41 protein-coding genes and 7 riboswitches (2 of these 48 cut by a window edge) are annotated in these 57671 nt (G+C 50.8%); all 41 genes read left to right on the forward strand.

What is annotated here, in order from left to right:
• Positions 1-422 carry the 3' end of a hypothetical protein gene (locus ABFC84_12325; protein ID MEN6413520.1) on the forward strand. Its footprint begins 766 nt before the window's first position, so only the last 422 of its 1188 coding nucleotides appear in the window; its start codon lies off the left edge, out of view; the stop codon is at positions 420-422.
• A 24-nt stretch (positions 423-446) separates the two neighbouring features.
• Positions 447-719, forward strand: a complete 273-nt coding sequence (locus ABFC84_12330; GenBank protein ID MEN6413521.1) for a late competence development ComFB family protein — start codon at positions 447-449, stop codon at positions 717-719.
• A 36-nt stretch (positions 720-755) separates the two neighbouring features.
• Positions 756-1805, forward strand: a complete 1050-nt coding sequence (gene pilM / locus ABFC84_12335) for a type IV pilus assembly protein PilM (GenBank protein ID MEN6413522.1) — start codon at positions 756-758, stop codon at positions 1803-1805.
• Entirely contained in the window at positions 1802-2332 is a 531-nt protein-coding gene (locus ABFC84_12340) for a PilN domain-containing protein (GenBank protein ID MEN6413523.1), read from the forward strand. The genes pilM and ABFC84_12340 overlap by 4 nt, the downstream gene beginning before the upstream one ends.
• Positions 2333-2336: 4 nt before the next feature.
• Entirely contained in the window at positions 2337-2924 is a 588-nt protein-coding gene (pilO, locus tag ABFC84_12345; GenBank protein MEN6413524.1) for a type 4a pilus biogenesis protein PilO, read from the forward strand.
• Positions 2925-2962: 38 nt separating this feature from the next.
• Positions 2963-3490, forward strand: a complete 528-nt coding sequence (locus tag ABFC84_12350; protein ID MEN6413525.1) for a shikimate kinase — start codon at positions 2963-2965, stop codon at positions 3488-3490.
• Positions 3477-4571, forward strand: coding sequence for a 3-dehydroquinate synthase (aroB, locus tag ABFC84_12355; GenBank protein ID MEN6413526.1), 1095 nt, complete (start codon positions 3477-3479; stop codon positions 4569-4571). Before ABFC84_12350 ends, aroB begins: the two co-directional genes overlap by 14 nt.
• A gap of 21 nt (positions 4572-4592) precedes the next feature.
• On the forward strand, positions 4593-6008 hold the full coding sequence (locus ABFC84_12360) for a TldD/PmbA family protein (protein MEN6413527.1): 1416 nt from the start codon (positions 4593-4595) through the stop codon (positions 6006-6008).
• A gap of 134 nt (positions 6009-6142) precedes the next feature.
• Positions 6143-7108, forward strand: coding sequence for a 6-phosphofructokinase (gene pfkA, locus ABFC84_12365; GenBank protein ID MEN6413528.1), 966 nt, complete (start codon positions 6143-6145; stop codon positions 7106-7108).
• Between the two features lie 146 nt (positions 7109-7254).
• Positions 7255-7437, forward strand: a riboswitch (cobalamin riboswitch).
• A gap of 366 nt (positions 7438-7803) precedes the next feature.
• Positions 7804-9969: a methylmalonyl-CoA mutase family protein gene (locus ABFC84_12370; GenBank protein MEN6413529.1), complete on the forward strand. Its 2166-nt coding sequence runs from the start codon at positions 7804-7806 to the stop codon at positions 9967-9969.
• Positions 9969-12149 (forward strand): methylmalonyl-CoA mutase, encoded by a 2181-nt coding sequence (gene scpA / locus ABFC84_12375; protein ID MEN6413530.1) that lies wholly within the window; start codon positions 9969-9971, stop codon positions 12147-12149. The genes ABFC84_12370 and scpA overlap by 1 nt, the downstream gene beginning before the upstream one ends.
• A gap of 4 nt (positions 12150-12153) precedes the next feature.
• Positions 12154-13296, forward strand: a complete 1143-nt coding sequence (gene meaB, locus ABFC84_12380; GenBank protein ID MEN6413531.1) for a methylmalonyl Co-A mutase-associated GTPase MeaB — start codon at positions 12154-12156, stop codon at positions 13294-13296.
• A 97-nt stretch (positions 13297-13393) separates the two neighbouring features.
• Positions 13394-13834 carry a hypothetical protein gene (locus ABFC84_12385; GenBank protein MEN6413532.1) on the forward strand — a complete coding sequence of 147 codons (441 nt, stop codon included), beginning with the start codon at positions 13394-13396 and terminating at the stop codon, positions 13832-13834.
• A gap of 500 nt (positions 13835-14334) precedes the next feature.
• The gene (locus ABFC84_12390) at positions 14335-15210 is read left to right on the forward strand and encodes a sirohydrochlorin cobaltochelatase (protein ID MEN6413533.1); all 876 of its coding nucleotides are present in this window, start codon (positions 14335-14337) and stop codon (positions 15208-15210) included.
• A gap of 100 nt (positions 15211-15310) precedes the next feature.
• Entirely contained in the window at positions 15311-19027 is a 3717-nt protein-coding gene (gene cobN, locus ABFC84_12395) for a cobaltochelatase subunit CobN (GenBank protein ID MEN6413534.1), read from the forward strand.
• A gap of 87 nt (positions 19028-19114) precedes the next feature.
• A riboswitch (cobalamin riboswitch) is annotated at positions 19115-19299 on the forward strand.
• Positions 19300-19582: 283 nt separating this feature from the next.
• A complete protein-coding gene (locus ABFC84_12400; protein ID MEN6413535.1) occupies positions 19583-21484 on the forward strand; it encodes a TonB-dependent receptor in 1902 nt (633 codons plus the stop codon).
• 96 nt (positions 21485-21580) lie between these two features.
• A complete protein-coding gene (locus tag ABFC84_12405; protein ID MEN6413536.1) occupies positions 21581-21703 on the forward strand; it encodes a hypothetical protein in 123 nt (40 codons plus the stop codon).
• Complete coding sequence (locus ABFC84_12410; GenBank protein MEN6413537.1) at positions 21700-22692, forward strand: ABC transporter substrate-binding protein; 993 nt, start codon at positions 21700-21702, stop codon at positions 22690-22692. Before ABFC84_12405 ends, ABFC84_12410 begins: the two co-directional genes overlap by 4 nt.
• Before the next feature lie 7 nt (positions 22693-22699).
• Complete coding sequence (gene cobN / locus ABFC84_12415; protein MEN6413538.1) at positions 22700-26422, forward strand: cobaltochelatase subunit CobN; 3723 nt, start codon at positions 22700-22702, stop codon at positions 26420-26422.
• 718 nt (positions 26423-27140) lie between these two features.
• A riboswitch (cobalamin riboswitch) is annotated at positions 27141-27324 on the forward strand.
• A 161-nt stretch (positions 27325-27485) separates the two neighbouring features.
• Complete coding sequence (locus tag ABFC84_12420) at positions 27486-28379, forward strand: hypothetical protein (protein ID MEN6413539.1); 894 nt, start codon at positions 27486-27488, stop codon at positions 28377-28379.
• Between the two features lie 2 nt (positions 28380-28381).
• The gene (locus ABFC84_12425) at positions 28382-29323 is read left to right on the forward strand and encodes a 4Fe-4S binding protein (GenBank protein ID MEN6413540.1); all 942 of its coding nucleotides are present in this window, start codon (positions 28382-28384) and stop codon (positions 29321-29323) included.
• Positions 29324-30568 carry a 2-hydroxyacyl-CoA dehydratase family protein gene (locus ABFC84_12430; protein MEN6413541.1) on the forward strand — a complete coding sequence of 415 codons (1245 nt, stop codon included), beginning with the start codon at positions 29324-29326 and terminating at the stop codon, positions 30566-30568. It begins immediately after the preceding gene.
• A 26-nt stretch (positions 30569-30594) separates the two neighbouring features.
• Positions 30595-31365 (forward strand): acyl-CoA dehydratase activase, encoded by a 771-nt coding sequence (locus ABFC84_12435; GenBank protein ID MEN6413542.1) that lies wholly within the window; start codon positions 30595-30597, stop codon positions 31363-31365.
• A gap of 70 nt (positions 31366-31435) precedes the next feature.
• Positions 31436-32587 (forward strand): adenosylcobinamide amidohydrolase, encoded by a 1152-nt coding sequence (locus ABFC84_12440; protein MEN6413543.1) that lies wholly within the window; start codon positions 31436-31438, stop codon positions 32585-32587.
• 37 nt (positions 32588-32624) lie between these two features.
• Positions 32625-33395, forward strand: coding sequence for a carbon-nitrogen hydrolase family protein (locus tag ABFC84_12445; protein ID MEN6413544.1), 771 nt, complete (start codon positions 32625-32627; stop codon positions 33393-33395).
• Positions 33396-33411: 16 nt separating this feature from the next.
• Positions 33412-34407 (forward strand): ABC transporter substrate-binding protein, encoded by a 996-nt coding sequence (locus ABFC84_12450; protein MEN6413545.1) that lies wholly within the window; start codon positions 33412-33414, stop codon positions 34405-34407.
• Between the two features lie 53 nt (positions 34408-34460).
• The gene (cobN, locus tag ABFC84_12455) at positions 34461-38186 is read left to right on the forward strand and encodes a cobaltochelatase subunit CobN (GenBank protein MEN6413546.1); all 3726 of its coding nucleotides are present in this window, start codon (positions 34461-34463) and stop codon (positions 38184-38186) included.
• A gap of 794 nt (positions 38187-38980) precedes the next feature.
• A riboswitch (cobalamin riboswitch) is annotated at positions 38981-39165 on the forward strand.
• Between the two features lie 387 nt (positions 39166-39552).
• On the forward strand, positions 39553-41442 hold the full coding sequence (locus ABFC84_12460) for a TonB-dependent receptor (GenBank protein ID MEN6413547.1): 1890 nt from the start codon (positions 39553-39555) through the stop codon (positions 41440-41442).
• A gap of 164 nt (positions 41443-41606) precedes the next feature.
• A riboswitch (cobalamin riboswitch) is annotated at positions 41607-41789 on the forward strand.
• A 150-nt stretch (positions 41790-41939) separates the two neighbouring features.
• A complete protein-coding gene (locus tag ABFC84_12465; GenBank protein ID MEN6413548.1) occupies positions 41940-42752 on the forward strand; it encodes a nitrogenase iron protein NifH in 813 nt (270 codons plus the stop codon).
• Positions 42739-44037 (forward strand): nitrogenase component 1, encoded by a 1299-nt coding sequence (locus ABFC84_12470; protein ID MEN6413549.1) that lies wholly within the window; start codon positions 42739-42741, stop codon positions 44035-44037. Before ABFC84_12465 ends, ABFC84_12470 begins: the two co-directional genes overlap by 14 nt.
• The gene (locus tag ABFC84_12475; GenBank protein MEN6413550.1) at positions 44030-45325 is read left to right on the forward strand and encodes a nitrogenase component 1; all 1296 of its coding nucleotides are present in this window, start codon (positions 44030-44032) and stop codon (positions 45323-45325) included. The genes ABFC84_12470 and ABFC84_12475 overlap by 8 nt, the downstream gene beginning before the upstream one ends.
• Before the next feature lie 69 nt (positions 45326-45394).
• The gene (locus ABFC84_12480; protein MEN6413551.1) at positions 45395-46363 is read left to right on the forward strand and encodes a TIM barrel protein; all 969 of its coding nucleotides are present in this window, start codon (positions 45395-45397) and stop codon (positions 46361-46363) included.
• The gene (locus ABFC84_12485) at positions 46360-47328 is read left to right on the forward strand and encodes an ABC transporter substrate-binding protein (protein ID MEN6413552.1); all 969 of its coding nucleotides are present in this window, start codon (positions 46360-46362) and stop codon (positions 47326-47328) included. Before ABFC84_12480 ends, ABFC84_12485 begins: the two co-directional genes overlap by 4 nt.
• Positions 47329-47333: 5 nt before the next feature.
• Positions 47334-48425 (forward strand): adenosylcobinamide amidohydrolase, encoded by a 1092-nt coding sequence (locus ABFC84_12490; GenBank protein ID MEN6413553.1) that lies wholly within the window; start codon positions 47334-47336, stop codon positions 48423-48425.
• A gap of 43 nt (positions 48426-48468) precedes the next feature.
• The gene (locus tag ABFC84_12495; protein MEN6413554.1) at positions 48469-50130 is read left to right on the forward strand and encodes a hypothetical protein; all 1662 of its coding nucleotides are present in this window, start codon (positions 48469-48471) and stop codon (positions 50128-50130) included.
• A gap of 2 nt (positions 50131-50132) precedes the next feature.
• Positions 50133-51842, forward strand: a complete 1710-nt coding sequence (locus tag ABFC84_12500) for an energy-coupling factor transporter ATPase (protein MEN6413555.1) — start codon at positions 50133-50135, stop codon at positions 51840-51842.
• Positions 51805-52692, forward strand: a complete 888-nt coding sequence (locus ABFC84_12505) for an energy-coupling factor transporter transmembrane component T (protein ID MEN6413556.1) — start codon at positions 51805-51807, stop codon at positions 52690-52692. Before ABFC84_12500 ends, ABFC84_12505 begins: the two co-directional genes overlap by 38 nt.
• A gap of 10 nt (positions 52693-52702) precedes the next feature.
• Positions 52703-54127 (forward strand): PQQ-binding-like beta-propeller repeat protein, encoded by a 1425-nt coding sequence (locus tag ABFC84_12510; GenBank protein MEN6413557.1) that lies wholly within the window; start codon positions 52703-52705, stop codon positions 54125-54127.
• A 16-nt stretch (positions 54128-54143) separates the two neighbouring features.
• Positions 54144-54422: a ferredoxin family protein gene (locus ABFC84_12515; protein MEN6413558.1), complete on the forward strand. Its 279-nt coding sequence runs from the start codon at positions 54144-54146 to the stop codon at positions 54420-54422.
• Positions 54423-54652: 230 nt separating this feature from the next.
• A riboswitch (cobalamin riboswitch) is annotated at positions 54653-54836 on the forward strand.
• 160 nt (positions 54837-54996) lie between these two features.
• Positions 54997-55533 carry a helix-turn-helix transcriptional regulator gene (locus ABFC84_12520; GenBank protein ID MEN6413559.1) on the forward strand — a complete coding sequence of 179 codons (537 nt, stop codon included), beginning with the start codon at positions 54997-54999 and terminating at the stop codon, positions 55531-55533.
• Between the two features lie 142 nt (positions 55534-55675).
• Positions 55676-55851: riboswitch (cobalamin riboswitch) on the forward strand.
• Between the two features lie 523 nt (positions 55852-56374).
• A protein-coding gene (locus ABFC84_12525) for a TonB-dependent receptor (GenBank protein MEN6413560.1) crosses the window boundary here: on the forward strand, positions 56375-57671 show its 5' portion. Its footprint extends 4172 nt past the window's final position; 1297 of the gene's 5469 nt are visible here — the first part of the coding sequence; its start codon is at positions 56375-56377; the stop codon falls past the right edge of the window.

The following is a 57671-nucleotide window of genomic DNA, read 5'->3' on the forward strand; positions in this document are numbered from 1 at the left end:
TTTATGTCAAGGGCGGCACCAATATCGGCGGCAACATTACCGGCAATGTGACCATTATTGCCAATAGCGGGGTTAATATCAACAGTGGGATAACGATTAACGGCAATGTAAAGATTTATGCCAATAGCGGGGTCAATGTTAGTTCGCCTATGTCAGGCAATATTCTGGTCATGGCAAACGGCGATATTAATTTGAACAGCGGCACGCCAGAAAAGCCCAACGAATTTTTCAATGCGGTTATGGTAGCAACAACCGGCGATATAAAGGTTGATAATGTTACCTTAACCGGTGTGGTACTGGCAGCGAAAACTTTGACCTTGAACAGCGGGGCAACGGTAACTTATAACTCGACTGTAGTGCAAAATGTGGGTTTGAGTTCTGCTGCAACACCCTTTACGGTTAATTCATGGGGTAATCAATAATAAACAATCAGGGAGGCCGGATTTATGCATATTAAAAATTATATGGAAGACTTGGTGTGGGATCATTTGGACCGGATTATCGAATCTTCAAACACCTGCAATTGTGAAAAATGCCGGTACGATATTGCGGCACTGGCTCTAAATTTTTTACCGCCGCGATATGTGGTCACCGATAGAGGGGAAACTTATACCCGGGTCAAAGCCCTGGAGCAGCAGTTCTATGTGGATGTTATTACTGCCATCAGCAATGCCGTTCAAATTGTCCGCAGCCGGCCTCATCATGAAGACGGAAAGTAAAGGAATAGTATGTTCAATAAGCTGAAAAATTTAATTATGAAGCAAAACCGGGATGCCATTGGTCTGGATATCGGGACAAGTTCGATTAAACTGGCGGAAGTCGTTTGGCAGAAGGAGCGGCCGCTGCTAAAAAATTTGGGGATCGCTGCCTTGCCGGAAAAACTAATGGGCGAAGGAATTTTTTCCGATGCCGGGCTGTTGACGGAGCTTATCCGCAATCTGCTGGCAACCAGCGGTGCTGTCAGCTCCAACGTTGTTGCAGCAATTGGCAGCCGCAGCGTATTTATCCGGGAGGTATTGTTTCCCGCGATGTCGGCAGAGGAGTTAAAGGAAGCCGTCAAATGGGATATGGAAAAATACGTTCCCTATGAACCGGACAGCTATTATTACGATTTTGCTGTTGTCGGGCCCGGGGAAACCGAGTTGGAACTAAAAATATTGCTGACTGCCGCACCGAAAGAAAATGTAAATGAACTAGTAACCGTGCTGAAAAACTGCGGGCTTAAACCGCGGGCTGTCGATATTGAGCCGCTGGCTTTATTGTCCACGTTATCCGGCGCCGACAACGCAGTTATAGTGGATATCGGCGGCATGTTTTCCCAAGTGATTCTCTTTCAGCAGGGCAGCCCGGTGGCAGCCAGAGCCATCCCCCTTGGCGGCAATCGCTTTACCGAAGTGATTAGGCAAAGCCTGGAGCTTCCTTTCGCGGAAGCGGAGCACTTGAAACAGCGGCAGCAGGGTTTGCTGCAGCGAGTTGATGCCGCCGGCAAGGACGCCTCGGAAATTCATCAGCAAATGGAATTGTTAGTCAATGAACTGGCCAGGGAAGTACAGCGAACAATTGAATACTATAGAATACAACATAAAGCAGCAGCAGTAGAGAAGATTTTTCTCGCCGGCGGGGGAGCAAGGTTAGCCAATTTAGCGCCTTACTTGGCAGCACAAATGGATATTCCCTTAACCGTACATGATCCCTTCGGGACGGTAGAAACAGCAGCCTCTTTTGACCGTCAATACTTAACGGAGATTGCGCCCCAGTATGCGGTGGCGTTAGGACTGGCACTGCGGGGAGGTGTTCCTTTATGATCCGCCTCAATTTGCTGCCGCCGGAAGAACGTCAGTCAAGGCTGCCGCTGCCAAGAATCTTCCTGTTGGTCACCCTGATTGTTTCCTTGTTTATGGTTAGCATTTATTTCTATACGGTATTTTCTATCTGGAATTTGGAAAAGCAGATTACTGAAACCGAGAATCAGTATGAATTGCTGAAACCGACCCGGGATGCTATGCAAACTGCCGCTGCCAGGCAGCAGGTGATTTCGGCAAAAAACAGCATCCTGTTGGGGTTGACCAAGGAACGCCAGTCCTGGTATGCTTTAACTACGCACCTTGGCATGGTAACAATCCCGCAGGTGTGGCTGTCTGAGATTGGCGTGGCCGAAGAAAATACGCTGCATATTAAAGGTGCGTCCTATACATATCCGGATCTGGCAGCTTATTTGAAAGTTTTGGCGCAGGATGAAATGTTTCAGGAGCCGGTTTTGGTCAATGCCGAGAGGGATGGGGCTACCGGAGCCACCAAGTTTGAAATCACGGTAAAGCTCAAGGGGAGATAGCCAGATGAATTTTTTGCTGCAGACGGTTAAAATGAATGAGAAACAAAAGAGTGCTGTTTTTGCCGTTGCGCTGCTGCTGCTGGCGGCACTTTTTTATCTTGTCTTTTTTTCGCCCCAGCATCAGCGAATGCTGAATTTGCAAAATCAATATCAGACGGAACGGCAAAAGGTAAAAAGTATCGAAGCCTTTGCGCTGGTTCATCCTAATATAGATCAATATCTGACAGAATTGGACGGACAGTTTGCTCAGGTTGAAAAGCAGCTGCCGGAATCCCTTGCTATCGGCGATTTTTTAATTCAGGCCGAGCAAGTCAGCCAAGACAGCGGCGTTCAGTTAATGCATATAAAACCGCTGCCGGTTATCAATAAAAACGGTTACCGGGAAATACCGCTGGAAGTAGTAATAAAGGGGAAATTTTCGCAAACGATTGCTTTTTTAAAAAAACTGGAAGAAATTTCGCGGTTTAATGCCGTAACCAATATGTCGGTTCAGTCGAAACAGGGTATATTAGAAAGTAAGTTAACGGTCATTTTGTACAGCTATGGCAGCACGCCGGCTGCCGGCTCTCCGGCGGCGCCGGCAAAAAAATAGCGGAAGGCAGAATATTCAGGCGTGAAATGGGTGAATTAATGAAAAATGTTGTTCTGATTGGGTTTATGGGAACAGGGAAAACCAGTGTCGGACGGCTGCTGGCGGCTCGGCTGCACCGGCCGTTTATTGATACCGACAGTAAAATCGAACAGGAAAGCGGAATAACTGTCAGTGAAATGTTTAAACAATACGGCGAAGCGTATTTCCGTGAACAAGAGAAGGCCGTTATTGCCAAAGTGTCCCGCTATACCAATACCGTAATCGCTACCGGCGGCGGGGTGGTTACTTCGGCCGGCAATATGACCCGTCTAAAGAGGAATGGCATTATTATTGCATTGCAAGCCTCTCTGGAGGTGATCCTGGAGCGAACAGAGCGGTGCAATGTCAGGCCGCTGCTGGACTGTCCTGATCGGCGGCGGACAGTTGCCGCTTTGCTGCGTGCTCGGGAGCCGCTTTATGGGATTGCCGATTTTACTGTCGATACCAGCAGCCTTTCCCCGCAGCAAATTACGGATGATATTATGAACTTTTTTCGACAAGGAGGTTATCTGCGTGGCCGGATTTAGCGTTGATTTAGGCTTGAATAGTTACGATATTATAATTGGTACGGATAATATAGCCGATCTTGGCGAGCGGTTGAAGCAAATGGAACTCAGCCGGAAAGCTTTAGTGATCACCGATGAAAATGTAGGCCCTTTATATGGCGACAGTGTTCTGCAGATGCTGAAAGCGGCCGGTTTTGATGCCGGGATTTACGCGGTGCCGCCTGGTGAGGACTCCAAGTCACTGGCTTGCGCCGCATCTTTATATACGAAAGCCATTGAAGATAAACTGGACCGGCATTCGCCGCTCATCGCTCTGGGGGGCGGCGTAGTGGGCGATTTGGCAGGATTTATCGCCTCAACCTATCTGCGCGGCATTCCGTTTATTCAAATGCCCACATCCCTGCTGGCCCAGGTTGATTCCAGCGTTGGCGGCAAGGTGGCGGTGAATCATCCTCTGGGAAAGAACTTAATCGGTTCTTTTTATCAGCCTTCGCTGGTGTTGATCAACACCGGCTTTTTGCGTACGCTGCCGGAGCGTGAATTATACACCGGTCTGGCAGAAATCATTAAACACGGTATTATTGCCGACCGACAATTTTTTGCTGCTCTGAATGAAAACTATCAACAAATCCTGGCAAAAGATCCGTCGGTAATGGCAGCGGTCATTGAGCGTTCCTGTCAAATAAAAGCAGGAGTTGTCCAAAAAGATGAACGGGAAGCTAATTTGCGGATGATCCTTAATTTTGGCCATACAATCGCCCATGGAATTGAAACAGCAACCGGCTTTCACGGGTATAATCACGGCGAAGCGGTGGCAATCGGCATGTACGGAGCAGCACTGCTGAGTTGTTCGCTTAAACTGTGCCGTCAGCCGGCAGTCGATGCGGTTGCCGCATCGCTTAAGAGATTCCATCTTCCCCTGGCGGCACCGGAATGTACTGTGGAGCAGTTATTTCAACTGTTGACCAGAGATAAGAAAACAATCGGCGGACGCGTTCACTGGGTGCTGCTGCGGGATATCGGACAGGTTATTATAGCCGATGACGTTCCGGAATCAGCCGTCCGGGCCGCATTGGGTAAAGTTACGTTAAATAGAATATAAATTATAAATAGGAGTGGTATCATGCTGGATCGTCGCCTGTTAAAAGATGTTTTGGATACGGCATTGCAGCACGGCGGAGATTTTGCCGATGTGTTTTTGGAAAACCGGGTTTCTACGGCAATTTCCTGTGAGCAGAATCAGATTGAACGGATAAAATCCGGTACGGATATCGGTGCCGGGGTCCGGGTAGTGTACGGTAATACTACCGCCTATGCCTATACCAATAAAGTTACCAAACAGGACGTAGTCGCGGCCGCCGATATTGCCAGCCGGGCGGCGAAAAAAGCGTCCCGGGATATAACCATCAACTTGGAAAAAATCCTGCCGGATACTGATTTGGGGATCAAAGAAATGCCGGCGTCAGTTTCGATTGACGATAAAGTTGAGGCAGTCGAAGCAGCCAATGCTGCGGCCCGTTCGACCGACGACCGGATTCAACAAGTCATGGTTGGTTATGGGGATGTGGTGCAAAATGTTACCATCGCCAATTCCCTGGGAATGCTGGTAGAGGATCAGCGGGTTCGTACCCGGTTGTCCGTCAATGCCATTGCCGCCGCCAACGGTCAAATTCAAACCGGGTTTGAATCTGCCGGCGGTGTGCAGGGCTTTGAACTTTTGCGTCATAATAAGGGAGAAGAAATCGGCTGCGCCGCCGCCAAACGCGCGCTTACCTTGCTGGCGGCCAAACCTGCTCCGGCCGGAAAGATGCCGGTTGTTATGGCCGGTGAAGCCGGCGGCACGATGGTGCATGAGGCTTGCGGCCATGGACTGGAAGCCGATTTGGTCCAGAAAGGGCTGTCGGTTTACGGCGGCCAAAAAGATCAGCTCGTGGCTTCTCCCTGCATAACGGTAGTGGATGACGGCACTCTGCCTCACCAATATGGCACATTGCGATTTGACGATGAAGGCTTTAAATCGCAAAAAACAACTTTGATTGAAAACGGCGTTTTAAAAAATTTCATGTATGATTATCTGACTGCCGCCCGGGATGGCGTAACTTCAACCGGCAATGGCAGACGGGAGTCGTTTGAGCATAAACCCATTCCCCGCATGCGCAATACATATATCGCTCCGGGGCAGGATGATCCGGGGGAGATTATTCGGTCGATTGAGGATGGCTTATTTGTAAAAAAGATGGGCGGCGGACAGGTAAATACGGTAAACGGCGATTTTGTTTTTGACGTGGCGGAAGGCTATTTAATCCGTAACGGTGCGGTAGATCATGCGGTACGGGGAGCGACACTAACCGGAAACGGGCCGGAGATTCTTAAAATGGTGGATATGGTCGGGGATGATCTGGGGTTTACGATAGGAACCTGCGGCAAAGACGGGCAGGCAGCTCCGGTAGCGGACGCTCAGCCGACGATTCGCATACCGCAAATTGTTGTCGGCGGCACAGCGCCGCAAAGCGGCGGTCAAAAAATACGGCGTATATAGAACAGCCTGGGTTCAAGCCGCTATATTATTTTACGCGGCAGTAATTTAATGGAAGGATAGTATGAGGATTAGTCGAATTATAAATAAATTGGCAATGATATATTGTAATACAGTTTTACGGGGGAGAGGTTATTATGATAAAGCGACTCGCAGTGCTTACCAGCGGCGGCGACGCACCGGGTATGAATGCTGCGATCCGGGCAGTAGTCCGTAAAGGAATTCATCATGGCTTTGAAGTTTTTGGCGTCGACCGGGGTTATGCCGGAGTATTAAACGGCGAGTTCAGCCTGCTGAATTCTCATTCCGTAGCCGGAATCATTCAGCATGGCGGCACGATGCTGAAAACGGCTCGCAGTGAGGCGTTTAAAACGGAAGAAGGCTTCGCCCTGGCGGTAAAAAATATTCAGGAACATTATATTGATTATCTGATCGTCATCGGCGGCGACGGCTCAATGGCCGGAGCGGTAAAGCTGACAGCAGCCGGTATACCTACGATTGTAATTCCGGCTACTATTGATAATGACATGCCGGGCACAGAATATACCATCGGCTTTGATACGGCGTTAAATACCGTGCTGGACGCCGCCAATAAAATTCGTGATACTGCCGAATCCCATGAGCGAGTTGCTGTAATCGAGGTCATGGGACGCAGTGCCGGGCATATTGCTTTAATGGCCGGATTGGCCTGCGGTGCCGAAGTAATACTGCTGCCGGAAAAGGCGCTGGATATGGCCGCCGTTTGTGAAGGACTAAAAAGAAGTCATGCCCGGGGTAAGTTATACAGTATTGTTATGGTAGCTGAAGGCGTGGCAAAAGGCTATGATGTCGCCAGCCAAATTAAAGAAAATACGGGCTTTAATCCGAATATAACCGTTTTGGGATATATTCAGCGGGGCGGAAATCCTTCGGCGCATGATAACATCATTGCCAGCCGCATGGGAGCAGCGGCGATCGACTGTATTTTGGAGAATAATGCAAACTGTCTCATTGCCTTGCAAAAGAGCGAAATTGTTGCTGTGCCTTATGAAAAAACGACAGAATATAAGCGGGGAATTGATCTCTCCCTTTACGAAACAGCCGGAATTTTATCTGTTTCGTAAGCAAGCGGCACGATCGTCTGATTAAACAGTTGCAAGCCGGTTGCAAATAGCAATGTAATTACAGCGGGATTGATAGTTGACTTTTTATTTTAAAAATGATATTATCAACACATGCGGTAGAAATTTCACATAGTAGCAATTGAAAATTGAATATTATTGAGATAGGTGCCCTTAGAGGGCTTAATAGGGAAGTCCGGTGAAGTACCGGCGCGGTCCCGCCACTGTAATGAAGAGTAAACCCATATATACCACTGGGACGAAGGTCTTGGGAAGGTTTGGGCGAGCGATGAATCAAAGCCAGGAGAACTGCCTATCTGTCAATCACCGTTTTTCACCCACGAGCGATGGGGAGGGGATTTTAGAGCGAATTATCCTTCCCGGCTATTTATATTGCCGGGATTTTTATTGGAATCAATTCTCTAGCGATATCAACCCTCCTTGCTTGTCAGGGAGGGCTTTTTGTTTGACTGTTCACTTCGGGGTTTTCGTTACTCATGTAACTTTAATAATATTTTTTTAGTTGCGTCGGGAACCGCAACGCCGTCCCCGTAAGGGGACATCCTTTTACAATAAGGATTTACAAGATAAAAAGAGTTTAGCTGCAGCCTCTCCCGGCTGTGATTAGACAACCGGGAGAGGCAAAAAATGAGGGTAACCTAATAATTAAGGAAAGAATTGTGGGGGCGATGCAGACAATGGAGGACGACAAACAGTCAACAGCGGTAGAAATACCGGAAGTGAAGTTTGATGAATTCGCGGCTACTACGTATGATGAGTGGAAAGGCGAAGCCATCACGTCATTAAAGGGTGGGATATTCGAGAAGAAGCTGTTTACTAAAACCTATGAAGGAATCAAGCTTGAGCCTATTTACACCAGAGAACATACAAAAAATCTGGAACACCCCCGTTCTTATCCCGGTACGGGCAGCTTTTTACGGGGAACCAAGACAGCAGGCTATATCACCAGCCCGTGGGAAATAGCCCAGGCGTGCGATGAAGCGATGCCCGGGCAATGCAATGAACTTCTTAAACACGAATTGGCAAAAGGCAGTACCTGTCTGCATGTCGCATTGGATACGGCAACGCAAAGCGGTATGGATGCGGATGCTGCCGACACGGCGCTGGTCGGCGATAAAGCATTGTCAATATCAACGCTGAAGGATTTTAATGAGCTATTCAAGGGTATTGATGTTACAAAACAGGATGTACATATCAATGCCGGCTGCTCAAATGTAATGATGCTGGGGTTAATGGGAGCATTTTTAACAGAGCATGGCTTTTCCCTGGAGAAAGCCGGGGGCTGCATCGGTGCGGATCCGATTGACTTTTGGACACGCCGGGGCAGTCTGCCCTGCCCGCTGGATGAGCTTTACGATGAAATGGCGCATACAGCAGCCTGGGCAGCCGAACACATGCCCCGGATGCGGACGATTCTGGTACGGGGGGAAGCGTATCATAACGGCGGTGCCAGTGCCGTTCAGGAAACCGCCTATGCCATGGCGGCGGCGATTACCTATATCCGGGCTATGCGGATCCGCGGTTTGGACATTGACACCATTGCCCCCCAGATCCGGTTTAGTTTTTCTTTAGGCTCAAATTTTTTCATGGAAATTGCGAAGCTGCGGGCGGCCCGCATGATATGGGCGCAGATTGTTGAAGCCTTTGGCGGCAGTCAGGAAAGTCAGAAAATCAATCTGTATACTCGTACTTCTTATTTTACCAAGACAGTGTTTGACCCTTATGTCAATATGCTGCGGACGACGACAGAAGCTTTTTCCGGGGTCGTTGGCGGAACGGACGGGCTGCAGATTGGCTGCTTTGACGAACCGGTGCGGCTGGGCGATGAATTTTCCCGCCGGATTTCCCGCAATACGCAGATTATGCTTCAAAACGAATTTAATTTGCGGCAGCCGGTTGATCCGGCAGGCGGTTCATGGTACATAGAAACGTTGACCAATCAGCTGGCGGAAAAAGTCTGGGCGTTATTGCAAACCATTGAAGAGCAGGGCGGTATCGTAGCCCTGCTGAAAACAGGACTGGTTCAGAAGGCTGTGGCTGAAACTCTGCAGCAGCGGTTTAAAAATCTGGCGACCCGGGCCGACCGGGCGGTAGGAACGAATATGTATCCCAATGTGAAGGAACAGCCCCTGGAAGTACCCCAAACCACCGGCGAGACGGTGAAATGTCTGCGCAGTAAAGAACTGGCCGGCTATCGCGCCAGCAGGGATCGGCAGCAGGTGAAGCAACAGTGCGATAAGCTGCTGGATTCCATCAGCGGTTCGGTGGGGGGGCTTATCGACACTGTGATCAGCGCTGTTGCCGCCGGAGCGACGCTGGGCAGCATCCGTGAAATACTTAATGACGGTGAAGTGGAAAGTGCAAAGATTCAACCCATCGCTGTCCATCGCTGGACGGAACAATTTGAGGCGCTGCGCCAAAGGACGGAAGCATACCGGGCGAAAACCGGCGATAATGTCAAAGTGTTTCTGGCCAATATGGGGAAAATACCCCAGCATAAGCCCAGGGCTGATTTTACAACCGGATTTATCGAAGTCGGTGCTTTTGAAGTCATCAAAAATGATGGTTTTCCCACGGTGGAGGAAGCGTCCCGGGCGGCTGTTCAATCCGGCGCCGATGCGGCCGTGATTTGTTCGACGGACGATACTTATCCGGAACTTGTGCCGCCTCTGGCCAAGTTGATCAAGCAGCAGTGCCCGGCGATGAAAGTGATTCTGGCTGGTGCTCCTGCGCCGGAATATGAAGCGATATACCGGGAAGCCGGCGTGGATTTCTTTATTCATGTACGGGCAAATTGTTATGAAATACTCACCGACCTGCAAAGAGCAAAGGGGATGTTCTGATGTATAATAATCCTGATTTTACAAAAATAAACTTTCACGATCCGAAACCGTCCGGCAAGGAAGACTGGCAAAACAAGCTGGAAAAAGAAACGGGCAAATCGATTCAAGAATTGTGCACCCGTACCATGGAGCAAATTGATCTGCAGCCCCTGTATACGGAAGAAGGATATGAAAAATTTCATCATTTGGATTTTATGTCCGGGGTACCGCCTTATTTGCGGGGACCTTATCCGACGATGTACGTTACCAGGCCGTGGACAGTCCGCCAGTATGCCGGCTTTTCCACGGCGGAAGAAAGCAACGCCTTCTATCGCCGCAACTTGGCTGCCGGTCAGAAAGGACTGTCCATTGCCTTCGATCTGGCCACTCACCGGGGTTATGATTCCGATCATCCCCGGGTAGTCGGCGATGTGGGAAAAGCCGGTGTGGCCATTGATTCGATTCTTGATATGGAAATTCTTTTTTCCGGCATTCCGCTGGATAAAATGTCGGTGTCAATGACAATGAACGGCGCGGTGCTGCCGGTGCTGGCTTTCTATATTCTGGCGGCGGAAGAACAGGGCGTCAAAAAAGAAGTGCTGGCCGGAACGATTCAGAATGATATTTTAAAAGAATTTATGGTGCGTAATACCTACATTTATCCACCGGCGGCTTCCATGCGGATTATCGGCGATATTTTTGCCTACACGTCAAAATATATGCCGAAATTCAACAGTATCAGTATTTCCGGCTATCATATGCAGGAAGCGGGAGCCACGGCCGATATTGAATTAGGCTATACGTTGGCCGACGGACTGGAATACATTCGGACCGGCATTAATTCCGGACTGACGATTGATGCTTTTGCCCCCCGGCTGTCTTTCTTCTGGGCCATGGGGAAAAATTATTTTATGGAAGTTGCTAAAATGCGTGCAGGCCGGATGCTGTGGGCAAAAATCGTGAAACAGTTCGATCCTAAAAAGATAAAATCCATGGCACTGCGGACTCATTCCCAGACATCAGGCTGGAGCCTTACGGAGCAGGATCCTTTTAATAATGTGTCCCGTACCTGTGTGGAAGCCATGGCGGCGGCCCTTGGCCATACCCAGTCACTGCATACGAATGCGCTGGACGAGGCCATTGCATTGCCGACGGATTTTTCGGCGCGGATTGCGCGGAATACCCAGTTGTATATTCAGGATGAAACAAAAGTCTGCAAGGTTATTGACCCCTGGGGCGGCTCTTATTATGTGGAAGCATTGACCGATGAACTGATTCGCCGTTCCTGGGCTCACATTCAGGAAGTCGAAGCCTTGGGCGGTATGTCGAAAGCCATTGATACCGGTTTGCCAAAAATGCGCATTGAGGAGGCGGCAGCCCGGCGGCAGGCTCACATTGATTCCGGCAAAGAAATGATTGTCGGTGTCAACCGCTACCGCCTTGACAAAGAGGATCCCCTGGATATTCTGGAAGTGGATAATTCGGTAGTGCGGCAGGCGCAGCTGCAGCGGCTGGAAAAATTGCGGGCCAATCGGGATGGAGACAAGGTAAAATACTGGCTGGATGCTATCACGAAGTCCATGGATACCGGTGAAGGCAATGTGCTGGAATTTGCTGTGGAAGCCGCCAGGGCAAGAGCCAGTCTGGGAGAAATCTCCGATGCGGTGGAAAAGGTATGCGGCCGGCATAAAGCGATTATCCGGTCTATTTCCGGCGTATACAGCAGTGAATTTGCCGATGAAGAGATTATTGCCGAAGTACGGCAGATGACCGATAAATTTGAAGAAAAAGAAGGCCGGCGGCCCCGGATTATGATCGCCAAAATGGGACAGGACGGCCATGACCGGGGTGCCAAGGTCATTTCTACCGCTTTTGCCGATATGGGCTTTGACGTGGATGTCGGACCCTTGTTCCAGACACCGGCAGAAACGGCTCAGGATGCGGTGGATAATGATGTCCATGTCGTGGGCATGAGTTCCCTGGCGGCGGGACATAAGACACTGCTGCCCCAGCTGGTGGAAGAACTGAAAAAGCGCGGCCGGGAAGATATTATGGTAGTTGCCGGCGGCGTTATTCCGGCTCAGGACTATGATTTTCTGAAAGAACACGGTGCTGCTGCCATTTTTGGGCCGGGCACTGTTATTCCGGTGTCGGCCAAAAAAATACTGGAAGAGCTGTTTGCCCGTCTGGGTGAGGAATAAAATCATGAGTCATACGACGTACAAACCGGACTGGGTACCGGACAATTCCGGCGATGCCTTTGCCTGCCGGGTTATGACCGGAGTAGACGGCGGACATGACGGCATGCCGAATCAAAAGTCGGTACAGATTCAACAGCCGGTTCCGGTGATAAAACGTTCCAGGCTGACTGTGGATGACTATGTAAAAGGCGTGCTGGCCGGCGACCGGATGATTTTATCCCGGGCCATTACGCTGATTGAAAGCAATGCGCCGGCTCATTTTGAGCTGGCGCAGCAAGTGCTGAAACAGCTGCTGCCCCATACCGGGACTTCCCTGCGGGTTGGCATTACCGGGGTGCCGGGGGCGGGGAAAAGCACCTTTATTGAAGCCCTTGGCTGCCGTTTGTGCGAGGAGGGTCAAAAAGTTGCCGTGCTGGCGGTGGATCCCAGCAGCACGGTTACCAAAGGCAGTATTTTGGGGGACAAGACGAGGATGGAGAGTTTGTCCAAGCAGGTCAATGCCTTTATTCGGCCTTCGCCGTCAAGCGGCACTTTGGGCGGTGTGACCCGCAAGAGCCGCGAAACTTTGCTGCTGTGCGAGGCTGCCGGCTATGACGTGATTTTAGTGGAAACGGTTGGCGTCGGTCAGAGTGAAACGACAGTGCGGTCCATGGTGGATTTTTTCCTGCTGATTGTCCTGACCGGAGCGGGAGATGAACTCCAGGGAATGAAAAAAGGCGTCATGGAGCTGGCCGACGCGATTCTGGTCAACAAGGCCGATGGCGACAATAAGCAGCGGGCGCTGGTTGCCAGGGCGGATTATGAGCGGATGCTGCATTATCTGCGTCCCGCCACCGAAGGCTGGGCGACTCATGCTTATACCTGTTCCGCCTTGCGGGGCGAGGACATCCATACGATTTGGGAAGTGGTGCTTGATTTTATGAGCCGCACGCGGCAATCGGGAGTTTTTGCTGCCCGGCGGCGCCGGCAGACACTGCAATGGGTGTACGGCATGGTGGAGGAACATCTGCGCAGCTTGTTTTACCAGAATCCGGCGATTCTTGCCAATAAGCGGGATATCGAACGACAGGTTAATGCTGGCGAAATTTCGGCGACCATGGCGGTACAGCAATTTATTCGCCTTTTTGACGACAATACGGTGCGGTAAATCGCCGGCTTATTCTATTAAGTGGATGAGGTCAGAATGACGAGATTCTTGTATAGAATACCCGTATCCCGACGTGCTTGCCGGTAAGGTTGTGAGCATGCTTAAGGGGATTCAGGTATTTTTTTCTCCGGAACAACAGAAAACGGATAGGAGGGAAATCACTGTGAAAAAAATAGTCTATGGGGTCATGACCGTACTTTGGCTGAGTACGGCCAGCCTGGCATGTGCAGCTGCAGACGCGCCGCCGGTCCCCGCCGCTGCAGTCGCAGCCGCGGGGACCAACCTGTCGGCGGAGTATCCTTCGGCCAAAGCCAAACTGCCGCCGCTGCCGGTGCCGCCGTCCTCCATGGAGGACGCGAAAGCCACCGCCGCCTACATCGCCGCCGTCGATGCCTATTTAAAAGCGGCACAGAGCTACATTGACGCGGCGACCAGCGATGCCAACAAGGTGATTCAGGAACGAAACGCCGCCATTGAAAGCGCCAACCAGGCTGCCGCCCAGTACAATGCCTTTTTCAAACTCGACGCGAAAAAATAACCGGTCAGGGAGATAGGCATTTGCCACGCTCATGGTATTGGTCACGACCAAAAAGAAATAACCGCCCCTGCCCAAGGTTGCGGTTATTTCTTAATAACAGATAATCTGGGCTAACCGTTTTCCGGTTAGACAGCCTGTGGGGCTGGCGTGTTAGCGCACGTCAGTCCTTTTTTATATTATACCCGCAGCGTGAAAAATATGCAACCGGCCAGGAAAGATTCTGCCGGCAGGGCGCAGCGGATGCTCAAGTTTTTCCCCTGATTGACAATTCGGATAATCTATGTTAATATATTCCTAATTTTATAATGATTAATCGCCGATTATGCCCACGGGTGATGGGAAGGGGGATTATTGATGCGCAGCAGACGATTTGCGGAAAACCTTCCTTTTTATTGATGAGGAAGGTTTTGTTTTAGCCAAAATCCTCCATGCGGAATAAAAATGGATGACGCTTAGCCGCGGAGAACACGGAGCAGAAAATGATTAAGGAGAGGGTTTTTATGAGTAAGAAAGCGATTTTGGCAGTGAGTTTTGGTACAAGCTATGTTGACGCATTGAAAAAATCAATTGAGAGTACGGAGAACAGTTTCAAAAGTGCATTTCCGGAATATGAGGTGCGCCGCGCGTTTACATCCCAGGCAGTGATTGAAAAGCTGGCCGCCCAATCAAAGATGCAGGTTGACGGCGTGGGGGAGGCTTTAAAAAAGCTGGCCGCCGAAGGGTTTGACGAGGTCTATATTCAACCGCTGTATATCGCTGCCGATAAAACTTATCAGCATATCCGGGATTATGTCATTAAAACGGCTCACAGCAAAGAAAAAGAATTCAAGAAAATCATGATTGGCCGTCCGTTATTGTTGTCGATAGGAATTAAAAATCATCCCGATGATTATCAGCTTGCGATCGAAGCCGTTAAAGCGCAGCTGCCTGAACTGGGCGGCGAAAAGGCGGTAGTATTTAGCTGCAATGGCAGCAACCAACCGGAATACTCCATTTTGCAGCTGAAACTGGCGGATGCGGGGATCAAAAATGCCTTTGTATATACAAATGAGGGCTATCCGTCATTTGCCGGCGTACTGAGACAATTGGCGGAAATTAAAGCAACAGATGTTGTGCTGGCACCGTTTGTGCTAGTCGGCAGCGAACATCTGCTTCATTATATTGCTGGCGACAAGGAAGAATCGGCCAAATCCCAGCTAGAGGCGGCAGGCTATAAAGTCAGCGTACATAGCGGCGGATTGGGCGAAAACCCCGCTATCCAGGCAATTTTTGTTCAGCATCTGAAAGATGCTTTGAAAGCAATGGAAACCCATCACGGACATTGCCGGGTACCGGCTCATGGGGAGACAACCGTCCGTCATCACTGCAGTAAATGACGAGCAAATTGTCCCGGCGTATTTGTGTACGCCGGGCTTTTTTCAGCCTGTCGGCGCATAAACCGGTCGAAAATATAAAGGGGAGACGGGAGGAATCGTGGTGGGACGGATCATTTTTTTAACTAATATGGAGCGCCAGCAGCTGATGCTGGAAAGAGCCAGGGAAAGTGCTGCCCGGGGAGGAATGAGGCCGGAAGGCAGAACGGTACTGCTGACTGACGCCACTCCCTGGGGGGAGGAATGGCAGGAAACATTCGCCAACAGCGATATCGTGATCTTCACCTGGATGGGCAGCGGGCTTGATACAGCATTTTTAAAGAAGTCGGCTGATTTTCTGCGGAAACGGCAGATCACCCATGTCATGCTGATTTCCGACCCTGCTGCGGGGGAATTGTCCTGTGGCGTGACGCCGGAAGAACAGGCGGTTATGCAGCAGTATCTTTCCTATGGCGGCATTGAAAATTTTCGCCAGTTCTGGCTGTGGCTGGCCCATGCCTATTGCGGGGAAGACACCGGTTTCCGGCTGCCCCAGCCGCTGCTCTGGCACGGCATTTATCATCCCCGGGCGGACAAGCCGTTTACAAACCTGGCAGAATATCGCGCCCGGTTTTGCCGGCTAGGCCGGCCCACAGTCGGCATTTTGTTTTACCGCGATGAATGGGTCTGGGGCGATTTGGCCTATCAGAAGGCTTTAGTGGAAGAGATTGAGAGCCAGGATATGAACGCCATGGCTGTGTTTACCCAGTATATGGGGAATCCGGAGCTCAAATCTCCCGGCTTGACAGAGACAATGGAAAGCTTTTTTTATCAGGACGGCAAGCCGGTTATCGATGTTTTGCTGAATACCTTTAAATTTTCCATGATATCAATGAAAGCCATTGATCAGGAATCGCTGAACCGGCTGGGAGTGCCGATTCTTCAGGCCTATACGCTGTACCAGTCCCGGAAAGAGTGGCAGCAGTCGCTAGAAGGCATGACGGCCATGGAAATGGCGGTCAGTATCGCTATGCCCGAGTTTGACGGGGCGATTCACGGGGTGCCGGTGGCAGGCCGGGAATATCAGGCTGACGGCAATGCCGTTTATCTGCCGATGCCTGAACGGGTCAACTCCATGGTGCGAAAGGCGGCAAAATGGGCGAAACTTCGCTCTAAGCCAAACAAGGATAAAAAGATCGGCATTATTTTCCACAACTATCCGCCGACAAATGCCAATATCGGCAGCGCCGCCGGCCTGGATTCGCCGGAAAGCATCCGCCTGCTGCTGGCGAAGATGCGAGAAGCAGGCTATCAAATCGACACCATCCCGGAAGACAGCCAGTCTTTTATGAATCAGCTGATTGAGCATGCTACCAATGACCGGCGCTATCTGACAGAAGAACAAATTGCGGCGGCGGACGGACAGCTTGTCAAAGACCAATACCAAAGCTTTTTTGACACGCTGGAACAGCCGACCCGGGAACAATTGAGCAAAGACTGGGGCGATCCTCCCGGCGATGTGTTCCATTATGACGGCAAGCTGCTGGTTCCCGGCATGCTGAACGGCAATATCTATATTACGGTACAGCCGCCCCGGGGTTTTGGGGAAGATCCGGCGAAAATTTATCATTCTCCCGACTGCGCGCCGACTCATCATTATCTGGGCTATTATTATTGGCTGCGGGATGTGTGGCAGGCCGACGCGGTAGTTCATGTGGGCACCCATGGCTCATTGGAGTGGCTGCCGGGGAAAGGGGCCGGTCTCTCCCGCCAGTGCTATCCCGACTTGTCCATTGATGATTTGCCCAATGTGTATCCCTATTGGATTACCGTGGTGGGCGAGGGCGTTCAGGCCAAACGGCGGGGCGCCGCCTGCCTGATCAGCTACTTGACACCGCCCATGAGTCATGCCGGGACTTATGATGAACTGGCGGAACTGGAAAAGCTGCTGGATGAGTACTGCCATTTTAAACAGACCCAGCCAGAGCAGCTGGAGCCGGTGATGAATTTGATCCGGGAGAAAGCATCGCAGGCCAATTTGCTGGACGATGTGCCGGAAGATCCGGCGCAGCCTTTTGACGACTTTGCCGGCCGGCTGCACATCTATGTTACCGATATTAAAAACATGCAGATCCGGACCGGACTCCATGTCATGGGCTGTCCGCCGGTGGGAGATACCCTGATTGAGTACCTTCTGGCCCTTACCCGGGTGGACAACGGCGACATTCCGTCTCTTACCCAAACTATTGCCGGCTTGTACGGGTTCGACTACTATCAGCTGCTGGAAGCTAGCGCCACGATGCTGCCGGACGGCTCCAAAACGTATGGCGCTCTGGCCGACGCTGTCCGGGAACGCTGCCGGGAGATCCTGATTTTACTGGCCGAAACAGAGTTTGATCCGGTTCAGACGGAAAAAGTTTTGGGATTTCCCTGGGCGGCGGAACTGACGGAGTCACTGAAGAAACGGCTCTTGTCGGCTGTTTCTTATGTCTGCCGGAATATTGCGCCTAATTTAGCCAAAACCACCCGGGAAATTACCAATTTACTGGCGGCTTTGGCAGGGCAGTATGTAGAACCGGGACCCGGAGGGGCGCCGACCAGCGGTATGGCGGACATTTTGCCCACCGGCCGGAATTTTTACGGCGTTGATCCCCGTACGCTACCGACGCCGGCGGCCTGGGAGATCGGTAAGATCATGGGCGATGAGGTGGTTGAACGCTATATTGCCGAAGAAGGCCGTTATCCGGAAAATGTCGGTATCGTATTATGGGCGACCAGCAATATGCGCAGCCACGGCCAGTGCATCGCTCAGTTCCTTTATTTGATCGGCGTTAAGCCGGTATGGCAGAAAGGCAGCCTGCGGGTTGTGGACGTGGAAGTGATTCCTATGGAAGAACTGAAGCGGCCGCGGATTGACGCAACGGGACGGATCAGCGGCTTGTTCCGTGACAGCATGCCCATGGGCATTACCTGGATGGACCGGGCGGTGGAACTCGTTTCCCAACTGGATGAAAGTCCGGACATTAACTATGTGAAGAAACATATCGCCGCAGAGGCTAAGGCCATGGAAGAGAACGGCCTGGATGCTGCCACAGCCTGGGAACAGGCAAGCTGGCGCATCTTCGGCGATCCTCCCGGAACATATGGGGCCGGTGTTGGCGCCGTGCTGGAGGCGAAGAACTGGGAAACCATCGATGATCTGGCTAAAGTTTATGTCCGCTGGGGCGGCCACGCCTACAGCGGCAAGGGGAAGGGCGCTTACAAGCCGGAACTGTTCAGCCGCCGTCTGGGCAGTCTGGATGTGACCATCCAAAACGAGGATAACCGGGAAATCAGCATGCTGAATTCCGACGACTATAACGCATATCACGGCGGCATGGTCGCCGCCGTGCGGAGCATTAAGGGGGAGGCGCCCCGCTCTTATTGCGGCGACAGCTCGGACCGGAAAAAAGTCCAGATGCGCAGTCTCCAGGAAGAAATTAAACGGCTGTTCCGGGGGGAAGCGATGAATCCGAAATTTATTGAAGGCATGAAACAACACGGCTATAAAGGCGCCGCCGACCTGGCGAATTATGTGGCTCACAGCTACCAGTGGGATGCCACCAGTGCTGTGATGGAAGACTGGATGTATGAAAAGTATGCCGAAAAATATGCATTGGACGCCAACATGCAGGAATGGATGAAAGCAGTCAATCCCTGGGCGCTGCAGCGCATCGCGGAAAACTTGCTGGAAGCAGCCCAGCGGGGGCTGTGGCAGGCAAAAGCAGAGACAAAGCAGGAACTGGAGCAGCTGTATCTTTCCATTGAAGGGGAACTGGAAGAGCGAAGCGACGGCAAGTAATTTTAAAATTTGACAGTACTCGACAAAAAAATAAATTTAATTGACAAATAGCTTGGCATGTTTTACTATAAAAAGCATAATTGAAAAATTTCATATATTGGTATAGGTGCCCGACAGGGCTTAATAGGGAAGTCCGGTACAATTCCGGCACGGTCCCGCCACTGTAATGGAGAGCGAATCCAAGAATATGCCACTGGAACGAAAGTTCTGGGAAGGTTTGGAAAGAGCAATGACCCGTAGTCAGGAGAACTGCCTGTACAGCGATCACCGTTATGACCTGCGAGAGATAGGGAGGGGATTTGCATGGCAGTTTGCATTGGCTGCGGTTGTGCTTATTTCGTCCCGGCGTTTTTTGAACGCCGGGATTTTTAATAGGTACGGACGTATTATTACAATGGAAAACTGTTTTGCCTCTGCTTGTCTCCCGTCCTGTGGCGGGAGATCTTTTTTAGCCATTCCGCTCCCTATCGCGGGGCATAACGCAGAATGAGAAGGGAGGACATAAACCGCGGAGAACACAGAGAACACGGAGAAAATAAGGGAGGACGAGTTTCATTGAGACAAGCAAGCCGGAGTAAAAAAAGAGCAGCCTTGGTGTGCGCCATGATCAGCAGTGCGCTCATCCTTGGCATGACGGGAATTTCCCAGGCGGAGGAGCAGAACGACTACTCTTTTGACCAGATCGTGGTTACGGCGACAAAAACACCGGTAGAGCAGTTTGAGGCAAATGCCAACATATCCGTTGTAACCAGAGAGCAGATCGAAAATAATCATTATCAGAATTTGTCGGAAGCGCTGCGGGATGTACCGGGAGTCAATGTTTCACTTTACGGCAACAGCGTTGGTTTTGAATACTCCAACAGCATCGCCATCAACGGGTCGCCGCAAATCGTCGTTTTAATCGACGGTGTCAGAGCGAATACCAACGGCAGCGATTCGACGCTGTTCCCCACAGGCTTACTCAATGATATGGATAATATCGAACGAATTGAAGTGCTGAAAGGAGCCGCTTCCACTTTGTACGGTTCCGATGCCAAAGGCGGTGTTATCAATATCATTACCCGCAAAGCAGATGTGAATAAAACAACCCTGACCATTGGCGGCGGCAGTTATGATAAGGAAAACTATTCGTTGGCCAACAGGGGAAGAGATGGCGATTACAGCTGGGTTGTGACCAGCCGGAAAGATATTTCCGGCACTTATGCGAACGGCAATGGGGATGACATCCCATCCCATTCCAATTCGACGACGAATACGTTCAAGCTGACGAAAAAGATTAATTCTGCATCTGATGTTACTTTCAGCTATGACCGCTATCAGGGAGATTATACAAGAATTAACAATGCCAAGGATTTTACGCTTAAAGACGGCGATAATGACAATTCGGATTGGAAATTCCTTTATAATTATAAGTTTTCCGATAATGCCGCCAATCAACTGTCATTTTATCAAAACAAGCATAAAATGTCCGATGCGACAAACACTCCCAGCAGCAACTGGTTTATGAATCTGAAAACAAAAGGAGTGCAGGACCAGTTTACCCAGAAGATGGGGCAAAAGCACACCGGAATATTTGGCTTCGATATTTACCAGGACAGCATTGATTACCGCTATGGCACATCGACTGCATATAATGACAAAAAGGTAACAGATCGTGCCGTATACATGCAGGACGAATGGCAGATGAATGGCAAATGGAAATTAACGTCCGGTGTTCGCAATGATCATCATTCCATATATGGCAATCACGCTTCGCCCAGTTTCAATTTAGGCTATAAACAGGATGATAAGACGAATTATTATGTAGCATTTAAAAAATATTTTGTTTCACCGAATATGGATGAATTATTTAATCCCTATATGGGAACTACCGTTCTCAAACCGGAAACCGGCCATACGACGGAAGGCGGGATTAATCACAAATTTGACGATACTTTCACGGCATCGGCTCATATTTTTGAAACCAGCACGGATAATGCCATCGGCTATCTTATGATTGATCCGGCAAATTATACTTACCGGTATGTGAATGTTGGTAATGAAATCGCCCACGGCTGGGATGTGCAATTGAACAAGAAAATGTCGCCGTTTGTTACGATGTATGTAAACTATACAAACACTACATACAAAATGTCAACTGCAGGGGCAGATGGTATTATTATGGGCTATGGGAACATGCCGCGGGGAATGTGGAATATCGGCATGAATTACCGGCAGAAACAATATGACGTCGGCTTGCAGGGACATGGCAACGTCGCTTTGCCGGGAGTTTTACCGACCAATACGTACTGGGTTTGGGATATGGCCGTAAATTACAAAATTGATCAAAATAAACGGGCATTTGTCAAGGTGAATAATCTGTTTGACAAATATTATGCCGTATATGGAAGCCCTGTATATGGATATTATACCTGCCCCGGCCGCAACGTTCAGGTCGGTGTGCAGTATCAGTTCTAGCCTTGGAGCAAAGAAGATGTCAAACGTAGTGATGACATCTTCTTTGCTCATTATTAGGAATCGGCAGCGAATATACTGATGAAAAGGAGAAGCATCATGCGTATTGCATTATCGCCTTTGTTCGCTTACAGCGGTTTGCCGCAGGCGGCGCTGCTATTTGACCGGGACGCAGCAAGTAAAAAATTTTTGTCTTTTGCTTTCAGGGTGCTTTGCCGATGAAACAGTACGGCGGGACAGCCGCATTGATGGTTTTGTTTTTGCTTGTGCTGGCAACAGCAGGCTGCGGCAGCGGTCAACTATCAGACAGCAGTACAGCCGCAAACACAACTGGCTATCAGGTAACCGACACCCAGGGTTCTGTATTGAAACTGCCCCATAAGCCTCAGCGGATTATTCCCATAAATATAGCAATTGATGAAATTGTTCTGGGCCTGGTTCAGCCGGAACGGGTCGCGGCGGTAAGCTATCTGGCGGATGATCCGGGCATATCGACCATCGCCGATAAAGCCGGCCGTGTACCGGTAAAAATGCGGGATTCCAATGCGGAAATGATTCTCTCCTTACAGCCTGATCTTGTGATTGTTCCGGACTGGAGCCGGGCGGATTTGATTCAGACTTTGCGCGAGCTGGGACTGCCGGTATTTGTCTGCAAGGGACCCTCAAGTGTCCTTGAGGTAAAGCAGGCAATTCGTGAGATTTCACAGGCAATCGGCGAAGAAGAGGCTGGCGCCGACATACTGAGCCGTATGGAGGGGGAACTGGCCGATATAGCGGATGATGTGGCCAGGATACCGCCTGAACAGCGCAAAAGTGTAGTACTAATTTCTCAGATGAATGATTATGGCGGCAAAGGCACTCTGTTTGATGATATATGCGGTTATGCCGGGGTAATCAATGGCGCGGCAGCCGCCGGACTGGGGAAAAATGATGGTTTGACAAAAGAATGTATCGTAAAGGCTAATCCGGATTTGATTTTATTGCCCACCTGGAGGAATGGAACCGTTGATGTGGATAAACTCAAAAACGATGTCCGGCACGACCCGGCGCTGCAGAGTGTAAAGGCAGTTCGCACTCAACAGCTGGCGCAGCTGCCTGACGCCTATCTGTATTGTGCTTCCCAGGATATTGTACGGGCTATCCGGGACATCTATAATGTCGCTTATCCGGAATCAGAGCGGTCGTCGGCACACGGCCGGGGAGAGGAGTAATTCGCAAATGGGAAAACTGTTATTCTTAACGAATATGGAACCCCAATACATTATCATGGATCAGGCAAAAAAAGTGCTGACGGATGAAAATGTATTGCCGGTGCAAGCGGAGTCCATCCTCCTATCTGGCAGTGAACCCTGGAATGAACAATGGGGGAAATCATTTTCGCAATGCGACTTTGTTCTTTTTTCCTGGATGGGAACGGGGTTGAACACTCCCTTCTTAAAAAAGTCGGCGGATTTTATGCAAAACCGCAGAATCAACCATCTTTATCTGATTACGGATCCGGGGGAGGATGTTTTGGCATATGGAATTACCCCGGCAGAAAAAAAGCTCATTTACCGCTATATCTCCTTTGGCGGACTTGGCAATTACCGCAATCTTTGGCTGTGGCTCGGCAGTCAATTCAGCCGGGCGGAGTGCCGGTACGATGAACCGCGGACACTGCCATGGCACGGCATCTATCATCCGGAATTCCGGGAAGCGATTACAGATATTGGGGTATATCGCCGGCAATTCTGCTTGCCAGACCGGCCGACTATCGCCATGATCTTTTCCCGGGAAGACTGGATTTTGGGGGATTTGGCGTATCAAGCAAGAATATTTGAAGAAATTGAACGGCAGGGATATAATCCGCTGCTGGTTTTCAGCAATAACCGGGCGAATCCGGAAACCGGCGCTCCCGGATTAGGAGAAGCTTTTGCAAAATATTTTTATGCTCAGGGTCAGGTTATCATTGATGTTCTCATCAACACTTCCCCCTTTTCCCTGACGGTTCTCCGTTTTTTGCAATTAAAAGATTTTCAGAAGCTGGGAGTTCCGGTCTTGCAGGCCTATAACTTGTATGATACCTATGACTGCTGGAAAGACAGCTTGACCGGCATGAGCGCCTTTGAGATTGCCTGCAATATTGCCATGCCCGAATTTGACGGCATTATCCATTCCGTGCCGTCCGCCACCCGGGAGGAAGCGGCGGACGGGACTCATGTACAGCAGCCGCTGGCTGAACGGATTCGCCTGCTGGTGCGAAAAGCCGGCAAATGGGGTAAATTACGCCATAAAACCAATCGGGAAAAGAAAATCGGCATCATTTTTCACAATTATCCGCCGACTAATTCGAATATCGGCACTGCTTACCATCTGGACTCACCGGAGAGTATCCGCTTGCTGCTGGCGGAAATGGAGCGGCAGGGATATACAATCGATCATATACCGGAAAATAGTCAGGCGTTTATGGACGAATTAATTGCCCATGCGACAAACGATCGGCGGTTTATTAGCGAAAAGCAAATTAAAGAAGCGGACGGCAAACTGACAGCCGGGGAGTACGAAGGCTTTTTCGCCGGCCTGCCGGAGAAAACACGGCAGCAAATGACAAGCGACTGGGGGGAGGCGCCGGGACAGGTCTTTAACTATGACGATTCTCTCCTGGTTCCGGGGATGCTGAACGGCAATGTTTTTATTACGGTTCAGCCGCCCCGGGGATTCGGCGAAGACCCGGGAAAGATTTATCATTCCCCCGATTGTGCGCCGACCCACCATTATATCGGCTTCTATTACTGGCTGCGGAACGTATGGCAGGCCGATGCGCTGATTCATGTGGGAACCCACGGTTCCCTGGAGTGGCTGCCGGGCAAGGGAACGGCCATGTCCAATTCCTGCTATCCCGATATTGCCATTGACGATATGCCGAACATTTATCCCTACTGGCTGCCCGGCGTGGGCGAAGGAGTTCAGGCGAAACGGCGCAGTGCCGCCTGCCTGATCAGCTATTTGCCGGCGCCGATGAGCATTGCCGGGACATATGACGAACTGGCCGAGCTGGAAAAATTACTGGAAGAATACTGCCATTTCAAGCAGGATGCGGCCAATACCGATATGAATGTTATTCAGGAAATGATCCGCGACAAGGCCAGAAAGGCAAATCTGGAAGAAGATGTACCGGAAACAGACGCCGTCGATTTCGCTGAATATGCGGGCAAATTGCACGTGTATATCACCGACATAAAAAATATGCAAATGAGCATTGGCCTGCATATTTTGGGCTGTGCGCCGGCCGGCGAGGATCTGACGGAATATTTATTGGCATTAACCAAGGTGAGTAACGGCGATGTTCCGTCGCTTACGCAAACCGTAGCCAACATGTTCGGTTTTGATTATTACGAATTGCTGGAAAATAGCGGAGAAATGCTGGCTGACGGCAGTAAAACCTATGGCAGGCTGATCGACGAAATCAGGGAAAAGAGCCGTGAAGTTATTTTATTGCTAATGGACAATGATTTTGCTGCAAAGAAGGCAGACGCTGTTTTTGCTTTGCCCTGGACGGCTCAATTGGATCCGGCATTGCGGGAACAGCTGCTTTGCGTCGCTCGATATATTTGTACGCAAATCGCTCCCGGTCTGCTGAAAACGACTCAGGAAATGACTAACTTGCTGGCCGCCCTGGACGGTGAGTATGTAGAACCAAGTCCGTCGGGAGCACCGACCAGCGGCGGAGCGGACTTGCTGCCGACCGGCCGCAACTTTTACAGTGTGGATCCGCGCACTCTGCCGACGCCGGTCGCCTGGGAAATCGGCAAGCAGATGGCGGATGATGTCATCGCTCGTTATATTGGGGAAGAAGGACGCTATCCGGAAAGTGTGGGCATTATCTTGCTGGCTACCAGTAATTTTAAGACTCACGGTCAATGCCTTGCCGAATTTTTGTACTTGATGGGATTGCGCCCCGTTTGGCAAAAAGGCAGCCTGCGGGTCGTGAATATCGAAGTTATCCCCTTAAAGGAATTGAAGCGGCCCCGGGTGGATGTCACCGGGCGGATCAGCGGTCTGTTCCGGGACAGCATGCCCGGCTGGGTGACTTGGCTGGACAAAGCGGCGGCGATGGCGGCGGCGCTGGCTGAAAGCAGCGAGGAAAACTATGTCCGCAAGCATGTTTTGCAGGAAGCGGGCGAACTGGAAGAACAGGGCATGGATCATGCCGCTGCCTGGCGGCAGGCGTCCTACCGTATTTTCGGTGATCCGCCGGGGGCTCACGGCGCCGGGGTCACTGCGCTGCTGGAAGCGAAAAACTGGGACAATATCGGCGATATTGCCAAAGTCTATGTACGCTGGGGCGGACATGCCTACGGCGAAGGAGCGAACGGCACTTATATGCCGGAACAATTCAGCAAGCGCATGGGCAGTCTGGATATCACGGTTCAGAATGTGGATAATCGGGAATCGTCCATGCTGAGCGGCGATGATTATAATTCCTATCGCGGCGGGATGGTGGCGGCGGTTCGCAGCATTAAGGGAGAAATGCCCCGCAACTATGTCAGCGACAGCTCGGATCGCAGCAAAGTGCTGCTCCGCAGTCTGGAAGAAGAGCTGAAGCGCTGGTTCCGGGGCGAAGCCATAAATCCCAAGTATATCAACGGAATGAAAGAGCATGGCTATAAGGGCGCAGCCGATATGGCCACCTATGTGGCGGTAAGCTGTCAATGGGATGCCACCAGTGATGTAATGGAAGACTGGATGTATGAAAAGTATGCCGAGAAATATGCTTTGGACCCAAATACTCGGGAGTGGATGAAGGCAGTGAATCCATCGGCGCTGCACCGGATAGCGGAAACTCTGCTGGAGGCGGCGCAGCGGGGATTATGGAACGCAAAAGCAGAGACAAAGCGGGAACTGGAGCAGCTCTTTCTTTCCATTGAAGGCGAACTGGAAGAGCGAAGCGACGATAAGTGATTGTTAGTCCGCTAGTACTCGACAGCAGACCGCTTCACCGGGCCGCCTGCCGCCGTTCGTCTGACCGGTGGCAAGCGCTGCTCGTTCCCGGCGCGGGGAAATATAAAAAAAACGCCTTTATCCGTTGAAGGCGGCACAGCAGCAGGGAAGAACTCTGGCAGCGAAAAAATCTCTCTTTTTGTTTCGGCAGAATATGCTATACTAAGCGTACAGGCTGCTCGGGGGACGGTTAGCCCCTTCCTTTGCGGGAAGGGGGTGGTAGAATGACTATTTACGAAGCATTGACATTTGCTGTTGCATTTGCCACGCTTATGGTATTGGTCACAACCAAAAAGAAATAACCGCCCCTGTGCTCGAATAGTGGCGGTTATTTCTAATCACTAACGTTTGGGCTAACCGTTTTCCGGTTAGACAGCCTGTGGGGATTGGCGTGTTAGCGCACGTCAATCCTTTTCTTATAGTATACCCATTGCCGGAAAAATATGCAACTGCTCGGGGAAAATATTCTGCCGGCAGGGTGCGACGGGCTGTGTGTGCCGCTCTAAGCGGAAGGCGGCGGGGGAACTGCTGTTGATATAGAAAAGTATCATGAAAGAACATCTGGGCGGCTCCAGAAATCGCCGCGCCGCTATCGCTCCTCGCGACGAGTACGCGACAAAAAATAATTTAGATTGACAAATAACTTGGTATCTTTTACTATAGTAGTCGTAAGTGAAAAAATTCATATATTGGTATAGGTGCCCGACAGGGCTTAATAGGGAAGTCCGGTATGATTCCGGCGCGGTCCCGCCACTGTAATGGAGAGCGAACCCAAGATATGCCACTGGAACGGAAGTTCTGGGAAGGTTTGGGAAGCGTGATGACCCAGAGCCAGGAGAACTGCCTATGCAACGATCACCGCTATGACCTGCGAAGGATGGGGAGGGGATTTGCATAATAAACAGATGTTTTTTCTAAACATTTTATTATTTTGAAATCTCCTGACGTGTAGCAGGAGATTTTTTTATGATTTTAGACCAGTACCTTACAGAAAACTATGCCAAAGAAGAAGGTGCGTTTGACTTTGCTTTATAAAAATTTTTTTCGGCTGCCTAAAATTTTTAAAGCTGCAGGTATTGCTTTATTGCTATTTATTTCTTTTCATGGTGGCGCAGAATGCAGCAGCTTTGAAAATAGTGCATTTCTGTGGTTTGAATATGGTCAGAAGATCAATGAGTCTAACGGTTCGGTAACGCAAACCGTGTATATAAACAGCAGCGACGATTCGCTTGATATCTCCGAGGTTAACGATCTTACTGCCTTTTTTTGCAACGGAGAACAGCAGCAAGAAGAAAGACAGTATTACTTCATTCCTATAGAGCATAAAGATGGACGCTGCTTTATAAGAGTCAATACAACTTCGCCATTCCGTTATCAGATATATCTTACAGGGTCCTGCCAAAAGGAGCATTTTACGGCGCAGATTGCTTTTCCTCTATATGCCAACAACTCACAGAACAAGCAGGAGGAAAGACCGGCTTTATTGGAAACCATTCAGCCATTCGCTTCTATCGAGCAGCGATCCCGGAATGCCTATTGGTGGCCGCAGACTGGGCAACTTTTTCAGTTTAGGTACGAATCAGCCGTAAGGCACGGTAATTCTGTTAATGAGATTACTATTTTCGACACGATGAATAATAATTTCGAAAAAATTATACCGGATGCTGCCGGCGTGTTTTCTTTTATACCTCACCATGATAAACAGTTAGATGCCAGTGGAAATTATGGTTACAAAGAACTGATTATTTATGCGGAAGAGCCTGTAGGCGATATGGTGTACAAAACATCGTTTAATTATCTCGTCCATCGGTCATTTACCGCTCATCACGATCTGAAGGCGGGAACCTCTTTATTTTTTATTACATTTACAGTTGTTTTGGTTGTTGTGTTCATTCGAAGAAGGAGGTTTAAATATTAGATATGACAAGCAGGCTCCGGTTATTAATCCAAAACTTTATGTTTGTTTTTTTGACTTACGGTGGGAGAATCGGAATCAATTTAGGGTATTCGCTTCCTTGTTTTTCTTGCCCTTTTGTGCATGGCTGTGCCGGGTACTGTTTTCTCATGGCTCTGCAAGGCATAGGACCATGGGGGTTTGGCTATTTTGCACAACTGCTTACTTATAGGGGATTTCAATTAGTATTGTGGTTTTTCGTATTTATTATACTGGCAATTCTACTGTCCAAGCTATGGTGTGGTTGGATCTGCCCCTTCGGTACCCTGCAGGACTGGCTGACCCAACTCAGAAAAAAGCTGGGAATACGGGAAACGGAATTTTCCTGGAAAACCCGGGATCGGCTGAAGCCAATTAAATATGTATTGCTGGCATATTTGATCATTATTCCGCTGCTGATTGCGTTCGCCGGATTGCATAGCGATTTTACCCTTCCCTTCTGTCAGATTTGTCCTGCCAGACCGATTATGCCTCTATTTGCCGGGCAAACCCGATATTTCGCGCTGGACTATACGAATACCATCACTCTGGTTTTTTCTGTGTTATCCATAACGATTGCGGCCGGTACGCTGATCGGGTGCTTTTTCAAAGACCGGTTTTTCTGCATATTCTGTCCCATGCTTCCGCTGCTGCAAATGTTTAAAAAAATTAGCTTTATCCGGTTTGAAAAATCAGTGCATACCTGTTCCGGCTGCGGCAACTGCCAAAGAATGTGTCCCATGGATATCCGGGATGTCCATTTGGAGAAAGTCAAGCAGGAAGTAATGAGCGAGGACTGTCTGCTTTGCATGAAATGCATTGAGTCCTGCCCGGAGGACAGTACATTATCGACAAAATTTTTAAACCGCAATCTGTTTTCCTCATCAAGAAAGTATGTTGCCGAAAATTATAGCAAGGGAAGTCATTAAATGGATACAATTTTATCAAGAGATCAGGAACGCCGCATCAGACAGAAAACAAAAATCTACGAAAAAATTTGCGAAGAATATGACCAGGAAATTAAGCTGCTCAAAGAGCGAACTGATTATATCGCGGAGTTCGGCTATTTCCTGGATTTGCTGACACGGCCGCTGCGTCCGTCCGATCTCAGGGAAAAAGTCGGCCGGCCGCTGATCGGGCTTTTTTGCATTCAGGCACCGCTGGAGCTGTTTTATGCCTTGGGAGTTCATCCGGTAAAACTCTGCAGCGGCTCCTATTCCGCACAGCGGCTTTCCGCCTCCTATCTTCCCGTACTGATGTGTCCGATGCTTAAATCCTATATTGGCAGTATGGAATTGGAAGACGCCGCCTTGTCCGGGTATGATGCCGTCATTGTGCCGACAACCTGCGACTGGGTCGTGAAGATGCCGGAAATCGTCAAGGAGACAATCGGACATTTGCATTATCTCGAACTTCCCCATATCAAGCAAAATGAAAAGGGACAACAGCGCTGGCTGGAAGAAATTTATACCTTGAAGCAGTTCTTAGAGCAAAAAACAGGCAATCGGCTAAAAAGACAGAATCTCGTTGATTCCATGAATCAATTTATGAATATTTGGCGGCTTTTTCAGGAACTGATCGACTTAAAGCGGAAACAGCGCATTGCCGATATCTGGTTTTTCAGCATTGCCAACACGTTTATGCTGGATGATCCGGAGCGATGGGCAAAAAATCTGGAATTTGTGATCAAAAGGCTTCAGGCAGAAAGTCTCCGGCCGGTGAATCCTTATAAAATTTTTCTCGCCGGATCGCCCATTATTTTTCCTAACCTGAAAATGCTCCATCTTATCGAACAGGCGGGAATGACGGTTTGCGCCGATGATCTTTGCTCTTCCGAAAGGATATTTCCCGGAGCGACTGTGTACGATGATCCGTCGGAGCGCGGTCTGCTGAAAGCGCTGGCCGAAAGATACCACAAGGCCTGTATCTGTCCGACCTTTGCTGATAATGAACGGCGGGTCAATAATATTCTGAAGATAACGGCCGAGCACAGCATAACGGGAATTATTTTTCATATATTAAAAGGTTGTCACCCCTATGATATTGAGAGTTTTACCATTGAAGAGAATCTAAAGGCTAAGGGACTTAAATTTCTCAAGATCGAAACCGATTATGTGAAAGAGGACGGTCAGAATATCCTGACACGTCTGGAAGCTTTTAAACAAACATTGTGAGAGCTTATCAGAGAGGAGATATATTCATGGGATTCAGGGCAGGTATTGATCTTGGCAGCACGGCAATCAAGGCTGTAATGATTAAAGATACCGAGCTTGTATGGAAAAAGGTCGTGGCGACAGCTCCGGGGCAGGAGGCGCTGGCGCTGCGGCTATTGGACGAGGGCCGCAAGCATCTTGGGATCAGCGAACATGAGATAGAAGGCATCTCTGTTACCGGCTACGGCAAAAATCTGATCGCAAAGGCGGATACTGTTATTGACGAAGTGTCCGCCAATGCTTGGGGAGTCTACTTGTTAAGCGGCAAAAAAGCGCGTACGGTCATTAATATTGGCGGGCAGGATATAAAAATTATCCGAATTTCTGCCGATGGTAAATTGAGCGATTTTAAAATGAACGATAAATGCGCGGCCGGGACCGGACGGTTTTTTGAAATGGCGGGACGTATTCTGGATACCCCGATTGAAGATTTTGCGGCATTAGCGGACCAGGCCGATGCTCCGGTCAGCCTGAACAGCACTTGCGCTGTTTTTGCCGAAAGCGAGATTGTATCCCTGATAGCAAAAGGAACAAAAAAGGAAAACATCATTAAAGGGCTGCATGAATCCATTGCCAGACGAATCGCCAGCATGATGGGCAGCGAAGACATGGATGACGATTTGTATCTTGACGGCGGATCCGCCAATAATCAAGGCCTGGCGATTGCCATTGAGGATGAAATCTTCCGCGATGTTCATGTTCTTGCTTATCCGCAATTTACGGTTGCTTACGGTGCGGCATGTTCGACAAGCCGGTAGGTGGAATACTTGACGAAAATTAATACAGTAAGGAATTTAGAAGAATGCTGCTGGCGGGGAGTGACATGGATTGAAGAAAATTGTACTGCTGATGCTTTTGGGGTGTTTACTGGGCAATGGTTTTTGCTATGCCGGCGAACAGAAGGAACTGTTTATTTTGGCTACAGGCGATGCGGTATTCCGCCAGGACGATAATATTGGAATATGCTTTATAGCGCCGCGGGCAGTTTTGAGCACGTCAATTATCAATGGCGGTTATCGGGAAGATTTGCAAGCCGTATTTAATCATAATAGCACCGGCAATACGGCGATGACGGTGGAAGCCTATCGGAAAGATATGGCTCAGGAAGCCGAAAGACTAGGCTTCAAGCCGGATAAAATATCTTGCATGGGTACCGGTGTACCAATGGATAATGCGGTTTTTAAAACCGAAAGCTTTAAGAATGCTTCCGTTACGGCAATCGTAACTGCCGGTGTTGAGGGAAACGGCGGACGTGTCGGTGATCACTCCGATTATTTTCAGCCGGGGAAAAAAGCGGACATGCCGAAACCAGGCACAATCAATATTATGCTGGTCATGAATGCCGATATGCCGGCCGGCACCCTTGCCCGAGCACTGGTAACCTGCACGGAAGCTAAAACGGCGGCCTTGCAGGAACTCATGGTCAGCAGCCGGTATTCCAACGGATTGGCGACCGGTTCCGGCACCGACCAAACCATTGTCATTTCCAATCCGCAAGCGGCGCTGTATCTGGAAGATGCGGGAAAGCATTCCAAGCTGGGAGAACTGATCGGGCAGACTGTTAAAGCGGCAGTTAAAGAAGCTTTATTGAAACAAAATGGCTTATCCGGGGAAAAGCAGCACAGCGTAATTAGACGGCTGGAGCGATTCGGCATTACCGGAGAAAAATTATACCGGGATTACCTGCAAGCCGGCTATGAACCGGTCGGCAGGGAAGAGTTTATTAATCAGCTGGCTGGTTTTGAGCGGCAAAATCAAATCGTGACGAAAACATCCTTGTATGTCCATCTAATCGACCAATACCTATGGGGACTGCTGACAGCGGATGAAGTGGCAGAAACGGGGAATGAGTTAATCGCCGCCGCTGCGCGTCCATTTAATCTTCCCCCGGGGGAAATTGGCGAGAATAATTTAACCGGTTTTATCAGTGCCTGGGAGAAGTTATTGCTTGGCTGTATGAATCAAAAGTTGTCGCAGTAAAATCAGCTTACTAAAAAAAAGACGAGGAGAAATTATCATGCGCATTGCGTTATTGCATCTTGACTTAAGCGGCGGACCGGAAGAGCGGAATCTGGTGCTGCTGGAACAAGCCGTTACTCTTGCAGCCCGGGAGGGTGCCCAATGGGTCATTACTCCCGAAACGGCACTGCAAGGCTACTTTTTTACCCAAAAAGGCCGTCCGTTTTCGATTCCGGTCCAGCCGGCTCCGGTATTGCAGCCGCTTCGGCAGCTTGCCGCTACATACGGACTTATATTATTTTTGTGCTGCGCCGAACGGGATGAAAGCAGCGGGTTGTGTTATAACAGCTGTTTAGTAATTGACGATGACGGAGAAGTCATCGGCCGTCACCGGAAAATGCGATCCCACGGCACCGGTGCGGAAGGCTGGGCCGCCAAAGGAACAGGCCTGGAACCTTTCTCATGCAAGGAGATGACAGCCGGAGTGCTGGTTTGCGCCGATGCCTATTATGAGAGAAACGCCCAGATATTAAAGACCAAACAGGCGCAGGTCATTATCGTGCCGGCAGCTTGGCCGCCGGGAGGCTGCGGCGGGCCGCCGGTTAATGCCTGGGAACGCTGTTCCCGGGAAAGCGGTCTGCCGGTCTGGATCTGCAATCAGACCGGCAATCGGGAAAGAATGGATATGAGCGAGGCGGAAAGCGCTGTTGTCGTCAACGGGAAAATGCAATTCGCCTACAGCGGTTTGCAGCAAGCGGTGCTGCTGTTTGACTGGGATGCGGCGAACCAAAAGCTCTTGTCTGCCGATTTTACGGTTTTGCCGATATGAAACGGGGAGAAGCAGCATGAAAGTATCGGCGGAACGCAATTTGAAAGCGGTGAAATACTACGTTAGAGCCGCGGTTATGGTGCTGCTGGTCAGCCTGCTGCTGGCGGCGGCCGGCTGTGCCGACAGCGGGCCGTCAAGCAGCGGCGCTGTTATCGGCCAAGACGGCTATCAGGTTACCGATACACAGGGGCATGTATTGCATTTGTCCCATAAACCGCAGCGCATTGTGACTTTGTCCCTGTCCAGCGATGAGATGGTTTTGGGCATGACCGGCCCGGAACGGGTCGCGGCTTTAAACCATCTGGCTGACGATCCCGGCATATCGACTATTGCCGATAAAGCCGCTTCCATAACAGCATCGGCCAGAATGCGGGATTATAATGCCGAAATGATTGTTTCCTTCCAGCCGGACTTGGTGATCGTTCCTGACTGGATACAGGCCGACTTGATTCAAACACTGCGGGATTTGGGACTGCCGGTTTTTGTCAGCAAAGGACCGTCGACGGTCGTGGAAGTCAAGCAGGCGATCTGTGAAATTGCGCAATCAATCGGCGAGGAAGAGGCCGGCGCGCGCATGGTGGCCGCTATGGATACGGAACTGGCCGATTTGGCGGCCAAAACGGCAGCGATACCGCCGGATCAGCGCCGCAGCGTCGTTCTCGTTTCCCATATGGCATCCTATGGCGGCAAAGGCAGCCTGTTTGACGATATGTGCGGTTATGCCGGGGTCGTTAACGGCGCGGCAGCCGCCGGACTGGGGAAAAATGACGCTTTGACGAAAGAATGCATCGTCAAGATCAATCCGGATTTGATTTTATTGCCGACCTGGAAAAACGGGAAACTGGATGTGGACAAGGTGAAAAGCGACATGCAGGACGACCCTGCGTTTCAGAATTTAACCGCCATTCGTACGAAACGGCTGGTGCAACTATCGGACGCCTATCTGTATTGCGCTTCTCAGGATATCGTACAGGCTATCCGGGACATCTATAATGCTGCTTACCAGGAATAAGAACGATCAACGGCAACGGCAGGCGGCAAAGGGATAGGAAGGAGTGATTCGTAGTGGGTAAAACACTGTTTTTAACGAATATGGAACAGCAATACAGTACCATGAACCGGGCCAAAACAGCACTATTAGCGGAAAATTTATTAACGGAGCAAGCGGATGCCATCCTCTTAAATGACTGTGAAATTTGGAGTGCACAATGGGGAAAATCGTTTTTGCAATGCGACTTTATTCTTTTTTCCTGGATGGGAACGGGACTGAATACTCCCTTTTTAAAAAAGTCGGCGGAATTTATGCGGCGCCGCAAAATCAAACACCTTTATCTGATCGCTGATCCGGGTGATGATATTCTGGAATATGGGATCACACCGGCAGAAAAGCAGCGGATTTATCAGTATATTTCTTTCAGCGGCCTTGCCAATACTCGTAATCTGTGGTTATGGCTCAGCAGCCGGTTCAATCAGGCGGAGTGCTGCTATGCTGAACCGTATCAGCTGCCGTGGCACGGCATCTATCATCCGTCCTGCCGGGAAGCGTTTACCGATCCGGCGGAATACCGGCGGCGGTTTTGCTTGCCGGACCGACCGACGATTGCGATGATATTTTCCCGGGAAGAATGGATTTGGGGAAATTTAGCGTATCAGACAAAAATTGTTCAGGAAATTGAACGGCAGGGATATAATCCGCTGCTTGTTTTCAGCAATAACCTGGCGAATTCGGAAACCGGCGCTCCCGGGCTGGGAGAAGCCTTTGAAAAATATTTTTATGATCAAGGCCGGGTGATCATTGATGTTTTAATCAATACTTTCGTATTTTCTCTTACCGTTACCCGGTTCCTGGAGTTAAAAACTATCATGGATTTAGGTGTGCCGGTATTGCAGGCGTATAATTTGTATAATTCTTATGAATGGTGGCAAGCCAGTTTTGCCGGCATGAGTGCTTCCGAGATTTCCTATAGCATTGCCATGCCGGAGTTTGACGGGATTATCCATTCCGTCCTGGTATCCACCCGGGAAGAACTGGCCGACGGGACTCATGAAAAGCAGCCGATAATTGATGAGCGAATTCGTATGCTGGTGCGGAAAGCCGGCAAATGGGGGATTTTGCGGCACAAACCTAACCGGGAAAAGAAAATCGGTATTGTTTTTCACAATTATCCGCCGACCAATTCGAATATCGGCAGTGCTTCCTGTCTGGATTCGCCGGAAAGTATCCGCTTGCTGCTGGCGGAAATGAAGCAGCGGGGGTATACAGTCGATCATATACCGGAAAATAGTCAGACGTTTATGGAAGAATTAATTGCCCACGCGACAAACGACCGGCGTTTTATTACCGAAAAGCAAATCAAAGAAGCGGACGGCAAGCTGACAGCCGGGGAGTATGAAGGTTTTTTCGCCGGGCTGCCGGAGAAAACACGGCAGCAAATGACAAGAGACTGGGGGGAGGCACCGGGGCAGGTCTTTAATTATGCTGGCGATCTGCTGATCCCGGGGATGCTGAACGGCAATGTTTTTATTACGGTTCAGCCGCCCCGGGGATTCGGCGAAGATCCGGGAAAGATTTATCATTCCCCCGATTGTGCGCCGACCCACCATTATATCGGCTTTTATAACTGGCTGCGGAACGTATGGAAGGCCGATGCGCTGATTCATGTGGGAACCCACGGTTCCCTGGAATGGCTGCCGGGCAAAGGTACGGCCATGTCCAATGGCTGCTATCCCGATATTGCCATTGACGATATGCCGAATGTTTATCCTTACTGGATCACTTGTGTAGGCGAAGGAATTCAGGCGAAACGGCGCAGCGCCGCCTGCTTGATCAGTTATTTGTCGGCGCCGATGAGCATTGCCGGGACATATGACGAACTGGCCGAACTGGAAAAACTGCTGGAAGAATACTGCCATTTCAAGCAGGATGCGGCCAATACCGATATGGCAGCCATCCAGGAAATGATCCGCGCTAAAGTGAAAGAGGCGAACTTGGCAGAAGATGTGCCGGAAACGGCTGCGGCTGATTTTGCCGAATATGTGGGCAATTTGCATGTGTATATCACTGATATCAAAAATATGCAAATGAGCATCGGGCTGCATACTTTGGGCTGTCCGCCGACCGGGGAGCACCTGACGGAATATTTGCTGGCCTTGACGAAAGTCAACAATGGGGATATTCCGTCGCTTACCCAGACATTGGCCGGGATGTTCGGCTTCGATTATTATACTCTGCTGGAGAACAGCGGCACTATGCTGCCTGACGGCAGTAAAACTTATGGCATGTTGATTGTTGAAATCAGGGAAAAGAGCCGTGAAGTTATTTTATTGTTAATGGACAATGATTTTGCTGCAAAGAAGGCAGACGCTGTTTTTGCTTTACCCTGGACGGCTCAAATGGATCCGTCATTGCGGGAACAGCTGCTTTGTGTCGCTCAATATATTTGTACGCAAATCGCTCCCGGTTTGCTGAAAACGACCCAGGAAATAACCAACTTGCTGGCCGCCCTGGACGGTGAGTATATAGAGCCAAGTCCGTCGGGGGCGCCGACCAGCGGCGGCGCGGACTTGCTGCCGACCGGCCGCAACTTTTACAGTGTGGATCCGCGCACCCTACCGACGCCGGTCGCCTGGGAAATCGGCAAGCAGATGGCGGATGACGTCATAGCCAGCTATATTGAGGAAGAAGGACGCTATCCGGAAAGCGTGGGCATTATCTTGTGGGCCACCAGCAATCTGCGCAATCACGGTCAATGTGTCGCCGAATTTTTGTACTTGATGGGATTGCGTCCCGTCTGGCAAAAAGGCAGTCTGCGGGTCGTGGATATCGAAGTCATTCCCCTGAAGGAATTGAAGCGGCCCCGGGTGGATGTCACCGGCCGGATCAGCGGCCTGTTCCGGGATAGTATGCCAAGTTCGGTTTCCTGGCTGGACAAAGCGGCGACTATGGCGGCGGCGCTGGATGAAAGCATTGAGGAAAACTATATCCGCAAGCATGTTTTACAGGAAGCGGGCGAATTGGAAGAACAGGGCATGGATCATGCTGCTGCCTGGCGGCAGGCATCCTACCGCATTTTCGGCGATCCTCCCGGTGCCCACGGCGCCGGAGTCGGCGCGCTGCTGGAAGCGAAAAACTGGGACAATATCGACGATATTGCCAAAGTCTATGTGCGCTGGGGCGGACATGTTTACGGCGAAGGAGCGAACGGCACCTATATGCCGGAACAATTCAGCCGGCGCATGGGCAGTTTGGATATCACGGTTCAGAATGTGGATCACCGGGAGTCGTCCATGCTGAGCGGCGATGATTATAATTCCTATCGCGGCGGAATGGTGGCGGCGGTTCGCAGTATTAAGGGGGAAATGCCCCGCAACTATGTCAGCGACAGCTCGGACCGCAGCAAAGTAGTGATTCGCAGCCTGGAGAACGAATTAAAGCGCTGGTTCCGGGGCGAAGCCGTGAATCCCAAGTATATCAACGGAATGAAAGAACATGGCTATAAAGGCGCCGCCGACATGTCTACTTATGTGGCGGTCAGCTACCAATGGGATGCCACCAGCGATGTGATGGAAGACTGGATGTATGAAAAATATGCCGAAAAATATGCCCTGGACCCGGCTACTCAGGAGTGGATGAAAGAGGTCAATCCCTGGGCGCTGCACCGGATAGCGGAAACTCTGCTGGAAGCGGCGCAGCGGGGTTTGTGGCAGGCTAAAGCAGAGACAAAGCAGGAACTGGAGCAGCTCTTTCTTTCCATTGAAGGCGAACTGGAAGAGCGAAGCGACGATAAGTGATTTTTATGCCGCTAGTAGTCAACACCAGACCGCTTCACCGGGCCACCTGCCGCCGCTCGTCTGACTGGGCGGCAATTGCTGTTCGTTCCCCGGCACGGGGAATATAAAAAGCCGCCTTCATCCGGTAAAGGCGGCACAGCAGCAGGGAAGAACCCTAACAGCGAAAAAATTTTTCTTTTTGTTCGGCAGAATATGCTATACTAAGCGTACAGGCTGTCTTGGAGCGGTTAGCCACTTCCTTTTTAGGAGGTGGTAGGATGACAATGTTTGAGGCAATGTATCTCATGATTGCATTTGCAACACTCGTTGTTTTGATCATAAAAAAGCAGAAATAACCGCCTCCTAGCCAAGGTCTGCGGTTATTTCTCATAACTCAACCGGGCTAACCGTTTTCCGGTTAGACAGCCTGTGAGACTGACGTGTTAGCGCACGTCAGTCCTTTTCTTATATTATACCCATTGCCTGAAAAATATGCAACTGCCCGGGGGAAATATCCTGCCGGCAGGGTGCGACGGACTGTGTGTGCCGCTCTAAGGTGACGGCGGCTCCAGAGATCGCCGCGTCGCTATCGCTCCTCGCGATGACAGAATCATTTTTCTGTTTTTATACTAACGTGATTTGTCATTGCGAACGCAGCGAAGCGAAGTGCGGCAATCTCAGAGACACTGACTTTTCTTTCTTAATAATGACTGTAAGGAGAACTGGAAGAGCGAAGCGACGGCGAGTGATTTTAGAATTCGACGGTACTTGACAAATTACGGGACATCTTTTACTATAGTAGGCGTAAGTGAAAAATTTCATATATTGGTATAGGTGCCCAGCAGGGCTTAATAGGGAAGTCCGGTATAATCCCGGCACGGTCCCGCCACTGTAATGGAGAGCAAACCCAAGAATATGCCACTGAAACGAAAGTTTTGGGAAGGTTTGGGAAGAGCAATGACCCAGAGTCAGGAGAACTGCCTATACAACGATCACCGTTTGACCTGCGAGAGATGGGGAGGGGATTTGCATGGCAGTTTGCATTGGCTGCGATTGTGCTTATTTCGTCCCGGCGTTTTTTGAACGCCGGGATTTTTAATAGGTATGACGTATGATTACAATGTAAAATTGGTTTGCTTTTGATTGCCTCCCGTCCTGTGACGGGAGATTTTTTTAGCCATTCCGCTCCCTATCGCGGGCATAACGCAGAATGAGAAGGGAGGAAAATTAACCGCTAATCTTTCTCTGCGCTCTTCGCGCCTTCGCGGTGCGACATCCTCATAACTCCCTCTGCGGTTAAAAAAACTTCCCTATTTTCAAAAGGAGGTGAGAGACAGAAGCTACGGCAATATCGACAGACTAAACAGATAAGGGAGGACGATTTTCATTGAGACAAGCAAGCCGGAGCAAAAAGAGGACAACCCTGCTGTGCGCCATGATCAGCAGTGCACTCATACTTGGCATGACGGGAATTTCCCAGGCGGAGGAGCAGAACGACTATTCTTTTGACCAGGTCGTGGTTACGGCGACAAAAACACCGCTGGAACAGTTTGAAGCGAACGCCAACATATCCGTTGTAACCAGGGAACAAATTGAAAACAATCATTATCAAAATCTGGCGGAAGCACTGCGGGATGTGCCGGGCGTAACTGTTACTACATATGGCAACAGCGTGGGGTTTGAATATTCCAGCAGCATTGCTATTAACGGGTCGCCCCAAATCGTCGTTTTAATTGACGGCATCCGAGCGAATACCAACGGCAGCGATATGACGGTTTTTCCGGTTGGATTAGTGAATGATATGGATAATATTGAAAGGATTGAAGTGCTGAAAGGCGCCGCTTCCACCTTGTACGGTTCCGATGCCAAAGGCGGCGTTATCAATATCATTACCCGCAAAGGCGATGCCAATAAAACAACTTTGACCATTGGCGGCGGCAGTTATGACAGGGAAAATTATGCTATGGCCAACCGGGGAAGGGAAGGCGATTACAGCTGGGTTGTGACCAGCCGGAAAGATATTTCCGGTACTTATGCGAACGGCAATGGGGAGGACATCCCGTCTCATTCCAATTCGACGACGAATACGTTTAAATTAACCAAGAAAATTAATTCAGCTTCCGATGTTACCTTCAGCTATGACCGGTATCAGGGAGATTATACCCGTGCTAATAGTGCCAAGGATTTTACGCTTAAATACGGCGATAATGATAATTCGGATTGGAAATTCATTTATAACTATAAATTTTCCGATAATGCGTCCAATCAGCTGTCATTTTATCAAAACAAGCATAAAATGTCCGATGCGACAAACACTCCCGGTAGCAATTGGTTCATGGATATGAAAACAAAGGGAGCGCAGGATCAGTTTACCAGAAAAATTGGCGACAAACATACCGGAACGTTTGGCTTTGATATTTATCAGGACCGCATTGATTATCACTATGGTAAATGGGTTGCGTATAACGATAAAAGTATTACGGATCGGGCCGTATATTTGCAGGATGAATGGCAGATGAATGACAAGTGGAAATTCACCGCCGGCGTTCGCAATGATCATCATTCCATATATGGCAATCATGCTTCACCCAGTTTCAATTTAGGTTATAAACAGGATGACAAGACGAACTATTATATAGCATTTAAAAAATATTTTGTTTCGCCGAATCTGGACGAATTATATGATACCTTATACGGCGGGAATACCAGTCTCAAACCGGAAACCGGGCATACGACAGAAGGCGGGATCAATCATAAGTTCGACGATACCTTTACCGTATCCGCTCATATGTTTGAAACAAGCACGAATGATGCCATTGCCTACGTTGGCACGATGGCCGGCGGCCAGTATGTGAACCTTGACCATGAACTCGCCCATGGCTGGGATGTACAATTAAATAAAAAAATGTCGCCTTCCTTTACAATATATGCAAACTATACAAATACTACCTATAACATGTCAGGTGCGGCTACTCCTGTAATGGGCTATTCTCACCTGCCAAGAGGTTTGTGGAATATCGGCATGGACTATCACCGGGATAAATATAACATTGGCTTGCTGGGTCATGGCAACATTGCTTTGCCGGGCGTTTTACCCACCAATACATACTGGGTCTGGGATATGGCCGTAAACTACAAAATTGATAAAAATAAAAAAGTTTTTGTCAAAGTCAATAATCTGTTTGACAAATATTATGCGGTTTATGGCAGCCCCAAAAATGGATTTTATACCTGCCCCGGACGCAACGTTCAGGCAGGTTTGCAATATCAATTTTAAGCTTTGCCGGGCAAGAAGCTGCGGCTTGTTTGGGCGCCGGCTGCTTGCTGCATAGCAGCAGAGCTGTTGTCCGGGCAGCGTCTCCGGAATATGTCGAATTATAAAGGGGAATTCACTTGACAAATAAATTTGCATCGTTTACGATCATTGACAGCAAGTGAAAAATTTTATAAATTGGTGTAGGTGCCAACAGGGCTTAATAGGGAAGTCCGGTATGATTCCGGCGCGGTCCCGCCACTGTAATGGAGAGCAAACTCAAGATATGCCACTGGAACGGAAGTTTTGGGAAGGTTTGAGAAGCGCAATGACCCAGAGTCAGGAGAACTGCCTATACAACAATCGCCGTTATGACCTGCGAGAGATGGGGAGGGGATTTGCGCAATAGTTTGTATTTTTTGATTGTGTTTATTTCGTCCCGGCGTATTTGTATACGCCGGGATTTCTTTTCTGAAAATAGAGAAAGCTAACCGCGGCGAACACAGAGGAGAGCGGATGAGATGAAAAAAATTGCATTTTACGGAAAAGGCGGTATCGGGAAATCGACAACAGCGGCCAATGTGTCGGCTGCCCTGGCGGAAACAGGACATAAGGTTTGCCAGATCGGCTGCGATCCGAAAAACGATTCCACTCGGCTGCTGCTGGGAAAGATCTGTTCCCAGACGGTGCTGGATATGGTCAGGCAGCACGGGGATGGGGTAACGACAGAGCAAATCGTACATAGCGGCTTTGCCGGGGTAAAATGTGTGGAAGCCGGCGGGCCGGAGCCGGGAGTCGGCTGCGCCGGACGGGGAATCATCGTTGCCCTGGAGAAACTGAAAGCGCTAAAAGCGATCAGCGATGATCATATGATTTTATATGACGTCCTGGGGGACGTAGTCTGCGGCGGTTTTGCCGTTCCCATCCGGGAAGGCTATGCCAGCGACATCTATATCGTGTCTTCCGGCGAGATGATGTCCTTATACGCCGCCAATAACATTGCCAAGGGGATTGCGAAATTCGCCGGCCGGGGGAAAGTGCGCCTTGGCGGCATCATCGGCAACAGCCGGAATGTCGTCAGGGAACAGGAACTGCTCCGGGCTTTTGCGGTGAAACTGAATACGCGGCTGCTTACCTTTATTCCCCGGGATCAAATGGTTCATCAGGCGGAGATCCATCACCAGACGGTGATTGAATGGGCGGGGCAGTCGCCCCAGGCGGAAGTGTACCGGAATCTGGCGGATCTGATTCTGGCGAATAAGCAGCTGACGATACCGACGCCGGTAGCGTTTGCCGAGCTGGAAGAGCTGGTGCTGGCATATGGTGAAGAGTAAACGGCCCCTGGTCGCAATCAAGAACGGCTGCAGCTGCAGCATGCCCGGCGTTTGGCGGGCGGTGGCTCACAGCCGGGGGGCCGCGGTGATCTTTCACAGCCCCAGAGCCTGTGGTCATGTGACCCGGGATATGGGATTAAGCGGTCATTATCGCGCCGTGGCCCGGCGGGAATTTGTTCCCCGGCAGTATAGAGCGCCTTTGATTACCAGCAATTTGGCGGAAGAGCATGCTATCTTCGGCGGTACGGAACAATTGCAGAATTGCATTGAGCATGTTGTCGGGCAGTATCACCCCGCGTATATTGTGATTGCCAATTCCTGTGTAGCCGGTGTGATCGGCGACGATGTGCAGACTGTGGCTCAGGCGGCGGAGAAGAAATGGAAGCTGCCGGTTTTATCGGTCCCCTGCTGCGGCTTTTTAGACGGCGGCGAGTATCACGCCGGGTTTTATTATACCGGGCGGGAACTTGTACAGCGGTTTATGACCCGCCAGCCCAGGCGGGAGGGCACGGTAACATTGCTGGGCGATCGGGGCGGTCCCAACAGTTTCGATGTACAGGAAATGAAGCGGCTGCTCCAGTGCTTTAACCTGCAGGTCAGGTTTCAGTTTCCCGGCTATGTTTCCGCCGAAGAATTGGGGCAGATCCCTTCCTCCGCTATGAACCTGCTGATGGGAGGCAGGCCGGAATCCTATTCCTGGCTGCGCAAACTGGCGGTGGATATGGAAGCGAAGACGAACGTGCCTTTTTTGGACAGGGATCATCCGGCCGGCTGGCAGGATACCCGGCTGTGGTTGAGACAACTGGGAGAATTTTTAGACCGGGAAGCGGAAGCCTTGCTGGTGGAACGGGAACAGGAACAGCGCCTGAATCGGCAGCTCTGCCAGCTGCGGCCGGTGCTGCGGAACGTACGGACTGTACTGTGCATCGGACGTTCCCTGCTTCATTTTCAACCGGGCTGGGTGCTTGAAATGCTGGAGCTTTCCGGAACGGCACTGGAAGGAATTATTTTGCTGTCAGGTTTAACGGATACCCAGCGGCAAGAAATGCGTCAGGTATTGAAACAATATACGGACCGGCCGGTAGTGGAACAGCAGGCTGGCGACGAACTGCTGGAACAGGCAGAGCTGGTGGTTACGACCCATGAACTGGAGGATGACAGCAGACGGCAGCTTTTTTTGCCCATTCTGCCGCCGGTGGGGGTTGGCGGCATCACTGCCGTGCTGCGTAAATGCGTCCGGCTGGCGACGCGTTGCGGGCAGCGGGGAGGTATTGTATATGGGTAAGGAGCAATGGGACAATATATGCAATCAGAATAATTGCTGCGCCCTGACCGGGGCGGCTGCTTTCTTTGCCGGTATTCCCGGCGCTTTTATCGTCGCCAACGGTCCTCTTTGGTGCTATTTTTACGCTCTGCGGTTTTTGGAAAAATCCTGTCCCGACATGAGCCGTCGCTTTTTTTGTTCTCAGCCGGATAATAACGCAGTCGTTTACGGTACGGAAGAGTGTCTGCTGGCGATTTTGCAAAAAATCAAGCAAAATTTTCAACCGTCGGTTTTGCTGATTGAAAACAGCTGTTCCATTGGTTTGATCGGCGACGATCTTGCCGGCATTGCCCAGCAGGCCGGTATGAATTGTCCGGTCGTCTGCATGGACAGCGGCGGGCTGAAAGGCGGTTTCTGGGAAGGCTACCGGGCGGCCGCCAAGGCTTATTTTGCTGCGGTGCCCCTGAAGCGGCGGGAAGTGGTGCAGCCCCGGACGGTCAATTTATTAGGTTGTACTGTCGGTTATTACAATGCCGCCAATGATCTGCGGGAGCTGAAGCGGATGCTGAATCTGGCCGGTTATCAGATCACAGCCTGTCCGGGGGCGGGAAGCACTGCCGCAGAAATTGACAGCATGAATCAGGCGGAACTGAATCTGGTAATCCACAGCGAACTGGGGTGTGAACTGGCCAAGCAGCTGCAGCAGGAATACGGCGTACCCTACTTGTCTCTGCTGCCGCCTTACGGGCTGGAAGGTTCCCTGAACTGGCTCAGGACTTTGGGGGAACGGATGTGGATGGAGAACAAGAGCATGCAGGCTGTTGAGCAGGAGGCAGGAGATTTGGAACAGCGGTTTCGCGCCGCTGTTTTGGACATGCAGCTGACGTGGGGCGAACCCTGGTTTGAAAATACGCTGATCGCCGGGCCGTCTTCCGTTGCCCTGGGCATAGCCCGGGCCTTGCGCCGGGAATGGATGGACACGGGATCGCTGACGATTGTGCTTCAAGATGGGGAAGCGGCGGATTCGCTGCCGGAGAGGCCGGATATTGTGCTGAACGGACAAAAAGACGGCAAGGCGATTCAAAAGCAGCTAGCGGAACTGTCTTCCGGCCTTTTACTGGGCAGCAGCCAAGAAAAGGCTTTAGTGCAGCAGCAGGGAATTCCAAATGTGGTTTGTCAGAATATCGCCTTGCCGGTGTACGACGAAGTGATTCTTAGCGACCGGCCTTTTATGGGGCTGCGGGGAGCCTGCCATATGCTCGAAAGACTGTGGAATCAATATATTGACTTTTGCCAGCGAAGCAGGTAAAGCGAACGGATTTAATGAATTATGACAGTGAATCTTCCTCAAATATGACGGGAAAGGAATTGTACTACCATGCTGCAGCTTGTGAATTTATCCAATTATAAAAGTGATATGGACCTGATCCATAACCGGGCGGAATGCTTGCAGGTTTTTTTGCAGTGCCGCCGCTTGGACGGGATCGAAATGATGTTTTGTCAGCCGTGGGATCCCCTTATTCACAGACAAGAATGGATTCATGGCGTACATCTTAAATTTTGGCCCTGCTGGCTGGATTTTTGGCGGGGAAATCAGGCGGAATTGCTTAGTCAGATGGGCAGCCGGGAAAATATTGCAGCCTGCTATGGCGGACTGGACCGGGAAGCCTGGCTGGAAATATACCGGGAAAATATTCGCATGGCGAACCGGGCCGGGGCGGAATACCTGGTCTTTCATGTCAGCCATGTCCGTTCTTTAGAAACATTTACCGGGCATTTCAGCGCTGCCGACCGGGAAGTGATTGAAGGGACGATTGAAGTTGTCAATGAACTGGCCGGTGAAATACCGGATGAGACGGCGCTGCTGTTTGAAAATTTATGGTGGCCGGGACTGACGCTGCAGGATAAGAAACTGACTGCTCTGCTGCTGGAGAGCATAAAGCATCCTAATGTGGGGATTATGCTGGATACCGGTCATTTAATGAATACTAATCCTGATTTGCGAACGGAAGAAGAAGGGGTAGACTATATTCTGCATACGCTGGAGCGGCTGGGAGAATACAGCCGGTATATCCGGGGAATCCACCTGCACCAGTCCTTATCAGGTCAATATGTCGTCAGCAGCAAAAAGCAAAGGGAGCACGATGCTACGATGACCGGCGTTATGCAGCATGTATTAAAAATTGACGAACATCTGCCGTTTACCACTCCGTCGGTATGGCGGATTCTGGAGTATGTGCAGCCGGATTATCTGGTGCATGAATTTTTGCAGCTATCCATGGATGCCTGGACGGAAAAAGTTTCCCGGCAGCAGCGGGCGCTGGGACTGGGGAGGACCTTTGAGTGAAGCGGTTTAATTTGCTGTCTCTTTTTATGGCACTCGTGTTGGTATTGTTTATCAGCGGCTGCGGCAATAAGGCACCTAACGGACAGCCGGAAGCACCGCCAGCGGGCTATGAGGTACAGGACAGCACCGGGGCAGTCGTCAAGCTGTCCGGTCAGCCCCGGCGAATCGTCTCGCTTACCCTGGGAACCGATGAAATTTTGCTGGGACTGGTGCCGGTGGATCGGATTGCGGCGTTAACCTATCTGTCCGATGATCCCGGGATTTGTTCGGCGGCAGAGCAGGCTAACCAGGTGCCGGTAAAAATCAGAGACAGCGCTGAATCAGTAATTTCCCTGCAGCCTGATCTGGTGATTATAGCCGACTGGATGAATCCGGCTCTGGCCAAAAGCGTACGGGACGCCGGAATTCCGGTATATGTATACAAGACGCCGAATACTGTAGCGGAAGTTAAACAGTCGGTGCTGGAAATTTCTCGCTTGGTGGGCGAAGAGGCCAAAGGCAGGCAGATCGTGGCGGGCATGGAGGAAGAACTGGAACGGGTGGATGCTGTAGTCAAAACCATACCCTCGGATCAGCGGCAGACGCTGGTTGCTCTGTCCTTTATGGGGGCGTTCGGCAGCAAGGACAGCTTGTTTGACGACATGTGCCGCTATGCCGGTGTAGTAAACGGGGCGGCGGCAGTCGGCCTGACAAAAGAGAATACCTTATCGAAAGAGCAGATCGTAGGAATTAATCCGGATGTGCTGCTGCTGCCCGATTGGGATTATGACGGCAAACGAAACATTGAACAATATCGGCTGCAGGTGCAAAATGACCCGGCGCTGCAGACGGTTAAAGCAATTCGGCACCAGCGGCTCGTTCAGGTACCGGACCGCTATTTATACAGTGTGTCTCAGTCTATCGTTTATGGAGTGCGGGATATTGCCAAAGCGGCTTATCCTCAGTATTTCGGCGGGGAGATGTAAAATAGATGAAACTTTGTACATTGTCGACCGGGGATACGGTTTACCGCTATTATAAAAATATTGTGATGCTGTTTGAGCAGCCGCGGAAGGTTTTGAGCACCTCTGTCTATAACGGGGGCTACCGGGAGGACTTGACGGCAGTATTCAATCACGACTGCAATCCGGGAGCGGGAATGGCCTGCAAGATGCGGGCGGATACGTATGTGGAAGAAATGCGGCTGATCGCCGGAGAAGCGGGGCTGGAGCCGGCTACAGCTTCCGGCATGGGAACTGCCGCTTCCATGGAAAATGTGTCGATTCAGTCGCAGCAATATGAAACACTTACCGTAACAGCCATCGTAACCGGCGGGATTGAAGTAAACGGCGGCCGCGCCGGCGATCCGGCAGCGTATTTCAAGCCGGTGGAAAAAAGCCGGCTGGATAAACCGGGAACGATCAACATCATGCTGGTGATCGACGCCGATATGCCCCCTGGAACGCTGGCCCGGGCTCTCGTTACCTGTACCGAAGCGAAAACAGCGGCTATTCAGGAGCTAATGGTCGGCAGCAATTATTCCAACGGACTGGCGACGGGATCAGGCACCGATCAAACTATTGTTGTGGCCAATCCGGTGTCTCCTCTATACCTGGAGAGTGCCGGCAAGCATTCTAAACTGGGCGAGCTCATCGGCCGCACAGTCAAAACAGCCGTCAAGGAAGCGCTGCTGCGGCAGACCGGACTGTCACCCGCCCAGCAGCACAGCGTCCTCAAACGCTTGAAACGGTTTGGCGTAAAGGAAGAGACACTGTGGCAGGAATACAGCGCCAATCATGAAGTATCCGTACTGAAACCCCGCTTTTTGGACTGTCTGTATCAGCTGGACCGTGACCCGCAGATGGTGACTTATACCTCGCTCTATGTTCATCTGCTGGATCAGTTTTTATGGGAACTGCTGTCCGGTGCAGAAGTTTTGCAGGCCGGCAATGAACTATTGCAGCTGGCTGCCGGGAAATATGACGTGACGCCGCCCGTCATTGCGGCGGAAGAATTAAAAGCGTTCCTCCGGGCATGGGTCAGCCTGATGGAAAAAATTGCAGCTTTGGAATTATCCGCCTGATGAAAAAAATTCAGGCAGAGCGGTTGAACTTTGCGGAGGGACGGTGAGACACTGTTTGCTGTATCGTATTTTATTGCTTGTTTTTACAGCCATTCTGATTAGTCCGGTTACTCCCTCCATTGGCTTTGCCGGCGATAATATCCGGGTTCAGTGCGACTTCCCCTACTATCTGGGGAAGGCAAAGGATGTCGTCCTGCCCGGAGAGACGGTGCAGGCTTTGGTTGTGGTGGAAAACTGCGGCAGGGAGGATCGGACAGTACCGGTGGAACTGGAACTGCCCGGTTGTTTTGCGCCTTTTGGGACATATGAAGGCTGGCAGGTCGTTTCCGGGGCGGATAAAACGGTTTTTTCCAACTCTGTCGATTTAAGCGGCGGCTACAGCCAATGGTTTGATCTGCTGCGGTTCACGGTTTCGCCGGACGCACCGCCGGGAAGTTATCAAGTCCGTCTGACAGTGAACGGTCAGCCCCGGGATTTTACCGTCAGCATCGGGTCAGGCGGTTCCGGAACAGAGCGTTTTTTGTCCGTCAGCGGCATTGTTTTGCCCCTGGACAAAGACGGCAGAAAAGACGACCGGTTGAATGACAATACGCTGGTACTGCGGGACCGGCAGCTGGACTACTACAAAAATGTTCTTCAGGGGAAAGGCGCCGCCAATCTGGAAATCGAAGCCATCCATCCTGTTTCCCATATGGGAATCGATTTTGATAATCCCGGCGGGCAGCAGAAGCTGGTTACGATTACCGCCCGGCTGCTGGATAAGACGACCCGTCAGCCGGTGGAAGGCTTGTTCACGCCGGGTACGACCGGCGAGGACAAGGATGCCGGGTCCATCGGCGGTCATAAGGATTCCCTGGAAGTGTTTACCGCCCTGACCGGGGAGGCAAAGCAGCGGATTCTGCTGCCGGTCTATGCCGATGAACAGTATGCGGCCGGCGGAACGTATTGGCTGCAGGTTGTTGTGGACGACGGAGTAAACCGGCCGCTGGTTGAAACCGTACCGCTGACGATTGTGAAGAAAAACCGGCAGGCCATGCTGACGACTTGTTCGGCGGCAGCGGCCGTACTGGTCGCGTTGCTGTTCGGCCTGGGGTATCTGCGCCGGCTGCTGGCAAAATTGAAAACCCGCTGGCTGGTTACTGCGGCCTTATTCGGTGCCGCCGTCTTTGCTATGGTGAATGTGCCTTCCACCCTGCTCAATGATTTCTTTCATGTGCTGCTGGGACCCTTTGGTTTTTTGATTACCGGCTTGTTCAGCAGCGTGTTTCTCTACATGCTGGTGGTATCCCTGGTGGTGTTGATCCCCCGTCCGGGTATTATTTCCCTGATGACTTTGGTTCGCATGCTGCTGGGAATGCTGGTGTTCGGCAATATTTCACCGATCGGGGTTTTATCCTACGGAGTACACGCCCTGACTCTGGAGCTATTATTTTATTTTTGCGGCGTTTACGGCAAAATCGGTGCCCATGGCGGACAAATCAACTTTCCGGCGCGGCAGGTGCTGGCGATATCATTGCTGTGCGGGGTGGCCGATAGCATCGCTATTTATGTGGGACTCCAGTCCATGGCTTTCCTTTACCGGATGTATTACGCCGACTGGTACATTTATCTGGCAATGCTGATCAACGGGCTGCTGTATACGGCTGTCGGCGCCGCCTGCGGTCTGCAGCTCGGCTGCAGGCTGTCCAGAGTGGGAGGCGACTGACGGTGAATAACAGCAACTCGATTATTGAGATAGAAAATGCATCCTTTACCTATTCGTCCCGTTCGCTGCCCAGCGTGACGGCGGTAAATCTGACAATAGAACCCGGCGAATTTGTTTTGCTTACGGGAGCAACGGGCTGCGGTAAAAGTACCTTGCTGAAAATGCTCAATGGACTGATTCCCCAGGAAAGCGGCGGTTTATTCAGCGGCAGGGTGACAGTCGGCGGCCGGGACGTGTCGGATTTCAGCGTGGCGGAAATGAGTTCTTTTGTCGGTATGATGTTTCAAAGTCCGGATGACCAGATATTTTCCACTACGGTCGGCGATGAAGTGGCTTTTATCCTGGAGAATGGGGGGATGAATCTTCAGGACATCCCAGTCCGGGTCAGCGGGACTCTGGCTCTGGTAGGGCTGGCCGGTATGGAAAATCGCAGTGTTCACGCTTTGTCCGGCGGGCAAAAGCAGCGGTTGGCTTTGGCGGCGGTACTGGCTGCCCGTCCCCGTGTCCTGGCGCTGGACGAACCTATCAGTCAGCTGGACCCCCGAGGAGCGACGGCGCTGCTGGAGGTCGTGGAAAAATTGAACAAGACGCTGGGTATTACTGTGGTCATTGTGGAACACCGGCTGCATGAAGTCATGCCGTTGTGCCACCGGGTTGTCGTCATGGATCAGGGTAAAATTGTCTGGCAGGGGACAAGACAGGAATCGTTCCGGCAGCCGGAAATTTTCTCTGACTATGGACTGCGTCTGCCTCAGACCGTGAACATTTGCCAACGTTTGGGAATCTCGACGGAAACCGCGGCCATAGCCCCTGTGGTAGAAAAAATACGGGAGCGGTACGATATTGTCAGCCCCAACGGCGGCAGTCCCGCTTGCCGGGCGGCAGCCGCCCTGACCGGCGGGGAGACGGAAACGGCGGCGCTGCAGGACATCGTTTTCCGCTATGGCAAAGCAGAACGCAATGTATTGGATCATCTCAGCCTGTCTGTTTTCAAAGGACAGTTTATCGCCTTAATGGGCAATAACGGCGCCGGAAAATCCACGCTGCTGCAGCACATTGCCGGCCTGCTGCAGCCTTTGTCAGGGAGAGTCCGGGTGATGGGAAAACCGGCGGGCGAAGCAAGACAGACGATCGGCATGGTCATGCAGAATCCGGATTTTATGCTGTTTAACGCGACCGTACGGGAGGAAGTCGAATTTGCCCTGCGGCAGCGTTGCCGGCCGGCCGAAGCCGGAGCGCCCTGCCGGACGTTGATTCAAGCGCTGGGGCTGGCGGGAATGGAAGAAGACTTTCCCCTGGCGTTAAGCCGGGGACAGCGGCTTCGGGTGGCGATTGCCGCCGTGCTGTCTTACCGGCCGGCGGTGCTGCTCCTGGACGAACCGACCACCGGGCAGGACATCGGCCATATCGACGACATTGTCCTGCTCTTGAAACGCTATACGGCGGCGGGCGGATCGGCTGTCTTCTGCACGCATGACGCGGAAGTGGCGGCCAAATATGCCGACCGTGTCGTTGTGATGACCCGGGGGAGAATCGTGGCCGACAGCAGCCCGACGGCGGTTTTCAGCCGGGACGACATTTTGCGGCCTGCCGGACTCAAGCCGCCGGCCGCCATGCTGGTGGCCCGGCAGCTGTACAACGGAACGGCAGTGACGGTGGAGGAGGTGGTGTCCTATGTTCGGCAAAACAGTGTGGGAAGCAGCGCCGGCTGATACGGTCATCCACCGGCTGGACGGCAGGACGAAGCTTCTGATCCTGGCGGCATCCGCTTTTCTCAGCATCACCGTCGACAGCCCCCGGACCTTGTTTTTATTGTTTATGGCAATGCTCAGCCTGCATGTTGCCGCCCGGTCGTCACTGGACAGATGGCGGATTCTGCTGCTGTTTCTACTATTGGGCATCTGGGGCGCTATGGTCAGTCAGGCCTTGTTTTACAATCAGGAGCCCCGTACCGTCGTGGCCTGCCTGGCATCGCCGTCCACGCCGGTCGTCGGCCGTCTGACCGGCGGCATATTTCTCTACAGCGAAGGACTGGAATACGGGGCGGTGCAGGCACTGCGCTCCGGCATTATGCTGACGACCGGATTATTGATTTGCTGGACAACAGACCCCCGGCAGCTGCTGAAAAGTTTTTTAGCCTGGAAGATGCCCTATGAATTATCCTTTATGCTGATTACCGGCATTCGATTTTTACCGGTGATTTTTAATGAAACGGCAGTTGTTCTTACCGCTCAGCGGCTGCGTGGCTTTGAGCCGCTGAAGGCACTGTCTCCCCGGAAAATGATTCAGACCGCTTTTCAGACCTTGTTCCCCATTCTGGCCCGCACCTTGCGGCGGGCGGCGACACTGACCTATTCCGTGGAAAGCCGGGGCTTCGGGCGCAAAGTTCACGTCGTCAACCTGCCCCGCTGGCCGGCGGGAGAACGCTATATTTGTTTTATTTCCCTGTCTCTTCTCGCTGTATTGCTGTTGCTGAAGCTTCTGTACGCGCTGCAGTTCAACGGCCTGATCTATGTTGCCGGATTGCGCGGCATGTATGACTTTATAAAACTATGGATGTGAGGTTGCAGCTGTGAAAAAGGCAGTTACCATACTACTTTTTGCTCTATTTTTAATCACGCTGACAGGACTGGCCCGGTACATCTTTTTGCATCAAACGGGCATTCCGGCAATGTCGGCGGTAAAAAACGATGCCAGCCTGGCTGGAATGTACCGGAAAACAGCGGATATTGATCTGGGAAAAGTAGAAGTCTACAACTATCAGCGCATGGGCTTTACCCACGGCTTTCTCCAGTTTTCCCCGAACAGCCGGTATCTGGCTTTGGGTACGGAGCAGGGCGATATTCTATTTATGAATGTCGACGGGAAAACCCTTTGGAAGAGGAGTATCGGACTGGGGAAAATTTCGGCCCTGACCTTTTCCCCGGACGGAAGCAAACTGCTGGTCGGCGATACCAGCCAGCAGGGCAGTTTGATTTGCTTTGACACCGCCACAGGCAATGAACTGTGGCGTTATGCCAGTGCATCGGAACTGGAGCCGGATATCAGGCAGAAGATTTATCCCGGCATTGTCTATATTACAACTGACGAACAGGGATTCATCTATGCAGTGGGACAGCGCTATAAAAAGAATAGCGACGGCAGCAACGAATACCGGGATCGCATTTATAAGCTGGATGAAAACAACGGCAATAAAGTGGCTATGTTTCCCCCCGATCACGACATGGATGCCTGGGTCAGCTGGGTCGGTGTGGATCGGCAGGGCCGCCGTTTGGTATTCGGCACCGGCAATTGGGATACGGGGAAAACCTGCCGCTACGATGATAATGTGTACTGTCTTGACGACAAGCTGAACCAGCCGCTGTGGAGCGTTTTTATTGATCCGGTTACTCCTTATCAGAGGACGACCATGCGCAGCAGCCCGGATATTTCCGCCGACGGCAGCTATATCGCCGGTATCGCCAATGACGGCCGCTGTTTTTTATATGACGGCGGCGGCCGTGAACTCTGGCGGCGGACGCTAAGCCAGCCCCGCCAAATTGGCGGGGTGTATATCAATGCCACCGGAATGTTTGTGCGCATCGTCGGCGGCTATGTGGTGCTGACTACCGGCAATACCTACAATCGGGCCAACTGGCAGCTGCCGACACCTGTCGATCATCCGGCCCGGAACACTATATTCGTTTTCGATTTGCAGGGAAACCTGATGTATAAGCATTCTACCGGCGGGATGGTGGAGGAAATGTCCATCAATGACGGCAGGATCGTCCTGGCCGTGGGCCGGAATGTCAGGACGAAGGACCCTTCCGTCCACGGCATCCAGATCCTTTCACTGGAAGACGGCCGACTGCTTGACAGCATGCCCACCGCCGGTCCCTGCATCGGCGAAGCCTCTTCCGCCGACGGACGCTATGTGGCCGGCATAGAGGCGCCGATTCAGCTGGATGACGGCCAGATCATCGGCAGCTATCGGTTGTATATCTGGGAGAAAAAATAGGAAAGGGGGAGATTGGATGCAGACCCGGCGAAAACGGCGCTTATTGGCGGAACGGGAAAAAATTGCCTGGTATCCTGCCGTGGATGAAACACGGTGCACTGGTTGTAAAATCTGTTATGATTTTTGTTTTCGCAAGGTATATTCTTTTGACGAAGCCAGCCGGAAAGCCGTTGTTGCCCAGCCCTACGAATGCGTGGTGCTGTGCAGCGGTTGCCAGCCCAAATGCCCGGTACAGGCGATTTCCTTCCCGGAGCGGCAGGATTTTGAACATTTTGTTGCCTATGAAGAAGAATAAGAAGAAGCTATTGCCTTTTTATCCCGCCGCAAGGCGGGATATTTTTGCCTGGAATGGAGGCGCTATTTTTCATTTTACGTCATAAAAATGCTTAAAATGGCAAAAAGGGAGTTTTTTTATAAAAATACCTCAGGTGAGGGATGTACAAAATAACTCTATTGGAATATTATTTGAAACAAGGTTATTTTTGTTAATCCTTCAGATATAGATGTACCGCTAAAAAGTGAAAAATTTCATATAGTGATGCAGGTGCCCTTTGGGGCTTAATAGGGAAGCCGGTTGAAGACCGGCGCGGTCCCGCCACTGTAATGACGAGCGATCCTCAGAATTATGCCACTGGAACGAAAGTTTTGGGAAGGCTGGGGAAAGCGATGAATCAAAGCCAGGAGAACTGCCTGCAGGACAATCGCCGCTTGACCTACGAACGATGGGGAGGAAGATTACGAAACTGCAGATAGGATTATTTCTTATGGGCAGATTGACGTATGCGCTCCCGGATCACCGGGAGCGTTTTATATTTCCCGGCGATTTCCCGATGACCGCATCGTGATGAATAGCCGGAGGAGTTGAGACAATGGAGCAAGACGCTTTTTGGGTGCTGCACGATTCCCCCCAGGGAATTTGTGTTTTAAACTGGGAATTCAAAAAAGTATATGAAAATAAAACAGCGAAAGCCCTTTTTTCCCGGCAATGTCCCGGGTTATACCGGCAGCTTAAGAAAATCTGCCAGAAAGCCGGTGAGACGGTCCCCGCGGGCAGCAATCCTTTTCTTCACCACAGCGGCGTACTGCGTTATCGCTGCGGCGCCGTGGCTTTTAGCTGCCTGTTTTTGGGACAGGGAACTCAGACGAATGTTTATATCCTGTTTGACTATCTGCCCAAAGCTCTTCTGCCGACGGCTGACAATACCGCTGATATTACAATTACGCCGCGGGAAAAAGAAATTGTTCAGGCTGTGGCATTGGGCAAAACCAACAAAGAAATCAGCCGGCTATTAGGCATTGGCCTGGAAACGGTAAAATCCCATATCCGCAATTTATTTGCCAAACTGAAAGTTAAATCCCGGACGGAACTGGTTGGCAAGGTGCTGAAAAATCCTTCCGATTCTTGATTGGAAAGAGCAGAAAACACCTCACATGAGGGATTTACAGCCTAGCTGTCTTGGAATATTCTTAAAAATAAAAGTTGTTTTTGTAAAAAAATAGGATTTTGCTTGTCGATGAGTTTAGTTTTTAAACCCGGACAAGCTTGTAAAACTTCATACGAAATCAGGTATCCGGCATCCGGTCGGATGTAAAAGGGAAGTCCGGTGAAAGTCCGGCGCTGTCTCGCAACTGTAAAGGAGAGCCATGTTTCTGCAAGCCTCTTACCAAGGAGAAATATGGCGATGATCCCAAGTCAGGGTACTGCCTGGTTTCTGGTGTCTCATCCGGCGGGGTGTGAAATGCAGCGCCGGATGAAACACTCACATCCGTACAGCCTGCGATGCACAGGTCTGGGACTAAGAACACTTGCAGGCAGAGGATAGTTCTGTGTACATGAGACTGCAGGCTTGTTAAGGCGAGCTTTTTTCTCCTTATAACAGCCAGAGAGTGGTTCTTGACCCGGCATTGGCAGCAGGCGTCTTTAGAAAAAGGTAAAGCGTCGATTGTTCCGCCGGGCGGAAGGATCGGCGCTTTTTGCTTGACCCGCAGGCAAGTGCCATGGACTAGCCGCAACATATACTGTGTATTTTATCGGACAGCAAATACAATGACGGGGAGGTAGAGAAAGCCTGGGCAATAATGCTGCCGGTTTGACGGACAAGAAACAAAAGCAGCCAAGCTGGCATGAAAAATGCTGCGAATCGATGCGAATAGAAAGGATGCTGCCATAAAGTGAGACATATTAAGCAAAAGAAAACCCGGATCAAAACAGCTGGAAAAGTATTATCAGCAGCAATGCTCATGTCAATGAGCTGTATTTTTTGCACAGACTGGTCGGGAATGGCGTATGCCGCTGAAAATCCGCCTTCGACTATCAATCAAGGGGTTGCGATGGAAGCTACGGGGGTGGAGCATTACACCCGCGATTACTATGACTATAGTCAGCACACATCTTATGCTTACGGCGACGAAAATACCTTTTTGGGTTATCAGAACCGGGATTCGGTAAAAAATACGGTGACTCCCATATTGCGGTCCATTAATTTATTTGATATTTCCGACGGCAATTTTTTGTATTACCGGCATGAAGACGACATGGATGAAAATTACAGCGCTGCTTTGGGAAACAGAACGTACCGGAAGATTTTCTGGGGCGACAACGCCGCCAACATCAGGACCTACCCGGACAGAAACGCTACGGCGGCGACCAATGCCTTAGTTGGCAGGTTTACCGACGCTAAGGGAAATTACGTGTATAAAGTTTTGGGCACAGTCAATTCGGCGGATGACGCGATCGAAAGCTCCGCGTTTAAAATGTATGTCAATCAAACCGTATTTTCCAGTCTGGATCTGCAGGAAAAGCTGTATGCGATGATCGGCAGCGGCAACAAGCAGGCTTTGCGCAATTTTATTGACAAATACATTCCTCATTATTATCTTGTGACGCTTACCGATAACGAGTTAGCGGCTTACCAGAATCTAAAGATGGACGGCTCCTATTTTGCCGACAATTCTCTCTCCGTAACCCAATTGTTCATCGACAATAATGCCAGCCGCAATCTCCAGGAGATTACGGCGGATACAGAGTTCTGGTGGGGACAGGATATGCTGACGAAAGGGTCGGAGGACAAGACGACTCATACCTACGATTCGGTCAAGGTTGACAGCGGCGCCCGCTGGACGCCTTTAGACCGGACGGTTTCCATGGAAGGGCCTGATTTGCAGGGAACCTATGCATTTGCACAGGCTTGGGGAACCGGCACGCAGGGAACCATGGAAGAAAAGGATATGAAGCTGCCGCCGGTACATGGTGCTGATGGCGATCTGTCGACCTCTTATGACGGCGTGATCAGTCCGATTCCGACCGGCAGCCAAACGGCCATTACCGTGAAAGACCTGACACTGGGCGATAACAGCACCGTCGATCTGAGCTATGCCAATACGGTTTTCGGACGTTTGGCCGGTACCTGGGATCCCGGCCAAAGCGGCACGTATCAGGGTTCGTATACGGATGCGGACGGGAAAGTGAAGCAGGTTTCCGTATCGGCGGGCCGGACACTGTTTGCGGATACCGCTGTTTTAGGCAAAGATGTCACCTTTCGGC

It is taken from the genome of Veillonellales bacterium, assembly GCA_039680175.1.
Lineage (GTDB): Bacteria > Bacillota > Negativicutes > JAAYSF01 > JAAYSF01 > JBDKTO01.

Excerpts from the sequence above, each read along its gene's own strand:
- cobN (MEN6413538.1), top strand. The coding sequence starts at position 22,700 with ATGGGAAAACTGTTATTCTTAACGAATATGGAACCCCAATACATTATC.
- ABFC84_12340 (MEN6413523.1), top strand. The coding sequence starts at position 1,802 with ATGATCCGCCTCAATTTGCTGCCGCCGGAAGAACGTCAGTCAAGGCTG.
- ABFC84_12465 (MEN6413548.1), top strand. The coding sequence starts at position 41,940 with ATGAAAAAAATTGCATTTTACGGAAAAGGCGGTATCGGGAAATCGACA.
- ABFC84_12410 (MEN6413537.1), top strand. The coding sequence starts at position 21,700 with ATGAAACAGTACGGCGGGACAGCCGCATTGATGGTTTTGTTTTTGCTT.
- ABFC84_12435 (MEN6413542.1), top strand. The coding sequence starts at position 30,595 with ATGGGATTCAGGGCAGGTATTGATCTTGGCAGCACGGCAATCAAGGCT.
- ABFC84_12370 (MEN6413529.1), top strand. The coding sequence starts at position 7,804 with ATGGAGGACGACAAACAGTCAACAGCGGTAGAAATACCGGAAGTGAAG.
- ABFC84_12330 (MEN6413521.1), top strand. The coding sequence starts at position 447 with ATGCATATTAAAAATTATATGGAAGACTTGGTGTGGGATCATTTGGAC.
- ABFC84_12425 (MEN6413540.1), top strand. The coding sequence starts at position 28,382 with ATGACAAGCAGGCTCCGGTTATTAATCCAAAACTTTATGTTTGTTTTT.
- ABFC84_12360 (MEN6413527.1), top strand. The coding sequence starts at position 4,593 with ATGCTGGATCGTCGCCTGTTAAAAGATGTTTTGGATACGGCATTGCAG.
- pfkA (MEN6413528.1), top strand. The coding sequence starts at position 6,143 with ATGATAAAGCGACTCGCAGTGCTTACCAGCGGCGGCGACGCACCGGGT.
- ABFC84_12480 (MEN6413551.1), top strand. The coding sequence starts at position 45,395 with ATGCTGCAGCTTGTGAATTTATCCAATTATAAAAGTGATATGGACCTG.
- ABFC84_12350 (MEN6413525.1), top strand. The coding sequence starts at position 2,963 with ATGAAAAATGTTGTTCTGATTGGGTTTATGGGAACAGGGAAAACCAGT.
- scpA (MEN6413530.1), top strand. The coding sequence starts at position 9,969 with ATGTATAATAATCCTGATTTTACAAAAATAAACTTTCACGATCCGAAA.
- ABFC84_12470 (MEN6413549.1), top strand. The coding sequence starts at position 42,739 with ATGGTGAAGAGTAAACGGCCCCTGGTCGCAATCAAGAACGGCTGCAGC.
- ABFC84_12445 (MEN6413544.1), top strand. The coding sequence starts at position 32,625 with ATGCGCATTGCGTTATTGCATCTTGACTTAAGCGGCGGACCGGAAGAG.
- ABFC84_12390 (MEN6413533.1), top strand. The coding sequence starts at position 14,335 with ATGAGTAAGAAAGCGATTTTGGCAGTGAGTTTTGGTACAAGCTATGTT.
- ABFC84_12385 (MEN6413532.1), top strand. The coding sequence starts at position 13,394 with ATGCTTAAGGGGATTCAGGTATTTTTTTCTCCGGAACAACAGAAAACG.
- ABFC84_12490 (MEN6413553.1), top strand. The coding sequence starts at position 47,334 with ATGAAACTTTGTACATTGTCGACCGGGGATACGGTTTACCGCTATTAT.
- ABFC84_12505 (MEN6413556.1), top strand. The coding sequence starts at position 51,805 with ATGTTCGGCAAAACAGTGTGGGAAGCAGCGCCGGCTGATACGGTCATC.
- ABFC84_12515 (MEN6413558.1), top strand. The coding sequence starts at position 54,144 with ATGCAGACCCGGCGAAAACGGCGCTTATTGGCGGAACGGGAAAAAATT.
- pilM (MEN6413522.1), top strand. The coding sequence starts at position 756 with ATGAAGCAAAACCGGGATGCCATTGGTCTGGATATCGGGACAAGTTCG.
- ABFC84_12450 (MEN6413545.1), top strand. The coding sequence starts at position 33,412 with ATGAAAGTATCGGCGGAACGCAATTTGAAAGCGGTGAAATACTACGTT.
- ABFC84_12475 (MEN6413550.1), top strand. The coding sequence starts at position 44,030 with ATGGGTAAGGAGCAATGGGACAATATATGCAATCAGAATAATTGCTGC.
- ABFC84_12405 (MEN6413536.1), top strand. The coding sequence starts at position 21,581 with ATGCGTATTGCATTATCGCCTTTGTTCGCTTACAGCGGTTTGCCGCAG.
- ABFC84_12430 (MEN6413541.1), top strand. The coding sequence starts at position 29,324 with ATGGATACAATTTTATCAAGAGATCAGGAACGCCGCATCAGACAGAAA.
- meaB (MEN6413531.1), top strand. The coding sequence starts at position 12,154 with ATGAGTCATACGACGTACAAACCGGACTGGGTACCGGACAATTCCGGC.
- ABFC84_12520 (MEN6413559.1), top strand. The coding sequence starts at position 54,997 with ATGGAGCAAGACGCTTTTTGGGTGCTGCACGATTCCCCCCAGGGAATT.
- pilO (MEN6413524.1), top strand. The coding sequence starts at position 2,337 with ATGAATTTTTTGCTGCAGACGGTTAAAATGAATGAGAAACAAAAGAGT.